The organism is Ruegeria sp. CDSA241, from assembly GCF_059611265.1.
The window spans coordinates 224,357-282,027 of record NZ_JBXWPF010000002.1; the positions used below are offsets into that span (position 1 = coordinate 224,357).

At 55.8% G+C, this 57,671-nt stretch carries 53 protein-coding genes, 1 tRNA gene and 1 pseudogene (2 of these 55 running past the window's edge); 23 read left to right on the forward strand and 32 right to left on the reverse strand.

Annotated elements, in window-relative coordinates:
• From guaA to AC2FJV_RS03255, 8 genes are all read left to right on the forward strand, one after another.
• Positions 1-133, forward strand: the end of a protein-coding gene (gene guaA / locus AC2FJV_RS03220; RefSeq protein WP_142634143.1) for a glutamine-hydrolyzing GMP synthase. It extends 1,427 nt beyond the left edge of the window; 133 of the gene's 1,560 nt are visible here — the last part of the coding sequence; the start codon falls outside the window, past its left edge; the stop codon is at positions 131-133.
• Between the two features lie 96 nt (positions 134-229).
• The gene (locus AC2FJV_RS03225) at positions 230-1,129 is read left to right on the forward strand and encodes a DMT family transporter (RefSeq protein ID WP_142634145.1); all 900 of its coding nucleotides are present in this window, start codon (positions 230-232) and stop codon (positions 1,127-1,129) included.
• Positions 1,130-1,254: 125 nt separating this feature from the next.
• Entirely contained in the window at positions 1,255-2,379 is a 1,125-nt protein-coding gene (locus AC2FJV_RS03230; RefSeq protein WP_142634147.1) for an OmpP1/FadL family transporter, read from the forward strand.
• 232 nt (positions 2,380-2,611) lie between these two features.
• Entirely contained in the window at positions 2,612-3,484 is an 873-nt protein-coding gene (locus AC2FJV_RS03235; RefSeq protein WP_496712603.1) for an ATPase, read from the forward strand.
• 39 nt (positions 3,485-3,523) lie between these two features.
• Entirely contained in the window at positions 3,524-4,441 is a 918-nt protein-coding gene (metA, locus tag AC2FJV_RS03240) for a homoserine O-acetyltransferase MetA (RefSeq protein WP_496677757.1), read from the forward strand.
• A gap of 58 nt (positions 4,442-4,499) precedes the next feature.
• Positions 4,500-5,384 (forward strand): alpha/beta fold hydrolase, encoded by an 885-nt coding sequence (locus tag AC2FJV_RS03245; RefSeq protein ID WP_496687840.1) that lies wholly within the window; start codon positions 4,500-4,502, stop codon positions 5,382-5,384.
• Between the two features lie 49 nt (positions 5,385-5,433).
• Positions 5,434-6,303: a polyphosphate kinase 2 gene (ppk2, locus tag AC2FJV_RS03250; RefSeq protein WP_496712606.1), complete on the forward strand. Its 870-nt coding sequence runs from the start codon at positions 5,434-5,436 to the stop codon at positions 6,301-6,303.
• Between the two features lie 104 nt (positions 6,304-6,407).
• The gene (locus tag AC2FJV_RS03255) at positions 6,408-7,022 is read left to right on the forward strand and encodes a TetR/AcrR family transcriptional regulator (protein WP_142634158.1); all 615 of its coding nucleotides are present in this window, start codon (positions 6,408-6,410) and stop codon (positions 7,020-7,022) included.
• A gap of 5 nt (positions 7,023-7,027) precedes the next feature.
• Here the strand turns inward: AC2FJV_RS03255 and AC2FJV_RS03260 are convergent, their stop codons facing one another.
• From AC2FJV_RS03260 to AC2FJV_RS03270, 3 genes are all read right to left on the reverse strand, one after another.
• Entirely contained in the window at positions 7,028-8,086 is a 1,059-nt protein-coding gene (locus tag AC2FJV_RS03260) for an adenylate/guanylate cyclase domain-containing protein (RefSeq protein WP_271946800.1), read from the reverse strand.
• On the reverse strand, positions 8,083-8,484 hold the full coding sequence (locus tag AC2FJV_RS03265; RefSeq protein WP_345741800.1) for a group I truncated hemoglobin: 402 nt from the start codon (positions 8,482-8,484) through the stop codon (positions 8,083-8,085). Before AC2FJV_RS03265 ends, AC2FJV_RS03260 begins: the two co-directional genes overlap by 4 nt.
• Before the next feature lie 94 nt (positions 8,485-8,578).
• Positions 8,579-9,421, reverse strand: a complete 843-nt coding sequence (locus AC2FJV_RS03270) for a glycosyltransferase family 25 protein (protein ID WP_281972190.1) — start codon at positions 9,419-9,421, stop codon at positions 8,579-8,581.
• 132 nt (positions 9,422-9,553) lie between these two features.
• On the opposite strand from AC2FJV_RS03270, the gene speB reads away from it, so the two are divergent.
• A complete protein-coding gene (gene speB, locus AC2FJV_RS03275) occupies positions 9,554-10,528 on the forward strand; it encodes an agmatinase (protein ID WP_281994703.1) in 975 nt (324 codons plus the stop codon).
• 21 nt (positions 10,529-10,549) lie between these two features.
• Here the strand turns inward: speB and AC2FJV_RS03280 are convergent, their stop codons facing one another.
• The 6 genes from AC2FJV_RS03280 to AC2FJV_RS03305 form a co-directional block, all read right to left on the reverse strand.
• Complete coding sequence (locus tag AC2FJV_RS03280; RefSeq protein WP_496687834.1) at positions 10,550-11,770, reverse strand: aminopeptidase P family protein; 1,221 nt, start codon at positions 11,768-11,770, stop codon at positions 10,550-10,552.
• 161 nt (positions 11,771-11,931) lie between these two features.
• The gene (locus AC2FJV_RS03285) at positions 11,932-13,143 is read right to left on the reverse strand and encodes an ABC transporter permease (protein WP_271946786.1); all 1,212 of its coding nucleotides are present in this window, start codon (positions 13,141-13,143) and stop codon (positions 11,932-11,934) included.
• A 5-nt stretch (positions 13,144-13,148) separates the two neighbouring features.
• Positions 13,149-14,423, reverse strand: coding sequence for an ABC transporter permease (locus AC2FJV_RS03290; protein WP_271946783.1), 1,275 nt, complete (start codon positions 14,421-14,423; stop codon positions 13,149-13,151).
• A gap of 70 nt (positions 14,424-14,493) precedes the next feature.
• Positions 14,494-15,582: an extracellular solute-binding protein gene (locus AC2FJV_RS03295; protein ID WP_142634172.1), complete on the reverse strand. Its 1,089-nt coding sequence runs from the start codon at positions 15,580-15,582 to the stop codon at positions 14,494-14,496.
• A 101-nt stretch (positions 15,583-15,683) separates the two neighbouring features.
• The gene (locus AC2FJV_RS03300; protein WP_142634174.1) at positions 15,684-16,775 is read right to left on the reverse strand and encodes an ABC transporter ATP-binding protein; all 1,092 of its coding nucleotides are present in this window, start codon (positions 16,773-16,775) and stop codon (positions 15,684-15,686) included.
• A gap of 576 nt (positions 16,776-17,351) precedes the next feature.
• Positions 17,352-18,395 (reverse strand): pyridoxal-phosphate dependent enzyme, encoded by a 1,044-nt coding sequence (locus tag AC2FJV_RS03305; protein ID WP_496712610.1) that lies wholly within the window; start codon positions 18,393-18,395, stop codon positions 17,352-17,354.
• A 154-nt stretch (positions 18,396-18,549) separates the two neighbouring features.
• On the opposite strand from AC2FJV_RS03305, the gene AC2FJV_RS03310 reads away from it, so the two are divergent.
• The 3 genes and pseudogenes from AC2FJV_RS03310 to argE all read left to right on the forward strand — a co-directional run bounded on the left by AC2FJV_RS03310 (position 18,550) and on the right by argE (position 20,150).
• Positions 18,550-18,681 (forward strand): hypothetical protein, encoded by a 132-nt coding sequence (locus AC2FJV_RS03310; RefSeq protein WP_425595910.1) that lies wholly within the window; start codon positions 18,550-18,552, stop codon positions 18,679-18,681.
• Positions 18,682-18,750: 69 nt separating this feature from the next.
• A pseudogene (locus AC2FJV_RS03315) lies at positions 18,751-18,996 on the forward strand (ectoine hydrolase DoeA); the annotation flags it as partial.
• Positions 18,993-20,150 (forward strand): acetylornithine deacetylase, encoded by a 1,158-nt coding sequence (argE, locus tag AC2FJV_RS03320; RefSeq protein ID WP_496712612.1) that lies wholly within the window; start codon positions 18,993-18,995, stop codon positions 20,148-20,150. The pseudogene AC2FJV_RS03315 and the gene argE, both read left to right, overlap by 4 nt.
• Here argE and AC2FJV_RS03325 read toward each other — a convergent pair.
• Genes AC2FJV_RS03325 through AC2FJV_RS03350 form a run of 6 tightly spaced genes read right to left on the reverse strand, consistent with a single transcriptional unit; the run spans position 20,147 to position 25,835 of the window.
• Positions 20,147-21,013, reverse strand: a complete 867-nt coding sequence (locus tag AC2FJV_RS03325) for an urea carboxylase-associated family protein (protein ID WP_496712615.1) — start codon at positions 21,011-21,013, stop codon at positions 20,147-20,149. The genes argE and AC2FJV_RS03325 overlap by 4 nt on opposite strands.
• A 32-nt stretch (positions 21,014-21,045) precedes the next feature.
• A complete protein-coding gene (locus tag AC2FJV_RS03330; protein WP_281972196.1) occupies positions 21,046-22,524 on the reverse strand; it encodes an aldehyde dehydrogenase in 1,479 nt (492 codons plus the stop codon).
• Positions 22,525-22,532: 8 nt separating this feature from the next.
• Positions 22,533-23,567, reverse strand: coding sequence for an LLM class flavin-dependent oxidoreductase (locus tag AC2FJV_RS03335; protein ID WP_496712617.1), 1,035 nt, complete (start codon positions 23,565-23,567; stop codon positions 22,533-22,535).
• A gap of 12 nt (positions 23,568-23,579) precedes the next feature.
• Positions 23,580-24,488, reverse strand: coding sequence for a flavin reductase family protein (locus AC2FJV_RS03340; RefSeq protein WP_271946765.1), 909 nt, complete (start codon positions 24,486-24,488; stop codon positions 23,580-23,582).
• Complete coding sequence (locus tag AC2FJV_RS03345) at positions 24,485-25,264, reverse strand: alpha/beta fold hydrolase (RefSeq protein ID WP_496693245.1); 780 nt, start codon at positions 25,262-25,264, stop codon at positions 24,485-24,487. Before AC2FJV_RS03345 ends, AC2FJV_RS03340 begins: the two co-directional genes overlap by 4 nt.
• Complete coding sequence (locus AC2FJV_RS03350) at positions 25,236-25,835, reverse strand: amino acid synthesis family protein (RefSeq protein WP_142634190.1); 600 nt, start codon at positions 25,833-25,835, stop codon at positions 25,236-25,238. The genes AC2FJV_RS03345 and AC2FJV_RS03350 overlap by 29 nt, the downstream gene beginning before the upstream one ends.
• Positions 25,836-25,943: 108 nt before the next feature.
• On the opposite strand from AC2FJV_RS03350, the gene AC2FJV_RS03355 reads away from it, so the two are divergent.
• The 5 genes from AC2FJV_RS03355 to AC2FJV_RS03375 all read left to right on the forward strand — a co-directional run bounded on the left by AC2FJV_RS03355 (position 25,944) and on the right by AC2FJV_RS03375 (position 31,925).
• Positions 25,944-26,792 carry a LysR family transcriptional regulator gene (locus AC2FJV_RS03355; protein ID WP_281972198.1) on the forward strand — a complete coding sequence of 283 codons (849 nt, stop codon included), beginning with the start codon at positions 25,944-25,946 and terminating at the stop codon, positions 26,790-26,792.
• Positions 26,793-26,877: 85 nt separating this feature from the next.
• Positions 26,878-28,128, forward strand: a complete 1,251-nt coding sequence (locus AC2FJV_RS03360; protein WP_271946755.1) for a sarcosine oxidase subunit beta family protein — start codon at positions 26,878-26,880, stop codon at positions 28,126-28,128.
• Between the two features lie 14 nt (positions 28,129-28,142).
• The gene (locus AC2FJV_RS03365; RefSeq protein WP_271946753.1) at positions 28,143-28,430 is read left to right on the forward strand and encodes a sarcosine oxidase subunit delta; all 288 of its coding nucleotides are present in this window, start codon (positions 28,143-28,145) and stop codon (positions 28,428-28,430) included.
• A complete protein-coding gene (locus AC2FJV_RS03370) occupies positions 28,427-31,372 on the forward strand; it encodes a sarcosine oxidase subunit alpha family protein (RefSeq protein WP_496712619.1) in 2,946 nt (981 codons plus the stop codon). Before AC2FJV_RS03365 ends, AC2FJV_RS03370 begins: the two co-directional genes overlap by 4 nt.
• Positions 31,365-31,925: a sarcosine oxidase subunit gamma gene (locus AC2FJV_RS03375; protein ID WP_496693248.1), complete on the forward strand. Its 561-nt coding sequence runs from the start codon at positions 31,365-31,367 to the stop codon at positions 31,923-31,925. Before AC2FJV_RS03370 ends, AC2FJV_RS03375 begins: the two co-directional genes overlap by 8 nt.
• Before the next feature lie 7 nt (positions 31,926-31,932).
• Here AC2FJV_RS03375 and AC2FJV_RS03380 read toward each other — a convergent pair whose 3' ends face one another.
• Positions 31,933-32,937, reverse strand: coding sequence for a GlxA family transcriptional regulator (locus tag AC2FJV_RS03380; RefSeq protein ID WP_496693249.1), 1,005 nt, complete (start codon positions 32,935-32,937; stop codon positions 31,933-31,935).
• 43 nt (positions 32,938-32,980) lie between these two features.
• The gene (locus tag AC2FJV_RS03385) at positions 32,981-33,229 is read right to left on the reverse strand and encodes a hypothetical protein (RefSeq protein WP_142634203.1); all 249 of its coding nucleotides are present in this window, start codon (positions 33,227-33,229) and stop codon (positions 32,981-32,983) included.
• A 211-nt stretch (positions 33,230-33,440) separates the two neighbouring features.
• Here AC2FJV_RS03385 and AC2FJV_RS03390 point away from each other — a divergent pair, with 211 nt between their 5' ends.
• Positions 33,441-34,319, forward strand: coding sequence for a LysR family transcriptional regulator (locus tag AC2FJV_RS03390; protein WP_271946738.1), 879 nt, complete (start codon positions 33,441-33,443; stop codon positions 34,317-34,319).
• A 3-nt stretch (positions 34,320-34,322) separates the two neighbouring features.
• Here AC2FJV_RS03390 and AC2FJV_RS03395 read toward each other — a convergent pair whose 3' ends face one another.
• The 14 genes from AC2FJV_RS03395 to pyrH all read right to left on the reverse strand — a co-directional run bounded on the left by AC2FJV_RS03395 (position 34,323) and on the right by pyrH (position 49,201).
• Entirely contained in the window at positions 34,323-35,000 is a 678-nt protein-coding gene (locus AC2FJV_RS03395; protein WP_281994715.1) for a YrbL family protein, read from the reverse strand.
• Positions 35,001-35,040: 40 nt separating this feature from the next.
• Complete coding sequence (locus AC2FJV_RS03400; RefSeq protein WP_496712621.1) at positions 35,041-36,450, reverse strand: hypothetical protein; 1,410 nt, start codon at positions 36,448-36,450, stop codon at positions 35,041-35,043.
• A complete protein-coding gene (locus AC2FJV_RS03405; RefSeq protein ID WP_142634211.1) occupies positions 36,447-37,196 on the reverse strand; it encodes a methyltransferase domain-containing protein in 750 nt (249 codons plus the stop codon). Before AC2FJV_RS03405 ends, AC2FJV_RS03400 begins: the two co-directional genes overlap by 4 nt.
• Positions 37,197-37,205: 9 nt before the next feature.
• Positions 37,206-37,592: a GtrA family protein gene (locus AC2FJV_RS03410; protein ID WP_271946729.1), complete on the reverse strand. Its 387-nt coding sequence runs from the start codon at positions 37,590-37,592 to the stop codon at positions 37,206-37,208.
• Positions 37,589-38,548 carry a glycosyltransferase family 2 protein gene (locus tag AC2FJV_RS03415; protein WP_496712623.1) on the reverse strand — a complete coding sequence of 320 codons (960 nt, stop codon included), beginning with the start codon at positions 38,546-38,548 and terminating at the stop codon, positions 37,589-37,591. The genes AC2FJV_RS03410 and AC2FJV_RS03415 overlap by 4 nt, the downstream gene beginning before the upstream one ends.
• Before the next feature lie 363 nt (positions 38,549-38,911).
• Positions 38,912-39,001, reverse strand: a tRNA-Ser gene (locus tag AC2FJV_RS03420).
• 88 nt (positions 39,002-39,089) lie between these two features.
• A complete protein-coding gene (locus AC2FJV_RS03425) occupies positions 39,090-41,516 on the reverse strand; it encodes a DUF3772 domain-containing protein (protein WP_496712625.1) in 2,427 nt (808 codons plus the stop codon).
• Positions 41,516-42,550: a cysteine synthase A gene (locus AC2FJV_RS03430; protein WP_142634220.1), complete on the reverse strand. Its 1,035-nt coding sequence runs from the start codon at positions 42,548-42,550 to the stop codon at positions 41,516-41,518. The genes AC2FJV_RS03425 and AC2FJV_RS03430 overlap by 1 nt, the downstream gene beginning before the upstream one ends.
• A gap of 66 nt (positions 42,551-42,616) precedes the next feature.
• Positions 42,617-43,735: an NUDIX domain-containing protein gene (locus AC2FJV_RS03435; protein WP_496693252.1), complete on the reverse strand. Its 1,119-nt coding sequence runs from the start codon at positions 43,733-43,735 to the stop codon at positions 42,617-42,619.
• A 28-nt stretch (positions 43,736-43,763) separates the two neighbouring features.
• Positions 43,764-44,204 (reverse strand): TrgA family protein, encoded by a 441-nt coding sequence (locus AC2FJV_RS03440; protein WP_142634225.1) that lies wholly within the window; start codon positions 44,202-44,204, stop codon positions 43,764-43,766.
• A 16-nt stretch (positions 44,205-44,220) separates the two neighbouring features.
• The gene (locus tag AC2FJV_RS03445; RefSeq protein WP_496712627.1) at positions 44,221-45,429 is read right to left on the reverse strand and encodes a class I SAM-dependent methyltransferase; all 1,209 of its coding nucleotides are present in this window, start codon (positions 45,427-45,429) and stop codon (positions 44,221-44,223) included.
• Positions 45,430-45,498: 69 nt separating this feature from the next.
• Entirely contained in the window at positions 45,499-46,923 is a 1,425-nt protein-coding gene (locus AC2FJV_RS03450) for a cryptochrome/photolyase family protein (RefSeq protein ID WP_496712629.1), read from the reverse strand.
• Positions 46,924-46,971: 48 nt separating this feature from the next.
• Positions 46,972-48,198 carry an aminotransferase class V-fold PLP-dependent enzyme gene (locus tag AC2FJV_RS03455; protein ID WP_496687742.1) on the reverse strand — a complete coding sequence of 409 codons (1,227 nt, stop codon included), beginning with the start codon at positions 48,196-48,198 and terminating at the stop codon, positions 46,972-46,974.
• 250 nt (positions 48,199-48,448) lie between these two features.
• Positions 48,449-49,201 carry a UMP kinase gene (pyrH, locus tag AC2FJV_RS03460; RefSeq protein WP_142634233.1) on the reverse strand — a complete coding sequence of 251 codons (753 nt, stop codon included), beginning with the start codon at positions 49,199-49,201 and terminating at the stop codon, positions 48,449-48,451.
• A gap of 95 nt (positions 49,202-49,296) precedes the next feature.
• Here pyrH and miaA point away from each other — a divergent pair, with 95 nt between their 5' ends.
• The 5 genes from miaA (at position 49,297) to AC2FJV_RS03485 (ending at position 57,002) form a co-directional block, all read left to right on the forward strand.
• Positions 49,297-50,190, forward strand: a complete 894-nt coding sequence (gene miaA / locus AC2FJV_RS03465) for a tRNA (adenosine(37)-N6)-dimethylallyltransferase MiaA (protein ID WP_496712631.1) — start codon at positions 49,297-49,299, stop codon at positions 50,188-50,190.
• Between the two features lie 320 nt (positions 50,191-50,510).
• Complete coding sequence (locus tag AC2FJV_RS03470; protein WP_142634235.1) at positions 50,511-52,181, forward strand: ABC transporter substrate-binding protein; 1,671 nt, start codon at positions 50,511-50,513, stop codon at positions 52,179-52,181.
• A gap of 117 nt (positions 52,182-52,298) precedes the next feature.
• The gene (locus tag AC2FJV_RS03475; RefSeq protein WP_142634237.1) at positions 52,299-53,345 is read left to right on the forward strand and encodes an ABC transporter permease; all 1,047 of its coding nucleotides are present in this window, start codon (positions 52,299-52,301) and stop codon (positions 53,343-53,345) included.
• Positions 53,346-53,358: 13 nt separating this feature from the next.
• Positions 53,359-54,822, forward strand: coding sequence for an ABC transporter permease (locus tag AC2FJV_RS03480; protein ID WP_142634239.1), 1,464 nt, complete (start codon positions 53,359-53,361; stop codon positions 54,820-54,822).
• A 92-nt stretch (positions 54,823-54,914) separates the two neighbouring features.
• Positions 54,915-57,002, forward strand: coding sequence for a dipeptide ABC transporter ATP-binding protein (locus tag AC2FJV_RS03485; RefSeq protein WP_496687732.1), 2,088 nt, complete (start codon positions 54,915-54,917; stop codon positions 57,000-57,002).
• Positions 57,003-57,143: 141 nt separating this feature from the next.
• Here the strand turns inward: AC2FJV_RS03485 and AC2FJV_RS03490 are convergent, their stop codons facing one another.
• Positions 57,144-57,671, reverse strand: the 3' portion of a protein-coding gene (locus AC2FJV_RS03490; protein ID WP_496712633.1) for a lytic transglycosylase domain-containing protein. 51 nt of this gene lie beyond the right edge of the window; the window shows 528 of its 579 coding nt (coding positions 52-579); its start codon lies beyond the right edge, outside the window; its stop codon occupies positions 57,144-57,146.

A 57,671-nucleotide genomic window follows, 5' to 3' on the forward strand; every position in this document is an offset into this window, starting at 1 on the left:
CGCCGACTATTACCCGTTCAGTCATGAATTCTTGGGCGAAACCGCCACCCGGATCATCAATGAGGTCAAAGGCATCAACCGATGCACCTATGACATCACATCGAAGCCTCCGGGCACAATCGAGTGGGAATGAAAACAAGCCGGGCCAGCGCCCGGCTTTTTTGTTTCTGCGACACAAATATTTAGTTACCAATCAACATCGTAGAACTCCTAGTGCGCGGGCAACTCAATGGAAAGCAGCAAACCCCAAATCGGCAAAGCCGCGCTGTGGATGATCGGGGCGATCGCATCCTTTACGTCTATGGCCGTGGCCGGACGTGAGCTGAGCGTCACCCATGACACCTTTGAGATCATGTTTTATCGCAGCCTAGTCGGCATGTGCGTGGTCAGCCTTGTCCTGACGGTTACGGGAAAGTGGCATCAGGTATCGACCGAACGGATTGGCCTCCACGGGGTACGAAATACCCTGCATTTCACCGGTCAGAATCTCTGGTTCTACGCTGTTTCCGTGGCACCACTGGCACAGGTCTTTGCACTTGAGTTTACGCAACCGATCTGGGTGATCCTGCTGTCCCCAATGCTGCTGGCCGAACGGTTGACAGTCGTGCGGGTCCTTTCAGCACTTATCGGTTTTGCTGGTATCCTTATAGTCGCACGACCGGGGGCTGTTCCGTTAAGCGCAGGAATTGTCGCCGCCGCAATGTCGGCGGTGTTCTTCGCTTTGACTACAATTTCCACAAAAAAACTCACGCGTTCTGCAAGCATCGGGTGCATCATGTTCTGGCTTACCGTTATACAGGCTGGTCTTGGGCTGGCAGCCTCTGCGATCGACGGAGAACTTGCGTTACCAACGATGGCAACCGCGCCTTGGCTTTTGCTTGTAGGGCTTGCAGGCCTATTAGCGCATTTCTGCATTACGAATGCACTCTCAATCGCACCGGCTACGGTTGTGATCCCATTCGATTTTGCGCGCCTTCCTACAATCGCGATTGTCGGTATGCTTTTCTATCATGAGGCTCTCGATCAGTGGACGCTCGTGGGGGCTGCTGTCATTTTTGTGGGTATCTTCCTTAACGTTCAGTCGGAAAACCGTAACAGTTTAGCAACAGATTCTCGCAACACTCACTAAGGGTAACGTTCAGTCACCCGTTGACCAGCTATTGTAGAGAGAGTGAAATCCACCTGTAAGAATAACTCGGTTGTGCGCAGACACCACAAATTCGCGCAACTTAGCGACATAATTGGGAGGAATGGATGAAGAAGACGCTACTACAGGCGTGTGCTTTGTGCGTGGGCGCAACAAGCATTCAAGCCGGTGGTCTGGACCGTAGTGGACAGGGAATCAATATCATTTTCGAAGAGGGATCCGTGGTCCAACTTCGTCTTGGATATGCTTCACCCGACGTAAGCGGTGAACAAAATGGCGTAGAATCAGGTGATGTGTCGAATGCTTTCTTCTCACCGGGCCTGGCTTACAAACGTTCATTTACTGACAAACTGGACTTTGCGCTGATCTATGACGAACCATTCGGTGCGGATATTGGGTATTCCGCCGACTATCCCCTGTCGCAGAATCCAACTGCAGCGTTTGGAGGACGCAGCGGGATTCTGAGAGCCAGCGCTGATGTCGACTCCCTCACCGCATTGTTGCGCTACAAGCTTGACGGTGGCTTCAGCGCCATTGGCGGTATTCGCGCGCAACGTGCTAGCGCAAAAGTCGTTGTACCGGCAGCAGCCGGATACGAATTTGATGCGGATGCCGATACTGACTTTGGTTATCTCGTCGGGGTTGCCTGGGAAAAACCTGAAATCGCAGCTCGGGTTTCGCTGGTCTACAACTCCAAGATCACTCACGATCTGTCGTCGACCGAGTCGTTCAACGTAGTGCCGCCCGTCCCCGCCGGGTTGCAAACGATCGATGACACGACCAGGGTCGAGACACCGCAATCCATCAACCTGGATTTCCAGACCGGGGTTGCCCCAAAAACGCTGGTGTTCGGATCGATCCGCTGGGTTGACTGGCCTCAGACAGTAGTGGCACCTGCCGCCTATGTCGGGATCGTTGGGGACAACCTCGTCGACTTTGACGACGACACATTCACCTATACTCTTGGAATGGGATATCAGTTCTCAGAGGCTTTTTCTGGTGCGATATCTACATCTTACGAAAAGTCGAATGGTACCGAAGTATCAAACTTGGGGCCGACTGACGGTTTCTGGAGCATTGGCGTAGGCGGTACTTACACCGTGGAAAATGCTCAGATCTCGGGCGGTGTCCGTTATACGGACATTGGCGATGCGACAACCACCACGGGTGGTGAATTCAGCGGCAACTCTGCCTGGAGCGTCGGCCTTCAGTTGACCTACTCTCTGAACTGATCAGCGGCAAAACTGTTCACAAGGCTCCGCCCTCCGGCGGAGCCTTTTTTGCATAGATCCGCATGATCACGAATTGAGATGATGCGGTCCTGCGTGGCAAGGAACAGATATCTACTCCCATTCTGGCATAACGAAACCTATGCCCAAGACTGTTGGTTCTAAACAACCGCGCACGCGCGATTGACGCCGCCCCCCACCCGTTTTAGCAAGGTCGGAAAAGGGATAGTGGACAATGATCTACAACTCGGCAAAAGACTGGCGGGAAGCCGCGCGCAAAAAGGTGCTGTTTTTTGGCATGTCAGGCCTGGGAAAGACCTATGTGTCCAACGTTCTGCGCGATTCCGGGGACTGGTTCCACTATTCGGTCGATTACCGGATCGGCACGCGATACATGGGCGAGTATATCATCGACAACGCCAAAGCCGAGGCCATGAAGGTCCCTTTCCTGCGTGACCTGCTGTTGTCTGATTCCATTTACATCGGATCAAATATCTCGTTCGAGAACTTGACCCCTGTCGCCGCCTATCTGGGAAAACCGGGCAACCCGGCACAGGGCGGCATGGAGCTGACAGAGTATAAACGCCGTCAGGAACAATTCCGTTTGGCAGAAATTCACGCTCTGCTGGATACCGAGTATTTCGTGGATCGGGCGCAGAGATTGTACCAATACCCGCATTTCATTTGCGATACTGGCGGTTCGATATGCGAATGGGTTGACCCCAATGATCCGCGGGATCAGGTCCTGACTGAGCTGTCGCGTCAAACGCTGATGATTTGGATCAAAGGTGACGACGACCACACGTCCGAGCTGATCAGGCGCTTTGACCGTGCGCCCAAGCCCATGTCTTATCAGCCCGAATTCCTGACACGTGTCTGGGACGAATATCTGACCCAACAAGGCTGTTCCGCCGAACAGGTCGATCCCAACGCATTCATTCGCTGGACCTATGCCAAAGCTCTTGCGCACCGGCAACCGAGATACAGGGCAATGGCCGACAACTGGGGTCTGACGATCGCTGCCAGCGACATGCACAGTATTCGCGACGACGGTGATTTCGATGAGTTGATCGAACGTGCACTTGAGACCCGGCCAAAGCGCGATTAACTACGGCACTTACACTCTTAAACCAAAGGCTTGCATCCGATGCCGATCAAGATTCCCTCTGACCTGCCCGCATATGACGTTCTCACCAATGAGGGCGTCATGGTCATGTCCGAGGATCAGGCAATGCGTCAGGATATTCGCCCCCTTCGGATCGGGTTGCTGAATCTGATGCCCAAGAAGATTCAGACCGAAAACCAGTTCGCTCGCCTCATCGGTGCAACCCCTCTGCAGATCGACCTGTCGCTGATCCGTATGACCGAACATCGGACCAAGAACACCGCAGCCGAGCATATGGCCGAGTTCTACCGCCCGTTTCAGGAGGTAAGGGACCAAAAATTTGACGGCCTGATCATCACCGGCGCCCCTATCGAACATCTTGAATTCGAGGATGTCACCTATTGGGAAGAGATCAGCGAAGTATTTGACTGGACCCAGACAAATGTCCATTCGACCTTTGGCGTGTGCTGGGGCGGAATGGCGATGATCAACCATTTCCATGGGGTGCGTAAGCATATGTTGGACGCCAAGGCTTTCGGATGTTTCCGGCACCGCAATCTGGCCCCCTCCTCACCGTTTCTGCGCGGGTTTTCCGATGATTGCGTCATCCCGGTCAGCCGGTGGACCGAGATGAAGCAGGCCGAAATCGACAACGCTACGGGCCTGACCACCTTGCTGGGTAGTGATGAGGCAGGCCCCTGCTTAGTCGAAGATAAGGACCATCGTGCGATTTATATCTTCAACCACTTTGAATATGACAGTGATACGCTCAAGCAGGAATATGATCGCGATATCGACAACGGCACACCGATAAACGTGCCGATGAACTACTATCCAGACGACGACCCCTCGCGCCGGCCTCAGAACAGATGGCGCAGCCATGCGCACCTGCTCTATGGCAACTGGATTAACGAAATCTATCAGACAACACCGTTCGATATGGATCAAATTGGTTCTTAAAACCATCATAGCTCTTGCCCTGCTGATTGCTGGCCTGGCCACCGCTACAACTTGGCGCGTGTCACGGAACGAAGCTGTAGCCGAGGCCAGTTTCCCACCCGAGGGTCAGCTGATCGACGTCGATGGAGTCAGCGTTCATGCCGTAGTCATGGGGCACGGGCCCGATGTCGTGCTGATCCACGGATCCAGTGGCAACACTCGGGACATGACTTTTGCCCTCGCACCAATTCTGGCAGAAGATTTCCGTGTCATTGTTTTTGACCGGCCCGGACTGGGGTATTCCGACAGCTTCAATCCGGACGGAGAAACCCTTGAAGAACAAGCCGAAATCCTACGCCGTGCAGCTGTCAAGCTGGGCGCGGACAAACCCATTGTTGCAGGGCAAAGCTATGGCGGGTCGGTGTCGCTGGCCTGGGCGGTTACACAGCCCGAACACATCTCGGCGCTGGTGTTGATTGCCCCTGCCGCGATCCCTTGGGAAACGCCGCTGGATGGTTTCAACCGAATGGCCGCGACCAAGCCCGGAAACGCGCTTGTGCTGCCGTTGATCAACGCCTTTGTCCCCGATTGGTATGTCGAGCAGGCCCTAGACGGTGTCTTTTCCCCCCAAACTGCACCCGAAGGCTATGCCGAACATTTCGGCCCCGGGCTGACCATGCGCCCGGCTTCGATGCATGCCAACGCAATGCAACGCGCCAATCTGTTGGACGAAGTTCGTGCGCTGCAGCCGCGCTATAAGAATATTTCGGTCCCGACCGAGGTTGTGCATGGCACCGCCGACACAACGGTCGGGTTGGAATGGCATGCGGAACCCCTGATCGACCAAATCCCCGGCGCTGAACTGATCGAATTGCCGGGAATTGGCCATATGCCACAGATCGTTGCCGCACCCGAAGTAGCGACCGCAATCATCCGGGCTGCTCAGCGGGCGGGTTTGCGTTAATTCCGAGGCTAATCCATAGTAAGATATGGATTTTATCGCGAGGTGACTCATGACACGAACTGGCAAAGGCACCATCGAGGAATATTACAAAAAACGTGCACCAGAAGAAGTCCGGAACGAGATCAAAGAGGCCGATAAGGATGACATTCTGAACCCTACATACCCCTATGACGAACACATGAAGCGTAAGGCGTATGAGAAACAAATGCAGTCCCTGCAGATCGAGCTTGTGAAAATGCAGCTTTGGGTGAAGGAAACTGGCCAGCGTGTCGCTGTTATCTTCGAAGGCCGCGATGCCGCTGGAAAAGGCGGGACAATCAAGCGGTTCCGTGAGAACCTGAACCCGCGTGGGGCCCGGAACGTTGCGCTCAGCAAGCCATCGGATCAAGAGCGCAGTCAATGGTATTTTCAGCGCTATATCCCACATCTGCCCGCAGCCGGAGAAATCGTGTTCTTTGACCGCAGCTGGTATAACCGCGGCGTGGTGGAAAATGTGTTTGGGTTCTGCAACACAGAACAGCGTGAACGCTTCTTCCGACAGGTTCTGCCGTTAGAGACCGGCCTGTGTGACGATGGTATCCGCTTGTTCAAGTTCTGGTTGAACGTCGGACGGGCCGAGCAGTTGAACCGGTTTCTTGCGCGCGAAACGGACCCATTGAAACACTGGAAACTAAGCCCAATCGATATCGCTGGCTTGGACAAATGGGATGAATACTCTGCTTCGATTTCCGAAACCCTTACACGCAGTCACAGCGAAGCCTGCCCCTGGACCATAGTTCGTTCCGACGACAAGAAACGGGCAAGGCTGGCAGCAATCCAAACCGTGCTTCATGCGCTGGACTATGATGAAAAGGACAAAAATGCGATTGGCGATATCGACACCAAGATATGTGGCGGGCCAGATATCTGGGATGCCTGATCTTTCTTGCCGGCCAATATCATCACAAAGATTGGACGAATACGTGCTACCGGTTTATGTCTTAGTTCTTCGAGAATTGAACAAAAAAGGCGTCTGAATCAGGGATGACAAAACGCGGGTATCACCACGGCAACCTGAAACAGGCTCTGATCGACGCAGCTCTGTCCCTGATCGAGGAAAAGGGTCCGACCGGGTTCACCCTGTCAGAGGCTGCAAAAGCGGCAGGCGTCACGCCTGCAGCTGTTTATCGCCACTATCACGGGCGCGAGGACCTGATCGCCGAGGCGGCGCGTCAGGGGTTCGAGATGTTCGCCGATCTAATTCAATTCGCTTATGACAAAGGCCAGCCTTCGGCGCTGGCTGCATTCGAAGCAACCGGGCGCGCCTATCTGGCCTTTGCGCGCAAGAATCCTGGCCACTATATCGCGATGTTCGAAAGTGGGATTTCTGTCAACCGCACCCCAGAACTTGCCCTAGCTGCAAACCGGGCCAGAGATGTTCTGGAGAAAGCTGCAGCCGATCTGTCGCAACATATTCCGCCGGAAAAACGTCCGCCAGCTTCAATGTTCAGCGCACATATCTGGGCGCTGAGTCACGGTGTAGTCGAATTGTTTGCCCGTAACACCGGCGCCACCGCACCCTTCCCGCCCGAAGATCTTTTGGAAACGGGGATCGGTATATATCTACGGGGACTAGGGCTGGTGCCTCCGGACGAATAAGGCCGTCAGAACACCGGTTTCCGTTGCGGAATGCTGAGACCGGATGTGACATTAATCAGATCCATCTCACCCATGCCCTTGATGTCCACACGCCCGATATCAGAGACCTGAAACTCGTCAATCAGGGCGTATTTCATTTCTTCAGGCGCAACAATGTTCATTGGGTTTGCAAAGACTTGCAGCCGGGAAGCGATGTTCACGGCGGGTCCGAATACATCATAGACATATTTCTGAATACCAACCACAGATCCCACCGCTGGCCCCATACCCAGCCCCACACGTGCCTGCCACTTGTGCGGATGGCTTTCATTTCTCCGCTCAAGATAGCGAAGGAACCTGACCGCACAATGGGCAGCAGCAGTCGCATGATCTGGCGTAGCATCCGGCATGCCTGACACCGCAAGATAAGCATCGCCAATAGTCTTGATCCGCTCACATCCGAACTGTTCGACAATCCGGTCAAAGGCAGTAAAGATGTCATTCAACTCGCTTAGGGTAACCGTCGGGTCCGTCTTGGCGGCAAAATCCGTGAACCCCACAAAGTCCAGCATCACAACTGACACCTGATCGTAAAGCTGCGGCGTGACCACACCGAATGTCTTGAATTCTTCATAAACAGCGCGCGGCATCAGGTTCAGCAACAGCCTTTCAACCCGCTCTTTCTCACGCTCCAACTCGCGCGTGTTGCGTTCGACCATGGTCGAGTAGCTGTCAATCATGCTTTCAAGTTCGCGGATTTTGGTGATGTTCTGAAACTCGATGACCAGAACCTGTTCCGAAAGACCGTTTGCCAGAGAAACTGCCGTTGCGAAAACCAATGTCCTGCGTTTCGGCTTGATCTGCAATTCGACCGAGTATCTGAGCCCCGATTGCTTTACGTCTTCAAGTTCACGCGCATCAAGGTCAGGAAAAATATCCAACAATGTCTGTCCATTAGCCGGAGGGCCAAACCATTCCTGAAAAGGGCCGTTGCAGAATACGAATGTAAGATCTGACGCCCGAACCACTGCGACACCAACACCGATCGCGCGCAGCAGTTGTTCATTGATCGCAAGAATACTCATGCCGCATCGCGCGTAACAATAATTGCGCGTTTGGATTCGATCGCTCCCAAGGCAATCTTTACGTGCCGATCTTCCATTCCATGTAACGCCAGCGCTTCACCAAACAGATCTGCCATTTCGTCAAAATCTGCGTGCGAGATGTTCAGATTTCTGTGAACCGCTTCAATTCGATCATCGCTAAATGATGTCGGACCACCGATCAGAGACGATACGAACTTGGTCTGGTGATCAATCAGCCTTGGCATGTCGATATCTTCGAAATGGTCACCGATCTGATCAGACTCCAGTGCCATTTCGTAAAAAGTCATTACGATCCGACTGATCGTTTTGAAACCGCCATAATGCTCATAGATTGTCTGACCCACACCAACCCCAAACCGGAAAAACACCAACAACACTGGAAGTTTATATCAAATTGACAGTTTTGTTAACGCTTATCGAGAATTACTATTTTTGCTTGGTTGGAAAGACGTGATCAGCTCATGATCTAAACTAAACCCTCAGGTCTTCGGCACAGGGGATAAATCCGACATACCCCCCGCTTTCAAGCAATCGGGCTTCGCCTCTCTGGCGCCAATACAACTTGCGTTTCGCGGCCTGCAATTCGCGACGAATGCGAAACCACAGGGGTCCCTTATCCAGACCGCTATTGGTCTTTCTGTTTTGTGAACGTTCACTGACTTTCACGGAATCTTCAGCCTGATCTTGCTGTTTCGACCAGATCATTTGAACGCCGACTGCTGGAAAACACTGATACATTTGCCAATCCGGGCGGGGGATAGATACGAAATCATCCAGGTGATCCGAGTATTTCTCGGACCACATCAGCAATTTACGGCAGGCCGCCTGCGACAGGATATATGCGGCCGCGCTGGGTGCCATTTCCAGCATCGGGCGAACCGGTACGCCGGAAATCTGTAGTTCTGGCCCAAACCGCAGCACCCGGGGGGAATAGTCCAGCTTTAGGAAGTCGAACCCTGACCCTGCTTCGAGCAATCTGGCAATCACACCGCCAGCTTGGGTCGACATTTCGACATCGTCTTCAAAGATCGCAACAGCCTTCAGGTCTTGCTGAACGGCACGCTTCCAAACGGCGCGATGGCTTTCGAAACAAGCGACTTCACTTTGTTTCAGACCCCAGCGGCTGCCGGAACCGGCAACATAGCCGTGACCATCCAGTGCGCCTTCTTGTTGCGCGTCGGTCGCACTGAAACGCGCGGCCCCGATCAGCCCGGTATGGGCGAACTGCGCCTCCATAAAGTTGCGCCGCTCGGGTACCCGATCCAGATTGATATAGTAGACACCCGTTCCCGGTGGCAGTTCATGATGGCCCACGGCTGTTCCTTTATAATGGCTGCACCAGATACACTTCGCACAATCGGATAATCAAGCCCACAGCCCCCACCTATCGCAGCTTTGAATTCCTGTCTAAGCTGCCGTTGAACAGCAAGAAACGGGAAACTCGCCATGTCATCACATGGGTATAGCGGTGGGCGGCTTAATCTGCCTTTCGTCGGCATTTCGACCTTCGGCAAAGCGCCGTATGTCGAGGATTGGGACAATATCGACGCGGATGTCGCAGTCATGGGGGCGCCTTTCGACTTTGGCACTCAATGGAGGTCCGGCGCGCGCTTTGGGCCCCGTGCTGTACGCGAGGCCTCAACCCTGTTCAGCTTTGGCCATGCCGGGGCCTATGACCATGAGGATGACGCCACTTATCTGGATGGATCGGTGCGGATGGTCGATATTGGGGATGCCGATATTATCCACACCAAGACAGATGAGAGCCACGCCAATATTCAATACGGCGTCGAACGTATTCTGTCCGCAGGCGCCCTGCCCGTCACCATCGGCGGCGATCATTCGGTGAATATCCCCTGCATCAACGCCTTTGCCTCAGATTGCGCGCAGAACGGTCCGATCCATGTGGTCCAGATCGACGCGCATCTGGATTTCGTTGACGAGCGTCATGGCGTCACTGCTGGCCACGGCAATCCGATGCGGCGGGCGATTGAAAAGCCGTACGTCTCGGGCATGACCCAGCTGGGCATTCGAAACGTGTCATCAACCGCCAAGGAAGGGTATGAGGATGCCCGCGCTCGCGGCTCGGACATCTTGTCCGTACGACAGGTGCGCAAACTGGGCACCGAGGGCGTGGTTGAACGCATCCCCGAGGGCGCGCGGTATTACGTTACGATTGATATCGACGCGTTTTGCCCCTCAATCGCACCTGGTACGGGTACGCCCAGCCATGGCGGGTTTTTGTATTACGATGTGCTGGAAATTCTTCAGGGGCTGGCGAAACGCGGTGACGTGGTCGGGATCGACCTTGTTGAAGTCGCCCCAAGTTACGACCCAACCGAAAGCACGCAGATTCTGGCGGCACAGGTGCTGCTGAACTTTATCGGCTTCATCTTTCACGAACGGGGCAAGAAGGGCTGATCGCCCTTCCTGCCCATGTGATCAGGCGCTGATCGTGTTGTGTTCTGGCCCATAGGGGAAGCCGGTGATGTTCTCGGCACCGGCCTCTTCGACCACTAGAATGTCATGCTCACGATAGCCACCGGCACCGGGCTGTCCTTCAGGAATCCACAGCATCGGCTCGATGGACACGACCATGCCGGGTTCCAAAACCGTGTCGATATCCTCGCGCAGTTCAAGACCCGCTTCACGACCGTAGTAATGGCTGAGTATGCCGAAGGAATGGCCATAGCCAAAGGACCGGTATTGCAGCAGGCCTTCGTCGGCGAAGAAACGGTTGATCTCAGCCGTGATCCCCGAGCAGGTCGCGCCCGGTTTGATCAGGCTCAGCCCCAACTCATGCGCGGCGACGTTTGCCTTCCAGATGCGCAGGCTGTCAGCGTCGGGTTCGCCCAAAAACAAGGTGCGTTCCAGCGCAGTGTAATAGCCCGAGATCATCGGGAATGTGTTCAACGACAGGATATCGCCCTTTTGCAGCGCCCGCTTGGTGACCGGGTTATGTGCGCCATCAGTGTTCAGGCCGGATTGGAACCAGACCCAGGTGTCGCGGTACTCGGCTTCTGGATAAGCACGAGCAATCTCGGCCTCCATCGCGTCACGGCCGGCCATGGCGATATCGATCTCGTTCGCGCCTTCGCGGATCGCCGCGTGAATGGCTGCGCCGCCCACATCTGCTGTGTGTGCGCCGCCTTTGATAAGCGCGATCTCTTCGGCGGATTTCACCATGCGTGCGGCCATTGTGTCGGGTGCGATATCAACCAGTTCAGGTTGGCCCAGCATATCCAGTGCGGTGTCGCGCATTGCCAGTGTCATGTGATCGCCTTCGATCCCGACCCGACCGGCTGATCCAATCAGATCAGCCACCGCGCGCCAGTAATTGTTCCGCTTCCAGTCGGTATAGATCACGTTGTCTTCAACCGAGCGACGCCAAGGCTGGCCGGCGTCGATATTGGCCGACACGGTGGTGCATTTGTCCTGAGTGACAACGCAACCGTAGGGACGCCCGAACGAGCAATACAAGAAGCCCGAGTAATAGGCGATGTTTTGCATGGAAGTCAGCAGAACTGCTGGAATATCGCGGGCGGCCATCGTGGCGCGCAAGCTGGCCAGACGGCGTGCATATTCTGCCTTACTAAAGGGCAAAGGCGCCTTGTCACCGTTGTGGCAGGTAAAGAATTCGGGGCGATTGTTTAGATCATTCATTTTGGTCTCTCCTCGATGCCGGACAGGCAAAGCCCGGCCACAAGTCCCGGCGTTCAGGACAAGCGGCCTCGGGAACCGAGAGCCATGCACCCGCCTAGATGTCACGACGCCATCGTGACCGGGGTGCATGGTGAAATCGCTAAATCACCTTGTGAGTCGCGTCAAGCGGGACTGAGCCCCCGCATGCGTTCAGACCGCCGCCGCAGCAGCTCTACCGTGGTCAACAGCGCAATCGAGATCACCACTAGGATAGTCGCTACCGCCAGAATGGTCGGGCTGATCTGTTCGCGCAGGCCAGTGAACATCTGCCATGGCAGTGTCTTCTGGCTGGCAGAGCCAACGAACAGCACCACAACCACCTCATCAAACGAGGTGATAAAGGCGAAGAGGCCGCCCGAGATCACGCCCGGCAGGATCAGGGGCATCTGAATCTTGAAGAATGTCCGCACCGGGCCCGCGCCCATATTCGCCGCCGCCCGCGTCAGAGAGCGATCAAAGCCCACCAGCGTCGCAGTCACGGTGATGATGACGAAAGGGATGCCCAGAACGGCGTGGGCAAGGACAACTTTCACATAGCCCACGAAGTTCTTGTTCATGCCCAGCGTACCTTCCATGAAGCGGCCGATATCGCTGTAGAAGAAGAACATGCCGGTGGCCGAGATGATCAACGGCACGATCATCGGCGAGATCAGGACGCCCATGATGACGCGGCGGCCGGGTACGTGGCTCTGGCTGAGGCCGATGGCCGCCAACGTGCCCAGCGAGACCGAGATGATCGTCGCAATCGGCGCGATGATCAGCGAGTTCTTGAAGCTGCGCTGCCATTCATTGTTGGTGAAGAAATCGCGGTAATGCTTCAGCGAATATCCTTCGGGGTCCAGACTCAGCATCTCAGGGGTGAAGGTAAAGAAGTCCTGCGCGTTGAACGACAGCGGCAGAACCACAAGGATCGGAGTGATCAGGAACACGAAGATCGCACCGCAGATAACCCGGAACAGATAGTGATAGAACACCTGTTTTGGCGTCAGATAGCTGAGCAGTTTGCGACGATACCGGCCTTCATAGAGCCAATAGATAAAGAAGATAAAAAACCAACCGCCCAACAGGCCCAGAATGCCACCCATCGGACCTGTCAACAGGAAACCGATGACGCCGAAACCCAGGATATTGATCCAGCGCGCCAGTTTTTCGTTCTTCAGAACGTTGATGTAGACCCAGGCCAGCGCGGCGATCAGAGCTGCGCCACCCAGAATGCCCAAAAGGATCGAGCCGTTGCCCGCGCCGACAAAGACGCCGGCGAAGGCACCCGCCAAGGCGACACTGGGCAGAACCATGGAGAGCGGTTTGCGGGATATCGGTGTAAGTGCAGCCATGTCGATTATCCCAACTTCACATTATCAATGCCCACGATCTTGTCGTAGACCCAGTAGAGCAGCATGACGACACCCAGCAGGATTGTACCCAAGGCCGCAGCCAGCCCCCAGTTCAGCGAGGACGAGATGTGATAGGCAATCCGGTTCGAGATGAAGACACCTTTTGTGCCGCCAACGATTTCAGGCGTGATGTAGTAACCGATCGACAGAATGAACACGAGGATCGAGCCCGCTCCGATACCCGGAATGGATTGTGGGAAGTAGATACGCCAGAAGGTCGTCCAGTTGGTCGCGCCCATGGATTTCGCCGCGCGCGTGTAAGTCACCGGGATCGTCTGCATCACTGAATACATCGGCAGGATCATGAACGGCAGCAGGATATGCGTCATCGCAATGATCGTGCCGATCTGGTTATTGATAATCACCAGTCGTGCATCATCGGCCACAAGTCCAAGCCAGACCAATGTTTCATTAATCACGCCCTGCTGTTGCAACATCACTTTCCACGCCGAGGTCCGCACCAGAAGTGAGGTCCAGAAAGGCAAGAGAACGAGGATCATCAGCAGGTTCGACACCCGCATCGGCAGGGTCGCCAGCAGGTAGCTAACCGGATAGGCCAACAAGATGCAGGACACCGTAATCACCAGCGACATGAACAATGTGCGGCCAAACAGCTTGATCAGAATCTGCTTGTCTTCAGGCTGCGACTGCGCGCCTTCGGGCGTGCGGCGCATATCGACCGCGTTCAGGAAATAACCATTGGTAACCGTTGGCGAATGGGTCTTGATCACTGCCCATGTCTTAGGATCGCCCCAGCCCTCGTGAATCTCTATGATCTGTTCCTTGAACGGTCCATCGGTTTCAGGGTCAAGCTTGCCCATTTTCCGGCCAGAGCGGCGGAACAAAGAAGACATGCCAGTCTCTTCGTAGTTCAGACGCGAGCCAAGGCGGGTGTGGGTTTTGCTATCAACGGCAACGACCATGTCGCGAACAAATGCGTCGTATACTGCTTCGTCCGGAAGCTCACCGCTTTGGGCGTCCCAGCTTTGCAGGGCTTCCACAGTAAGCGGGAGGGTCTCTGAAACCATGCTGTTTTCAACCGAGCGGAACAGCATTGAAGCAATCGGCACGATAAAGGAAAACATGACAAATAGCAGAAGCGGAGCGACGAGCATCAATGCTCGTAATTTCTGCCGCCGCAGTGAACGTGCCAGCGATTGCTTGAGCGGCGTTCCGTCCGCTGCCAGCATCGGCCCCGCATTTTGGCTTGCGTCAGTCATTTGTGCCCCTTGACTCTGCTTGGGTCTGGGGGCGGCGCACCGCCCCCGACTGTTTCATGAAATCAAACGATTATTTCGCAAGCCAAGCCTGGAATTTCGCTTCGATGTCATCGCGGTAATCCGCCCAGAACTCGTAGTTATACAGGAACGTGTTCTTGGCGTTTTCCGGATCGGTCGGCATGTGCGGCGCCATGTCGATGCCAAGCTCGGCATGCTGACCAACCAGCGGAGCCGAAGAGGCACGGGCCGGACCGTACGAGATGTACTTAGCCTGATCCGCCAGACGCTGCGTGTCCGTTGCGAACATGATGTAGTCCAGCGCACGCTGCTGACGCTCTTCGCTCAGACCGGCGGGGATGATCCAGCCGTCCAGGTCAAAGATCTGCGCGTCCCACAGCATGGCAACGGGCTGCTTCTGCTCTTCGATCACGCTGAACAGACGGCCGTTATAGGTCGAGCCCATGATGATCTCGCCATCGGCCAGAAGCTGCGGCGTGTCGGCACCCGCGGACCACCAGACGACGTTGTCCTTGATGGTTCCCAGTTTCGCCAACGCCTGATCCTGACCTTCAGGGGTCGCCAGAACGTCATAAACGTCATCTTTGGCGACGCCGTCACAGATCAGCGCCCATTCCATGTTGTTGATGGCGCGCTTTTCCAGTGAACGCTTGCCCGGATAGGCCTCCAGATCAAATACGGCGCAGACATCGGTCGGAGGTGTGTCACCTACCAGGTCTGTACGATAGCCGAATGTAGTCGAATACACGATCTGCGGGATAAAGCACTCGCTGACCAGCAGGTCACCGAAATCATCGGCAGCCGAAGTGCCGTCGGGCGCCGGGGCCAGCATGGTGTCGGGGTCGATCTCCATCGCCAGACCTTCGTCACACAGACGAATTGCGTCCGCAGCAACAACATCCACTACGTCCCAGGTGATGTTGCCCGCTTCGTTCATCGCGCGCAGCTTGGCAACCGCTTCGGCCGAGCTGTCATCGTTAAGGATAGTGATGCCGCTCTTTTCAGAATAGGGCTCGTGATACGCCTTCAGCTGTGACTTGGAATAGGCGCCGCCCCACGAGACAATCGTCATCTCCTCGGCCATGGCGCCTCCGGCCACGGCAACAATGGCGCTTGCCATCAAAGTGGTTTTAACTTTCATTGTTAACTCCCTGTTATACCCGTAAATTTCTGAACAGACCGGATCACGGGGCAACCCGGCCGCCATTTACCCCCCAGCGATCCACCAGGGGACGTTCTTCATCAGGCGTCAAGTGCCCGGCAATCATGGGCCAACCAACCGATTTCAACTTCCTGGCCGGGCGACAACCGAACCGCATCGGGAGCGTTTCGGGTCTTGATGATAAAGTCTTCATTGCCCGCCACAGATAGGCGGAACCGGAAGACATCACCCATATAGATGAATTCTTTGACAGTCGCCTTTAGCGTATGCGCATCGGCATGCAGGCGATCTTTGTTGAACTCCACCCGTTCGGGGCGGATTGAAACTTTGGTCCGTTCACCAGCAGCGCTGACATTGACCGGTTTGGCGTCAATTTCTGATCCATCATCCAGTGCAACCACGCACGAGTCGCCGTCGATTGACTTAACAGCGCCTTCCAAGGTGTTGTTTTCACCAATGAACTGGGCAACAAAGCTATTTTCGGGCTCTTCATAGAGCAGATCCGGCGGCGCAAGCTGCTGGATGCGTCCGTCGTCGAACACGGCCACGCGATCCGACATCGTCAGCGCCTCTGTCTGGTCGTGGGTCACGTAAACTGTCGTAATCCCCAGCTCATGCGCCAGACGGGTAATCTCGAACTGCATATGTTCGCGCAATTGCTTGTCCAGCGCGCCCAGCGGTTCGTCCATCAAAACTAGCTCAGGCTCGAACACCAAAGCACGGGCCAAGGCGATCCGCTGCTGCTGACCGCCGGACAGTTGCGCCGGACGACGGCTGCCAAAGGCGCCCATCTGGACCATATCCAGCGCACGCTTCACTTTTTCTTCCCGATCGCTTTTGCCGATGTTGCGCACTTCAAGCGGGAACGAAAGGTTTTCAGCCACAGTCATATGCGGGAACAATGCATAGTTTTGGAACACCATGCCAATCCCGCGCTTATGTGGTGGAATGTTGTTGATCGGGCGTCCGTCCAACATGATTTCGCCATGAGTAGCGGTTTCAAATCCGGCCAACATCATTAGGCAAGTTGTCTTGCCTGACCCCGAGGGGCCGAGCATAGTTAGAAACTCACCCTTTGGCATCGAGAGATTAAGGTCTTTTACGACGAGTATCTCGCCGTCATAAGATTTTTGAACACGCTGAAATTCGACGAACGCTGCGTCATTTGACATTACCAACTTGGCTCCCCTGTGCGGTCTTTGCTTGCCCGGTTCATCCGGATCTCAAAGACCAGTCCACCCTATTTAAGGACATGGGGGACCAACCACGCAACCATAAATGTGACAGCTAGGCGACAAAGAATCCTGTAATTCACTTCAGCTCAACTGATATTTCGATATCTCGTCCGCAACGCAAGGCCTTGAATGGCGTAATTAACTTGCTTCATTCGCCTCTATTTAACTTCCCAATCAACAACATAAATCTAATTATTTAAATGGGTTATAATTGCTATTTAAACCGCCGCATCTCCCAGCCCAGACCTCGACATCGATACTGAGTTGCTGAGAGATTCGCATGTCGAAATTCCTTGACCGATTGGAAAACGCCAAAATTATCTGGTGCAATCCAATCTAGAAACCGCGCTTTGGGGGGCTATTAATCTCATTTTGATAGGGCAGAGGTACGGATTTGCGAACCCCGCGTTTTCAGGCGCAATCGGATTCTGCCTTTGGGGGCAGTTGCACCCTCTTAACTTGCCGCTTCCTGCGCTTATTCCAGGGCAGGATTCAGATGCTTCTTGGCCTTCTTCAATCCGGTACTTCGGATAAAATGCACAGAACTTGGGCATCGCTTCCAATGTTCAGGGCCTCGCAGACATCTGCATTCATCGCTGCTGCGACGCCCGCCCCGCCCGAAGCAGTTGTCGCCAACCCAGCCTCTGCCATGGCCGGTAAATACCGCACCACGTCGTCATCCGAGAGCGTCAGAAAACAGTCTGCATCCCGCGCCAGACCATTCAGCGCGATCAGCGATGGTTCTTTACAGTCCAGCCGCCCCATGATGCTGTCAGGCCCATCCGCAAAGACGCAGGTACCTGCTTCGATACTGGCTTGCAACGCAGGGGCCGCTTCGGGTTCCACGACAATGATTTTGGGTCCATCACCCCAGGCATGGCGCGCATAAGCTGCAACCGACCCTGCTAGCCCACCTACCCCGGCCTGCAAAATGATATGCGTGGGCGCATTTGGGCATTGGCGCACCGCCTCTGCAGCCAACTGCAGATATCCCTCCATCAGGGTGTGCGGCAGCTCGTAATACCCGTCCCACGAACTGTCAGATAGCAATGTCCAACCGTTATCCTGCGCCGCTTTGCCAGCAGCCTCCATACTGGCGGCATAATCCGTACCTTGACGAACGACCCTGGCTTTTTGCGCACGAAGGCGTTCCGCGAAACTTTCAGGTACGGTTTCGGCGATATAGACCACTGCATCAGCCCCAAATATCCGTGCACCTGCTGCTACACTCATCCCGTGGTTACCCGCGCTAGCGGTGACATAGGTTTTCCCGCGTAAAGTAGACTCATCCGGTGTCTGCGCCAGATCAGCAGCGTGACGGGCGATGACATAGGCAGCCCCCAAAGCCTTGAATGACCCGAGGTTCATACGCCCACGCTCATCTTTGACCCATAGATCGGCGACATTGGCCAAATCCTTGGCTTCTACCAGATTGGTTTCCGCTGCTGCAGGGCATACTGTTAACAAATCAGCTACGCGAGCCGCGTTTATCGAAGGAAATGGAGCATCAGGAATCAATTTTTCCTTGCCGCGGTGTGGGTTTGAACTGAGTTTCAACAGTATTTCCTTCCTGAGTTGTCCATTGACGTGATCGGATTCGTAAAGTTCTGTCAACACGTCTCTAATCACGACACGAGGATCCGATGAGCCAAGTGAATCCGGCATTCACTCGGGGGGAATATGACCGTCGTCTGTCCAATCACGAAAAGCCGTGGCCAAGGCCGGGCTGGACGCGCTGTTCTTCGAAGATCCTTCGAACATGACGTGGCTAACCGGAAACGAGGGGTGGTCGTTCTACGTCCATCAGGGCGTTTCGGTCTTTCATGACGCAGACCCGATCTAGTGGGGACGCAATCAGGATACAAATGGGAACGACGTACAGTGTGGATGCCTGATTGTCAGATACGTCCACATTGAAAGCCGCGCGTGCTGTGGCTATCCAGTAGGTCTGAGCTATCTCCCGGACTGGGGTGAGCGCACGATATCTCTGTGTCCCGAGGATGAGACAATCCAGGAACCTGGCAAGACGTTTCACTTTATGCCTGGCCTCTGGTTGAATGACTGGGGGTTAGAGATCACCGAGTCGATCCTGATCACCGATACCGGTCCTGCCGAATGTTTCTGTAACCGCCCAAGAAAGCTGTTTGTAAAGCCATGACCCTGCAAAGAACCCAAGATATCCTCGCCGATCTGATCGCGTTTGAAACGGTATCTGCAGACAGCAATCTTAAGATCATCAGCTATCTAAGGGACAGGTTGCAGGCCTTGGGTGCACGCTGCATCGAAACCCGGGATGATACTGGCACCAAGGCCAATGTATTTGCTTCCATGGGCCCAGACATTCCCGGCGGCATCTTGTTATCCGGCCACACGGATGTGGTTCCCGTCGCGGATCAGAACTGGACATCAGACCCGTTTTTGATGACCGAGAAAGATGGCAGACTTTACGGACGTGGCACCTGTGACATGAAGGGCTTCATCGCCGCCGCACTTGCACTTGCCGAAACGCTGGATGCCAGAAAACTGACCCAACCGCTGCACTTTGCCTTCACCTATGATGAAGAAACCGGATGTTTGGGCGCGCAGAACATGGTGAACGATCTTTCCGAACGAGGAATAGTGCCGGATATCGCAATAATCGGAGAGCCCACCGAAATGTGCCTGATCGAAGGGCATAAGGGGTGCTATGAATACACGACACGATTTGTCGGGCTCGAAGGACACAGCTCGGCCCCGGATGATGGGGTTAATGCGGCGGAATACGCGGCACGCTATGTAGGAAAACTTCTGGAACTGCGTCAGATATTGAAATCCCGCGCGCCAACAAACAGCCCCTTCGAGCCACCCTGGACCACTATAAACGTGGGGTTCTTCAATAGCGGCGTCGCCCATAACGTCATTGCCAGCAAAGCCGATGTCGGCTGGGAAATGCGCCCGGTTCAGGCCAGCGATGCGGATTTCGTCAAGCAAACCCTGTCTGACTATGTGACCCACAGCCTGCTACCCGAAATGCAGGCCGTCCATAGTGAAGCCAGCATCACGCAGGATATCACGGCCGAGGTTGCAGGCCTTGAGCCAATGGAAGAAAACGCCGCCCGCAAACTGGTTGCCGAGCTGACTGGGGCGAACGGAACAGGTGTTGTGTCATTCGCCACTGAAGCTGGCCTGTTTCAGCAGCTTGGCACCCATGCGATTGTCTGCGGTCCCGGCTCGATCACACAGGCCCATAAAGCAGATGAGTACGTCGAGATCGAACAGCTCGACCTATGCTGTCGGATGCTGGACCGGCTTGGGCTACGCCTGACCTCTTAACCTGCCCCATGGGTGCGATCATAAGCAGATCGCTTGGGCTGAATATGCGCGTTTCGGATGTCTTCACCGGGGTCATAGACTTCCATAACCAATGGATAACAAGCGGCTGCGTCCGAGGAATGCTCGGACGAGCAATCGCCCCCGGGACAAGCTGAAAGGCCGACGATCAGGTCAATCTCGGCGTAGAATTCCAGATAATCACCCGGACGCACCGGGCTTGCCTTCATGAAGTATTGGCCTGTGTCCTGCGTAAATCCGGTGCACATGAAGACGTTCAACACGTCGTGGACGTGCATTTCGGCCTCATGCAGCGGCAGGCCACAATGGCTGGCCAATGCCCGTGTCAGGTTGGAATGGCAGCAATAATGGTAGTCATCGCCAGACAGCAATCGCCCGGTATAGGGGTCACAGCGGGTCCCGATTACGTCATGCACGGATCCGCCGTATGAATCGAACCCATACCAATCCAGAGTATCCGTGACGATGGTCGCCATGGGTCGCATATTTGGAAATCTTGACCACATCCGATCCCCGGTCGACAGATGCGTGCCATGCAGCGCGCGGGTTTTGCCGGAATAGAACCGTTCGGTCAGGTCGTGCTTGTTCCACATGTTCAGATCACCGACCTGCGCGCCATCGACCGACACCACCCGAATAAAGGCCCCCGCGGGCACTTCAATACAGGCTGCATCACGCGGGGCTGCCATGACTTCGGCGGTTTTCACCGCATGCTGCCTCAGGTCGGTCAACGCAACCAGATCAGGTTGCGGCATCGTTTCGGGCGGATAGCAAATGACCGGAGGGATCTCCTTCCGGTCATTTGCGTCTGCCGGAGGTTTAAAATTCGGATGTTTCAACTTCATGACCGCGCTCCGATATCTGTCTGACAACAGACCTAGCGCATCACAAACGGGTTCGCCATCGGCTCTTGCGAGGTGCTGATCCAGATGGTCTTGGTCCGGGTGTAATCGAGGATGGCTTCAACCCCGGCTTCACGACCATACCCTGATTGATTGAACCCGCCAAACGGCGCGATAGGAGAGATCGCGCGATAGGTATTAACCCAACAAATCCCGGACTTGATCCGCTTGGACACCCGATGCGCCCGCGCCAGGTTCTGCGTAAACACACCTGAACCCAGCCCAAAGACTGTGCTGTTGGCTAACGCGATGGCCTCTTCTTCGGTATCGAATGGCAGCAGAGACATGACCGGGCCAAACATCTCAACTTTCAACGTCTCGGTCTCGGGCGATATGCACTCGACCAGGGTTGGGTTCATGTAATTGCCGGGCCGATCCGCAGGTTGCCCTCCGAAATGGACCACGGCCCCCTGCTCCGCTGACTTGGCCAGGGTCTCTTCGATCTTGTTCACTTGCGCCATGGTACATAGCGGTCCGACATGGGTACCGGCCTCCAGCGGGTCACCCAGAACGATTGCACCCGCCTTTTCTTTGATGCGGCCGATCAGATCTTGCAGAACGGATCGCTGCACCAGCCCGCGCGTGCCCGCAACGCAACTTTGCCCCGACGCGCCAAAGTTTCCAGCGATCAGGCCATTTGCGGCCCCATCCAGATCCGCGTCTTCAAAAACAAGTATCGGCGATTTGCCACCAAGCTCCAGCGAGGTGACGGCGAAGTTTTCGGCGGAATTCCTGACCACATGGCGCGCTGTCTCGGGGCCACCGGTAAAGGCGATGCGATCCAGATCGGGATGGCGGGTTAGTGGAATTGCACAGTTTTCCGCATCCCCGGTGATGACCGAGACAACGCCCGCGGGGAATCCTGCCTGTTCAATCAAACGCGCGAATTCCAGCATCGGGGCGGGTGCGATTTCGGACGCCTTCAGCACGACGGTACACCCAGCCGCAAGCGCCGGGCCCAACTTGGTCGCTGTCAGGAACATTTGTGCATTCCAAGGCACAATAGCCGCGACAACACCAATGGGTTCGCGCGTGGTAAACACATGCATATCCGGCTTGTCGATGGGCAGAACCGTCCCTTCAACCTTATCCGCAAGCCCTGCGAAATAGCGGTAATAATCCGCGACATACCCAGTTTGCGCCGAGGTTTCTGCCAGCAGTTTGCCGCTGTCTGTTGTCTCAAATTCCCCAAGCCGTGCAGCGTTTTCGGCAACCAGGTCGGCCAGGCGATAAAGAAGCTTGCCGCGCGCTGTGGCCGTCATGTCGCGCCATTGCGGATCATCAAGCGCACGTTTGGCGGCGGCGACTGCCCTGTCGACATCCTCAGGTGCCGCACAGGAAAACGTAGCCCACCCCTGCCCAGTTGCGGGATTTGCAGATGTCATAACCTGAGACGTCGCCCCCTCAGACCAGGCGCCATCAATGAAAAGCTGAAAATGCGGTAGATTTCCCATAGTGTTCCTCACTGAAAGGCTGGCATGACATCGTCGATGAACCGCGCCAGAGAGGCACGTTTTCGCTCGTTCGTCATCCCGCTGTCGACCCAGAACGAAAACTCATCATAGCCCAAATCTTCATAACGTTTGATCCGGTCGATAACCTGCTGCGCTGTACCAACCGTCAGGTCGCGCGCCAGCTTATCACTTGTGTACATCTGGTTTGCATCCATCTCGTCCTGGTTGATCCGTTGGATCAAACCGTGTGCGACCGGGCGTTTATTCATGAACCAGGCACCGAAATAGTTGTAATACCGGCGCAATTCCTGAACGCCTTGTGCAACATCGTCTGCGTCTTTGCCGACATATGTGTGATGCAACAGCATGATTTTGGGGCGCGGTCCGGTATGGCTGTCGCAGGCTGCATTGAAGCGGTCCATCAGCGTTTCAATCTCTTCCATGCCCTGCCACAGGGGGGTGACCTGGATGTTAAACCCGTTGTGGACACCGAATTCATGACTATTGGGGTCCCGCGCTGCGATCCAGATCGGCGGACCGTTTTTCTGAAACGGTTTCGGCGCAGATGTGGTTGCCGGAAAGGAATAAAACTCACCCTCATGCGCACAATCGCCCTGCCAGATTCGCGGAAGCAAAGGGGTTGTTTCCCGCATCCGTTGGCCCGCTTCCCAGGCATCCATCCCCGGCATCAGGCGCTCATACTCATAAGAATATGCGCCGCGTGCGATCCCCAGCTCGATCCGGCCTTTGGTAATCTGATCTGCCGCGGCGGCCTCTCCGGCCAATTTGATCGGATGCCAGAACGGGGCGACTACCGTACCCGTCCCCAGCCGTACATTCCGGGTGTGATGAGCCAGATCGACTAGCGAGATAAAGGGGTTGGGCGCGATGGTGAACTCCATCCCGTGATGCTCGCCAGTCCAGACAGCGCGCATCCCGCCCTCGTCCGCCATTTTCACAAGGCTGACGAATTCGTCATACAAAACGTCATGCGGCTGATCTGGCGACAAACGTTCCATATGGGCAAACAGGGAAAATTCCATTGACCTGCTCCTTTATCGTAAGCTGTGAATGTCGCCCTGAGAGGCGTCACCTAGGTAGAGAGAGAAATCCCCCTCTTTGGCTTCCATCGCATAGCGGGTCATCATGTGGCGGACACCACCGGACACGTATTTTAGGTTCGGAAGGTCATCCGTTCTGATCCATTCGGCGCCCTCAAGCGGCGTTGGTCGGGAACAGCTGGCCAGAAAATAGGTGTAATGCTGCTTTGTTTCCGCATCGTCGAATGAGGAATAGACCTGTTCGACCTCGACCTTCAGTCCACGTTCGGACAGGCCCTGGGTCAACCGGTTTCGCTGCCCGCCGCGTTCAACCCCGGCGATTTGAATGGGACGATAGGCACCGTTGCTCTGCTCCAGCAAAACACTGTCATCTTTGCGGATGATCGCGCCGCAGATCGTCGGTACCATGGCGTCGATTTCACGTTCGAGCCCCAGGCTGAAATACGACCCTCCGACATATCCAAGACCCTGCCCGACCGAGTGCGAGAACTCTGCCACCTCACCGATCAATAAGGTATGATCACCGGCGGGAAGGACCTGATGGGTCTTGCAGCAAAACTGCGCCAGCGCCCCGTCGATTAGGGGTAGATCAAAAAGGCCATTGCTGTGCGCGACCTTTGCAAACCGGTCCCCTTTATACCCAGCGAAAGTGTTCGATATCTCTTGCTGTCCATCTGCAAGCACATTCACCGCAAACCGGGTGCAGTTGGCGAAAATTTCGTGGCTGGACAGAAACTTCCCCGGACACACCAGCAGCAATGGCGGGTCAAGTGACACAGACGAAAACGAGTTTGCGGTGAACCCGACCGGCGCACCGTGCTCGTCCCGTGCCGTCACCACTGTCACCCCGGTCATAAAGCTGCCAAAGGCGTCACGCAAAGCTCGGGGGTCCATACTTGTCATGGCTGGCACCCCCCCACAAATTCCAACAGCTGTGCGTTTACTTCGGCGGGATGAGTCATCGGCAACATATGTGCGGCACCTGCGATGATTGACGCTTGTCCCGAGGGAACCAAACGCGCCATGTCCCGAGACATTTCAGGCGTAGAATTCGGCTCATCCGCGCCGGTCATGAACAAGGCGGGACAAGCGATACGGGCCAGTTCATCATCGGAAGGACCGTCCGTTTCGGCAAAAGCGGTATACGCGGATTTGTAGGCCGCCGGATCAACCTCAGTTAGCCAGCGCCTGCAGGCCTGTCGCTCGGCGGACGAGGCTTCGCCAAACCAACGTTGCAACGTGACCGTGGGATCATTTGGCCCCGATACCTCCAAGGCCGAGGCACGTGCGACGACGGCCTTGTGCGCGGCAACCGGACGCCGATGGATCGCATTCAATGCCGCAACGCCAAGAACGCTATCTGGCACATCCGCCGCCAGTCGGAGCGCTATCAGGGCGCCCATTGAATGGCCGATCAAGACAGCGGGCTCTGTCAGCACGGACGCCGTGCGGTGCACGTAGGCCTCCAAGCCAGTCGGATGATCAAAGCTCGACTGACCATGTCCTGGCATATCCGGGCACAAGACACGATACCCCGCAGCGACCAGGGCGTCGATCTGCGCGCCCCACGCCTCGGCCCGCAGGCCAACCCCGTGCAGCAGAATAACCAGCGGCCCTTGGCCCTGATCAATCACCGCCAGGGTGCTGAGTTCAGACCGAGGCCGGGTTGTCGACGTCATGGCCCAAATCCTTGAGGTCCTGATAACGGTCGCCGATCCGATGATGGGGACGGCCCGAGGTTGCGCCACCCAGCACGACCACAATTTCATCCGCGCGCGGTGCGTCGGGGATTGCAAACTGCAGCGTCAGATAATGCGATCTACGCCCGGCATCATTCTTGTCCATCATGGGCACCATGATCGGAGTGTTCGCCGGACCGCGGGTATTGGTGAAGGACAGATAGGACTTGGCCCCAACCGCTTGACGATAGTAATTCCCGAAATGCAGCGTGTGGATCAGGCCCGAGGCATGTTCGACCTCGCCATCCAGCCCAACAACCGCCGCTTTGCCATAGGCTTCGATCACCTCGCCGCCGCCTGCAAGCGTGACCATCCGGTCAGTCAACATTTGCCCCAGCACAGGTCCATAGGCCAGAATTTCCGGCCTCAGATCCTCGACATACCGGCCAGCCCAGGGGTTCGACACAACCGCCGCTACGGCAAACATGCGCCACGGGCGTTCCGCTGCCCGAAATCCTTCAACCAGAACCTCTTCGTCGAAAGTCACTATTTTTCTGATATTTGGCTGCACTGCCGTCTCCCCAAATCTGCTTGAGGAAATATCACCGTTAGAAACATCTTTTGACAAACGAAAGAACTTGAGCCTTAGGTATTAATAGCACTAATAGGTCGGTTACCGATGGCAAAAACACTCCCTCCTCTAACGTGGTTTCGGTCGTTCGAAGCGGCCGCGCGGCGGCTCAGTTCGACCGCGGCGGCAGATGAGATCGGGTTGACGCAATCCGCAGTCAGCCAACAAATCAAAGCCTTGGAAACCCGTCTGGGCGTCGTTCTGTTCCACCGCCACGCGCGCGGTCTTTCTTTGACGGATGAAGGGCGGAAGCTGCTGCCACAAGTCGAGGCAGCCTTGGATATGTTGCACTCCGCAGCCTCACCCTATTTGGCCGAAGAAAAAGCTCGCCATATCACGGTGGCAGCCTCTATCAGCATCATCGAATGGGTCATCTCGCCGGCATTACCCGAATTTCAGGCCCAGCACCCGGAAACCTCACTCCGATTTGTCAGCACGATCTGGCCTGACGAATACGCAGCATCGCGCGCAGATATTGAGGTACGCTTTGGTTCAGAAAAACAAGTCGGGAAAAATGCGAAACCGTTGAATCCCAATCGCCTTGTCCCGGTGGTGTCGCCGAATCTAAGCGGCAATTGGCTTGAACTGCCCCTGATCGAATCCGTTGGCACATCGGACAGTTGGGCGTCATGGGGTGAAATCACCGGCCAGAAACTGCGCAAGCCATCATATTTTGTGGATTCCTATGGCCTCGCCCTGCAACTTGCCGTTTCAGGCAGCGGTGTTGCGCTGGTGAATTCTATCATCGCAGAGCAAGCCCTGAAATCGGGCAAAGTCCGCCTTGCCAGCAAAGATTCCGCACCCGCCTGTGAGGGCTATTTTTTATCCGTCCTTCGCAACTCAGCCGAGGTATCTGATTTCACCGATTGGTTTTCCGGCCTTATTTCTTGTGCCTGAGGGTCTGATTCAGACACACCCATGTCGCATATGGGGATATCGCTGCGCCCGAAAATAATGAAGTTTGGAAGAAAAGGTCCGATTCATGAGATATTCCGGCTTTCGAGTTATCAAAGAGGCGCTAACCGGCCACAAAGGGTGGAAACCGGTCTGGCGTGAACCTGAACCTAAGGCCCATTACGACATCATCGTAATCGGTGGCGGCGGGCATGGTCTGGCAACCGCGCATTACCTTTCCAAAATCTACGGCCAACGAAATGTTGCCGTAATCGAGAAAGGCTGGATCGGTGGCGGAAATGTGGGCCGAAACACCACGATCATTCGCTCGAACTACCTGCTGGATGGGAATGAGCCGTTCTATGAGTTCTCGCTGAAGCTGTGGGAAGCGCTCGAGCAGGACCTAAACTATAACGCAATGGTCAGTCAGCGCGGTATCGTCAATCTGTTCCATACAGACGGTCAGCGTGACGCCTATACGCGACGTGGCAATGCGATGATCCTGAACGGGGCCGATGCCGAATTGCTGGACGCAGATCAGGTGCGGCGCGAACACCCTTATCTGAATTTCGACGACGCTCGCTTTCCGATCAAGGGCGGCCTTGTTCAACGGCGCGGCGGTACCGTGCGCCATGATGCAGTGGCCTGGGGCTATGCCCGGTCAGCCGACCTTCATGGCGTCGATATTATTCAGAACTGTGAAGTTACCGGGCTGCGGATAGAAGACGGTAAATGTCTTGGGGTCGAAACGACTAAGGGCTTTATCGGCGCCTCCAAAGTCGGATGCGCAGTTGCGGGCAGTTCAGGGCGCGTTATGGGGATGGCCGGACTGCGCCTGCCTATCGAAAGCCACGTTCTGCAAGCCTTTGTATCTGAAGGGTTAAAACCCGTCCTACCCAGTGTCATCACCTATGGCGCGGGGCATTTTTATGTCAGTCAGTCCGACAAGGGCGGGCTGGTGTTCGGTGGCGATCTTGACGGCTATAACACCTATGCCCAACGCGGCAACTTGCCCGTGGTCGAGGATGTTTGCGAAGGTGGCATGGCATTGATGCCGATGATCGGACGCGCCCGGTTGCTGCGGATGTGGGGCGGCGTGATGGATATGTCGATGGATGGCTCACCGATCATTGACCAAACGCCGGTCGAGGGCCTCTATTTCAACGGGGGCTGGTGCTATGGCGGGTTCAAGGCCACTCCGGCTTCGGGCTATTGCTTTGCGCATCTGCTTGCAAAAGACGAACCGCACCCTGTCGCAACGGCCTATCGGTTGGACCGGTTCCGCACCGGCCGGATGATCGACGAAAAAGGCGCGGGCAATCAGCCCAACCTGCATTAAAGGGGACACCAGACATGATAATCAACCACCCCCTTCTTGGGCCTCGTGATGCATCAGAATTCACCTATCTGGGTGACGCCGCGCTGATTGATCGCCCCGATTGGCAGGCGGAAAATGCCGTCGAGGCCTTTCACGACTATGCCTATCTGCGCGACAACCCGGCAGGCGAACACCGAGAGCTTTGGTACCACGAAACAGGTGACCGATCCTGGCTGGTCGTCACGCGCAACACGCTCACCCACGAGATTTCAAAGGTGGAACTGGCCCGCGATGTGGCCCGCGAACGGGGGCGCTCCAAATGACGCAGGTGAACCGGCTGAACGGCGGACAGATTGACCGCAACACCACGCTGAACTTCCGCTTTGACGGGCGCAGCTATACTGCGCATCCCGGCGACACGCTGGCCTCGGCCCTGTTGGCCAATGATGTGCGTCTGATCGGGCGGTCTTTCAAATACCACCGCCCGCGCGGGCTTCTGACCGCCGGATCCGAAGAGCCCAACGGCCTGGTCGAGCTGCGCAGCGGCGCCCACAAAGAGCCCAACACGCGCGCCACGGTGACCGAGATGTTCGAGGGGCTTGAGGCGCGATCACAGAACCGCTGGCCCAGCTTGAAATTCGACGCGCTGGCCGTGAATGACATGTTTTCCAACTTCCTGTCTGCGGGTTTTTACTACAAGACTTTCATGTGGCCTGCAGCCTTCTGGGAAAAGCTGTACGAGCCTACAATCCGTCGCGCAGCCGGGCTTGGATCGCTTTCGATGCAAGAGGACCCGGACGAATACGACAAGGGCTTTCGCCATTGCGATCTGCTGATCATTGGTGCCGGACCAGCCGGTCTTATGGCGGCTTTGACCGCGGGTCGTGCGGGCTCGGATGTCATTCTGGCGGATGAGGATTTCGCCCTGGGCGGTCGCCTGAACAGCGAAACACTCACCATAGACGATGCTGCGGCGTCTGACTGGGCGGCGCAGGCTGTGGCCGAGCTGTCCGCGCTTCCCAATGTGCGCCTGATGCCGCGCACCACGGTGATCGGCGCGTTTGACCACGGAATTTATGGCGCGGTCGAGCGTACGGGCGATCATCTGCCCAGCCTGCCCGCAGGCAAACCCCGGCAAATCCTCTGGCGTATCTATACCCAAAAGGCGCTGCTGTGCGCAGGCGCGACCGAGCGGCCAATCGCATTCGAGAACAATGATCGCCCCGGCATCATGACCGCTAGCTCCCTGCGCATCTATGCCAACCGTTTCGGAGTGGCGGCCTCGCAGCGCGTCGCGGTCTTTACCAACAATGATGGCGGCCACCGCACCGCAGCTGATCTGCACGCCAAAGGTGTCAAAATCACTGCGGTGATCGATGTGCGCAAAGACGCCCCCATCAGCCATGACTACGAAGTTCTGCAGGGTGCTCAGGTCACAAATACCAAAGGCCGACTGGGGCTGAGCTTTGTCGAAGTCGCCCTGCCCGATGGCTCAACCCGGACATTGGAATGCGGTGCCTTGGGCGTCTCGGGCGGTTGGAACCCCAACGTCCACATGACCTGCCACCAGCGCGGCCGCCCCGCATGGGATGAGACGCTGGCCGCCTTTGTTCCCGGCGCGGACCTGCCGGTAGGCATGTCCGTTGCCGGCGCGGCAAACGGCGAAATGTCTACCCACGGCGCGTTGCGCTCTGGCGCCGAGGCCGCAATCGCCGCTTTGGACCTGACCAACGCCAAACCCGATCTGCCTGAGGCCGAGGACGCACCCATCGCGCAGACCCCATTCTGGTACGTTCAGGGCTGCAAACGCGCATGGCTGGACCAGCAGAACGATGTGACGGTCAAGGATGTCCGTCTCAGCTATCAGGAGGGCTTCCGTTCGGTCGAGCATCTGAAACGCTATACCACGCTGGGCATGGCCACGGACCAGGGCAAGACCTCGAATATCGGCGGGCTGGCGATCATGGCCGAGCTGGCCGGTAAGTCGATCCCCGAGACAGGTACCACCATCTTCCGCCCGCCCTATACCCCCGTCCCGATTGCCACTTTCGCAGGCCGGATGAAGGGTAAAGAGTTTCACCCCACCCGCCTGACGCCCTCACACCACTGGGCCGAAGAACGCGGCGCGGTGTTTGTCGAGGTTGGCAACTGGCTGCGCGCGCAGTGGTTCCCCCTGCCCGGCGAGACCCATTGGCGCGAGAGTGTGGACCGTGAAGTGCGTCAGACGCGTGCCTCGGTCGGGGTGTGCGACTGCACGACATTGGGCAAAATCGACGTGCAGGGTACCGATGCGGCAGCGTTCCTGAACCGGGTCTATGCCAATGGTTTCGCCAAGCTTGCGGTCGGCAAAACCCGGTATGGCCTGATGCTGCGCGAAGATGGCATGGCGATGGATGACGGCACAGCGGCAAGGCTGGCCGAGGATCATTTCGTCGTCACTACCACGACCGCAAATGCCGTAGTCGTCTATCGCCACATGGAATTCGTGCGCCAATGCCTGTGCCCGGACATGGATGTGCAGCTGATATCCACCACAGAAGGATGGGCGCAATATGCAGTTGCCGGGCCCAATTCCCGTAAGCTGCTGCGAAAAATCATCGACCCGGAATTCGACATCTCGAATGAGGCCTTCCCCTTTATGGCCTGTGGAACCATCACCGTGTGCGACGGCCTTCGGGCGCGGCTGTTCCGGATTTCCTTTTCAGGCGAGCTGGCATTCGAAATCGCGGTTCCCTCTCGCTATGGCGACGCATTGATGCGCAGGCTGATGGCCGAGGGCGAAGAGTTCGACGTTGTCCCATATGGCACCGAAGCACTGGGCGTCATGCGGGTCGAAAAAGGCCATGCTGCAGGCAGCGAGTTGAACGGCACCACAACCGCCCTGAACCTGGGAATGGGCCGCATGGTGTCCAAAAAGAAGGACAGCATCGGATCAACCCTGTCGGAACGCGAGGCACTGAACCAACCGGACGCGCTGATGCTGGTGGGGATCAAACCGTTGGAGCCTGAAAACAAGGTAACCGCCGGTGGCCACCTGATGAACACTGACGGCCCGGTCGATGCAGCCCATGATCAGGGCTATGTCACCTCAGCCGTCTACTCACCCATTCTGAACAGTAGCATTGGGCTGGGACTGTTGAAAAACGGCGGCGACAGGCTGGGCGAAAAAATGCGCCTTGTCTCTCCGCTGACGGACCTGACGGTCGAGGTGGAAATTGTCTCGGCCCATTTCGTTGACCCGGAAGGAGAACGTCTGCGTGGATAATCTGGTTGCGATAACCGCCCTCGGCGCGGCTGACCCTCGGGTAGACACGGTTGGGCCTGTCACCTGTTCCGAGATACCGGACGTGGCGTTGGCATCAGTCGCGGCGCGGCTCGGTCAGGAAACAGCGGCCAAAGCCGCATTAAAGAAATTAATTGGCGCTGAGGCACCAAAGGTCCAGAGGTTTGAAGGAACCGCAATCACCGCCTTTTGGGCGGGGCCAGAGCAATGGATGGTTGAAGCACCGCATGACACGCACGAGGACCTTGCTACGCAAGTAAAATCTGCCATTGGGTCTGCGGCCTCTGTCACTGAACAGACCGATGCCTGGGTGCGTTTCGACCTGGCTGGTGCGAACATTCAAGCAGTGCTGGAGCTTTTGTGCCAGTTGGATCTGCGCATATTGACTATGGGAACGGCGGCGCGCAGCTCGATCCACCATATTGGCTGTTTCGTGCTGTGTCGTGATTCGGATCACTACAGCCTGTACGGTCCGCGCTCGTCCGCCAAATCTCTGCACCATGCGATCCTGACGGCGATGCGATCGGCGCTTTAGTCAGCGCCTAGACCGAGGGCAAAGGGGCGTTATCCTCAACCCGGAAACGGTTGATGCGGCGCCTGTCCTCGCTGGGGCTCAGGCCAAAAGCCGACCGGTAATGTGTCACCAAGGGCGCAACAGATCCATAGCCGACAGCGGCCGCGATCTGGGAAATGGGGTCTTTGGTATAAACCACCATCTGACGCGCCGCTTTCATCCGCATTGCGCGGTAATAATGGCTGGGGCTGTGTCCGGTTGCCTGTTTGAATGCCCGCTCGATCTGACGAGGTGTGACGCCCATTTGTTTCGCAACTTCAGCAATCGAGATCGCTTGACCTAAATTGGCGGCAAACATTTCAACGCTGCGTGAAACAAGCGGTGGAAGGCGGTCTCCCGTTTTCGGCGCTGTCGCATTGGGCACCTGCTGACGCACTGCCGCACCGCGCATCATCGGATGTTGAAACCAGCACGCAACCTCATGCGCAATGTCACCGCCCAAGCGATCGTGAACCAAATGCAGTGCCAGGTCGAACCCTGCCGCTGCACCGGCGGCGGTATAGCGCGTCACGGTGCGCACGATCACTTCGCTCCGGGCGTCCATATCGGGAAACTCGGCCTCAAATGCCGCCTCATAGCACCAGTGGACCGAGACCGGCTGACCTGCCATTGCACCGGATCGCACAAGAGGGAATACGCCACCGCTGATCCCGCCCAGAACTGTTCCGTGCCTCCCAAGACCACGCAGCAAGGCATTGCCGCTAACAGCGTTGTCAAAGACCGAAGACGGGCTGCTGAGCAGGAATAGAATGTCGATATTCCTGCAGTCCGCCAACGCGCGATCTGCTTCGAACCCAACCCCTGCGCTTGACTGAACCTTTTGACCACGTTCAGAAACCAGCGACCATCTAAACGCTTGATGACCTGCGATTTCATTGGCCGCCCGCAGGGGTTCGATCACCGATGTCAAACAAGCCATCGGAAAGCCATCAAACAGCAGAAAGCCGATATCGATTCTGTCCTGATCCGTCATAGATCCGTCCTAACAAGTTCCTGGCGGCAACCCTACACCAAGTTTATGCCCAACGGATCAGTCCAATAATGGCAGAGGTCGCATAGAACGCCTGCAACAGCAAAAACGTCCAGCGCCGATCAATCAATGCCCATGCGGCAAACAGCGCCGATGACACCAACAGTAGGGAGAATCCAAGAATCTCAGCGCCAATATTCGAAGCAATCAGCAAGGCATAAGCCATAGCCAGAACCGATCCGGTGATCTCAAACAGTGTTGTCAGGCGGCGGTTAGCTGTTCTGTCTTCCGTCATCAGTTACACTTTCCTTTGCCGAAAGAAGAAGACAGCGTCAGCGGACCAGATTTGCATGCCGACTGATGTTCGAAGTCTGTGATATCCTCCGGGTACAGATTGTTCATTTCGAAGCTCCGCGAACATTGTGTTCGCGATACCTAATCTGACATTTGCCTTTGCCGCAAATGAATGATTATCATTCAATGATCTAAATCTGTCATGGGCATTCATGAACGAACGTTTGGAAATAGACGCTTTGCGCGCGCTGCTAGCAATCGCGACCTATGGTGGTGTGACCAGTGCGGCCCGACACCTTGCGCTTTCGCAATCGGCAGTCAGCCATAAGATCGGCCGTTTAGAGCGCGCACTGAATTGCAAACTGCTGACTCGCCGCAAAGGTGCCCCCCTGTTCACCGAAGACGGGCTGCGTCTTTGTGAATACGCCCGTCGAATTACCACTCTGCATGACGAAGCGGTGGCCTCACTTGGTAACAGGCCGCTCACCGGCCACTTGCGGCTTGGCATGACCGAGGATGCGACAACCAGCGGGATCGCCCAAATTCTTGGACGTTTCACGCGGCTGTACCCCGATGTTCGCGTACGAACCCGCACTGGTCAAAGCCTGAATGTTCAGGATTGGTTGAAGGCCGGTGAATTAGACTTGGCGGTGATTCAGATATTTCGCAACGACGTGCAGCCCGAAGATCTGATCCTGTTTCAGGATTCCCTTCATTGGGTCAAATCACCCGACTATCGTCTGAATCTGTCAGAACCGGTTCCGTTTCTGTCCTTTGACACACAGTGTTTCTACCGGAGATGGGGAATGGAAGACAGTCAGCAGCAGGACCACCGCTTTGACAATATCCTGGAATGTCCAAGTGCAGCAGGAATCCAGTCGGCTGTTCGATCAGGGCTGGGCATAGCGCTATTGAACGGGATGCACATTACACCAGACATGGAAGTCATCAACGATGTCTTTCCAAACCCTCCAGAGCTTGCCTATGTCGCACGGGTTCAGATGAACAACCGCAACGCCGTGACAAAAGCCCTGATTGCGGAGATAGCAAAAGAAGTCGAACGCGCCTTTCCCCTGCGCGTAGCAGTTTAGTGGTCAGGTCTTCATTAAACCAAAGCCACTCGACATCCTCTGTCGCCGGCGGTCGATTGACTTGCGAAACGCTGTTTCGCTGACCAGTGACAGCGGAAAAAGAACCCTCTCGCCAACGCCGTCAATCACGGTCAGCTTGCCGCCTCTTTCCTGCGCACGAACGATGTTTTCGAACCCCATGTCACCCACAATGATCCGGCCGCTTTCGAGATCGTCAAACAGTTCCATCAATTCAGCATGAAGACGTTCACGTCCGGCGTGATCTTTGGCCAGCGCGACGCGTTCCGAATGCAGGGTTGGCGCAAGATCTCCGTCCGGGCCGGTCAGTTTTTCCACCACTATCGCCGGGCCCGCTGATGTTGGCGCATATCCCATGAATTGCGCCAACCTTTCGATCTCAGGGCATCCACGGTTGAGCGCCGCCAGATATTCGTTTGCTTCGCGGTTCCATTGGCGCAGATTGCCATAACGCCATTCGGCATAACGCGGCAGAAAATGGCTACGCACAGGTTCGTCCACCCGCACTTTCAGCAGCGCCCCTTCGACCTCGGGGTGCTGATAAATCAGGTAGTTGCGACTTTTTCGCAGGGGATTGTGGTCGCTCAGGTCAATCATGTCCGGGTGTTCCAACAGGGGTTGGGGTCTGTGTCCTTGAATGCCGGACAGCCCAAGTGGGCGCATTCATAGAATTTTCTCAAACCTGTTACAACTCACCTTTTGATCAGGGCCCCAGATTGGGACGCGGCAAAAGGATAAAGGCCTGGTCACCAGATGATGCGACAACAGGCGTCGAGACCCAGTCGCCTGGATCGAACGGAGGTGTAATCCCATCGCATCTATCGGGCTGCTTCCAGCACATGATGATCTCGGCCCCGGTCAGATATTTTAACCGCAACCGCAGCCCCCGTTCGAATTGAACTCTGGCGTCTGCCGCGCCATTCACGCCAAGAAAATGCCCATAGATATATACGGTTTCGACCTGTTCAGGCAGGCTTTGCGCCAATGCGCGCGTTGCTTTTTGCCAAGGCGGGATGAACATAAACGATGTTTTGCCAATGAGCATCAAATTGATCATCAACACGCACATCAACAAGATACGCGAAACACTTAACCATCTTTTTGAAGACTGCAGAAACTGAACCCCACACGTGGTGAGCACGACTCCAAACAAGATCCAAAGCCAGTTCAATGCCCGAACAGGGACCTGCACCCCCGACATAATCGCCTTGAGGATAAGCGGTGCCAGACCAGCAAGTGCAGCCATCAGGATCGCGACGGCAAACATCCGTCTTCGGGTAAACAGGAACCCCCAGGCACCTGCAAATAGGGCCAAGAGCATCAAGCCATAGCTGATTGTCCCTCCGCCCATAGTATAGATGATGGATCGGAGGAATACTTTGACCTTGGTAAGGTTCAGCAGCAGGTCATCGACCGAATTTACTTCGTTGGGCCCACGCCATTCAGCAACCGGAATACCAAATATCCCATGATAAAAGTAGTTCAGGGTGTAAACACTCAGCAACGCCAGAACCAGGCTGACAAAGAAAATGATCAGCGTAACAGCGACGCTGGTATAGGTTTTTGGCGCCTTGTTTGACAGCAGGATCAGTGTCAGCAACAGGAACGGATAGGTCGTGTAGGCCATGAAGGATAAGGGCACTGCCACAACCAAAAGGGCCAGCGACACACGATGCGGCAGAAACAGAACTGCCAGGCTGTATAAGGTGATAACCCAGATCCCCGGCAGCAACGTGTTGAACCAGTATGAAATCAGGAATGCTGGAACCGAAAACGCAATGAATAGCGCAAGATAACCTTTGTACCAGATCGGGTCCGAACGCTCCATGATCGCGGCTGCTGCCGCAGCCGAGAACAAGCCCCAGGCTATGTTATAGAGATACATGCTTATTTGTGAGGGCCATAGAAATGGCCGGAACTGCCACCAGTAGTTCAACCAACGACCTTCATCCAAGGCCTTGTGGTAGGCAATCTCGGTCCAGCCCAGCAGCGCCGGGAAATCATCATGACGTACGAAAGGGTCGAAAAGCTGTGGCCAATTGATCAAGAACAACGCAGCGATGCAAAGCAGGGACAGAAAAAGAAACTCCTGCCGAGATGTTTTTTCCGTCATGATTTGTCGCCATATGACCTTGCAATAACAGAGGCCCGGACCTGAGCGATAGCGGTGACAGCCGACCGGGGCAAGGCACGCACAACCAGCTTGCGTAGGGTCCAGCCTAAACTGCCGACCTCTTTCAACGCGCCGGGCGCGACTTTGGTATCCAGCACGTCCTGAGACAGCCGGACTGCCCCTGATTGGTTCGCATAGAGGACAGAATTATACCGATACCAGGGTTCGATCGATTGATCCCCGAACATCTCAGGCCGCAAACAATCATAGGCCGTGTATCCCCGTTCAGCGAACAAACCCTGCCAAAAGGACAGGCGCTGTTCATTTATATGAAACTCGCCGCCCTGCCCCGGAACGGCGGCTGAGAACAGGACCAGATCGCTATGTGTGGTCAGGCTCTGAACCAGGCTGGCCGACGCGTCATGCGGCAAGTGTTCACCGACCTCAAGCGACTGAGCCAAATCAAACTGGCGTCCAAGCTCGACCGGTTTGGACAGATCTGCACCGATAAACGCCTCAGCCGGTATCGCAAGCTTGTCACGATCCACATAGTCGCCATCGACACCGGCAATATCCTTGCAACCCGCGGCCTGCCACTCCGACAGCCACACACCCCGCCCGCAGCCAAAGTCCACGACACTGTCCGCAGAGATTTTTCCTAGAAGGCAAGCAATTAGCCTGTTTGCGGACCGCCTGGCGCCCTGGTCAATATAGTCAAAGAACTCGTTTGAATAGATATGCGACATTGCCAATCTCTAGGTTGAATTCTGCGGTTTATAGACCCATAACCGTAGGAACGCGAAGTTGATCACAGGCAGAACAACTACAACGACAGCGGCCGAGGCAGCTTCGCTCAGGCCAAAACGAGGGCCGGCCAGTCCGGTAATCGCAGCTGAAACCAGCAGCCCAATTCCGACCATGCAAAGAAACCGCCCAAACTGTGCAGGAACCACCAGCGCCTGCCCGAAGGTCCAGACTGTTTGCCCAATATATTGGATCAGGATTGCGGACCCAAAAGCCAATGCATTGGCGATCCAAGGCGAATGAAACACGCGCAACAGGCCCAGATAGGCCAGCATGTAGTAACCAGCCACGCCTAAGCCCACGATGGCAAACCGGATTATGCGGCGCCGTTCGCTCATTTCTGCGCGGTCTTCTCTTCTACTATGGGGTCCGAAATCTCTGAGGTCTCTTGATCTACAAAATAGAGTGGTCGGTTTTTGGCCTCGATATACAGACGTCCGAGATATTCCCCCATGATTCCAAGCGTCAATAGCTGGATACCCGAGAAGAAACTGATCACCAGAACCGTCGACGCCCAACCCGCAACCGCGTTGTAAAGGATCAAGGACCAAAAGACGTAGACCGCCATCAGCGCGGCGATAATCAGTGTCAGAAAGGCCATTCGTGTGGCGATCTGCAGCGGTTTGATCGAAAAACTCGCCAGTGCATCAAGCGCAAAGCGGATCATCTTGGACATCGGGTATTTGGTCTCGCCCGCGATCCGTGGGTCGCGGATGTATTCGATCCCGATTTGACGAAAACCAACCCAAGCGAACATGCCCCGAACGAACCGCGCGCGTTCCGGCATACTCAGAACCGCATCCAGCGCCCGACGGCTGACAAGCCGGAAATCGCCCGTGTCATTTGGAATGGGTACGTCCGAAAGCCGATTCAATATGCGGTAGAAACCATGAGCTGTTACTTTCTTAATCCAACTTTCGCCTTTTCGCTCACTCCGACGCCCATAAACCACATCATAACCCTGATCCATCATCGCCATCATGTCCGACAAAAGCTCCGGCGGGTCTTGCAGATCGGCATCCAACATGAATATCCGCTGCCCTTGGGCTGCATTCAACCCCGCTGTCAGAGCGATCTGGTGACCGCGGTTACCCGATAGCTTCAAACCGCGAATACGCGGATGAAACTCGCTTTGGGCACAGATTGCGCGCCATGTTTCGTCATTAGACCCATCATCCACCAGAATAATCTCGGATTCGGCGTTCCACTGTTCAGTCGCAGCGATCAGGCGCTCCACCAGTAAGGGGATCGACTCCTCTTCGTTCATGCATGGAATGACGACAGACAGTAACATCTAACCTCCGGGCGCGATTTTACGGCGCACCTATCGCAAAACGGACCAGCCAAGGAATAACGTTCACTTGGCGTTGTAGATGTATTGATATCTCAACAGACGCATCAGCGAACAAGCCGAGCGCCGAGTTTTCACCTGTAGTTACCCAACCGACACAGGAATAGGCCCTACCCAACAGTTTGACTGCCTCGCATCCTGAAATTCCCTTGCCTGCAAGAAACAGTAATTCTGGGCCATCTAAATTGGATGAATTCGCTCAACATGGGTTATGTGAATCGCTTACCGAGCCTTTTTTGCTGGGGGGCTCCAAAACAATGTCTGAGATGTGAAACACCTAAGCGTCCAAGACAAGAGCTGGTGTTGTGGCGGAGAGACAGGGATTCGAACCCTGGAGACGGTCTCCCGCCTACACACTTTCCAGGCGTGCGCCTTCGACCACTCGGCCACCTCTCCGTGCGGGCGTTATTTGGACTATCGCCTGGGGATTTGCAAGGCCCGATTAGTGTAAAATTCTCTGGCTCGTTTCAGGCCCGAACTTGCCTCAGGGTTCGTCACCATCACCGTCGGAAAGATCAGCCTCGGTCAATTCGGCGGGCGAAGAGGCCGGGGGCGCTTTTGTCTCTGAAACAGGCTCAGATGGGGGCATTTGCGCGTTATCTGACGATTGAAGAGCCTCGGGGTTTCGCAGCCAGACATCACGCTGAGCAAACGGTATCTCGATCCCCTCCTCGACAAAGCGGCGATTGATCTCATGGTTCATGTCGGACTTCACCGAAAGAACCCAATTCACATCCCGCAAAATGGCGCGGATTTCAAAGTCCAGAGAATCCGCACCGAACCCCTGAAACACAACGTTGGGTGCCGGATTCGCCAATACCATCGGATGTGCGTTTGCGATTTCGCCCAGGATTGTCTCGACTACGCGGGTATCGGTACCATAGGCCACCCCGACCGGGACAATGACGCGTCCGATCGTATTTCCACGGGTATAGTTGGTGACAACACCGCTGATCAGGTCCGAGTTTGGGACAATGACATCTGTTCGATCGAAGGTCTCAATCCGGGTCGAGCGTACCGAGATGTCGCGCACATATCCCATCATCCCGTTTACGTCGATCCAATCGCCTTTTGAGATCGGACGTTCGACCAAAAGAATAATGCCGGACACAAAGTTCGAGACAATGGTTTGCAGACCAAATCCGATCCCGACAGAGAGCGCCCCGGCCACGATGGCCAGGGACGACAGATCGAAACCCGCAACCATGATGGCGACCAAGGCTGCCAGGAAGATACCGACATACCCCGTCCCTGAAACAATCGCGTTTTGACCACCGGGATCAATGCTCGTCTTTGGTAGCAAAGAGGTCCGCAACCCACCCTGCAGGGCGCGTGTCAGTCCGTATCCGATCAGGAAAACCACCAGAAAAGTAAAGAAATTAGTGGGCGAGACTGTCACGCCCCCAATGTCGAATCCCAAAAGAAGCCGCGACCATGCCTCTAACAAATCGGTCTCGCGTGCGCCCCAGATCAGCGCCAGAACCGGCAGGGCCAAAATGGCCATGGCAAAGCCAATCAGAACCGAAAACAATGTGTCTCGGGCTGCCTCACCCTTGCGGGTTATCAATCCATAAACCGAAGTCAGGAATCGTTGAAGGATGATCAGTGCGGCAATCAGGATCAACGATTTTACCGCTGGAAAAACAATGGCCTCAGCAGCGTTGTTATAACCGATGGCGGCCAGAACTGGGCTGACAACTCCCAACAGGAACAATGCTCGGCGCAAGAATTCGACCAGCTGGATGACCCCGGTTCCACGGGCATTGCCATCAGGTTCTGCCTGCACCTCGGCAAGCCGTATCTGCCGCGCACGCAACAGAACCAGAGCAGTTGCAAGAATAACTGGGAAGCCCACAACCGCGCGCGTCGCATCCGAAGTATTCTCGATCTGTTCGAAAAGGTTCCCAAGATCATGCAAAATGAGAAAAACGGCAAGCAGATCCAGGTAGATTCGAAGCTCGGTGATCCGCTTTGGCGAGAGCTTTCTGAAACCCCGCGCCTGCTGCATTACATAGACCTGACGACCAATCCAGTCGTAGTACAGAACAATGGCCGCCCAGAACGGTACGTTTTGTATCAGAAGGGTTCCCCGCAATCCCAATATCCCCGTCAGGACGACGGCTTTTACCAGCAACAAAACACCCAGCCATGGCAGAATTATCCGAAACAGCGATGTCAGGAATGTCCATACGCCAGTTCCCTGCCCCCCTATGGTACGCAGATAGTTCCCAGCAGCCTCGGACCAACGTTTTCCATAGCCCAGCAAAACAATGGCCACAAAGACCAGCAAAAGAATTCCAAGCCCCTGTTTGCGAAGCTGCTCATGCACCACGTCCGTTTGGTAGTTCTGCACAGCCTCGTTGAAAAGGCTTCGGCCCGCTTCAGTCAGGTCAACCCAGGCTGGCCGCCAATAGCTGGGGTTCAGTGGCGATGGGCCGCGCTCCAACAGCTCTTTTTTCTGCCTATTTCGCAGGATCTGGTCAATTTCTGCGATCAGTCCGTTGGCGCGACTGAAGGCCTCGTCGGAAATGATATGCGGCACCCGCAGCGCGTTCAGTTGGTTTTCAAGATGTGAACGCAGCGTAGCAATGTCTTCCGGTTCGGTTGCATCACCTTCCGGTCCGGGACCCAAAGCCTTGATCTGGCTTTCCAGGGTCTGGATACGTTCGGTATTTGCACCACGCGCGCTGTTGAAAACATCTCGATAGGTATGAATTTCCGATCGCAGATTTTCCAGCGAAGCGTTCGAGGCCCGATTGGCCTCGATCACATCTTCGGCCCGATCCGCCGTTTTCACCCAGCCCTGATAGTAGTCACTTTGCCGATCCGAAAGCTGTGCCGTTGCAGGACCAGACAGAACTGCAAACAAAAGTGAAACAAGGGCCAGAAACAGGCGGACCTGCCGCAACATCATACGTCCTCGAAAACGCCCGGAATGCTACGCGGCGCCTCGGTCATCCAATCAGGAACAGGCAATTCTTTTTCGCGCAGGAATTCCGGGTTGAACAGCTTGGATTGATAGCGCGTGCCATAATCACACAGGATGGTAACAATGGTATGGCCCGGACCCAGATCCTTGGCCAGGCGCACGGCGCCAGCCATGTTGATGGCGGTCGATCCGCCCATGACCAGACCTTCGTCGCGCAGAAGGTCAAAGATATAGGGCAACGCTTCGTTATCCGTCATCTGATAGGCGAAATCCGGTTTGAACCCCTCAAGGTTCTTGGTGATCCGCACCTGCCCAATACCTTCCGCGATCGAGCTTCCCTCCATCGCGATCTCACCGGTTTTGTAATAGGAATACAACCCGGCCCCCATCGGATCGACCAATGCGATCTTGACGCCTTTGGGCTGCAGGGCCTCGGCCACACCGGCCAACGTGCCACCTGAACCAACCGCACTAACAAAGCCGTCGACCTTACCGCCGGTTTGCTCCCAGATCTCGGGGCCGGTGGTCTCGACATGGCTCTGACGGTTGGCGACGTTGTCGAACTGATTGGCCCAGATTGCGCCATTGGGTTCCGTCTGCGCCAGTTCTTCAGCTAGACGGCGAGAGTAATGTACAAAGTTGTTCGGGTTGCGGTACGGCGCTGCCGGGACCTGAACCAACTGTGCACCCGCAAGACGCAGCATGTCTTTCTTTTCTTCGGACTGGGTCTCCGGGATCACGATCACGGTCTTGAAGCCCATCGACGCCCCGACAAGCGCCAGACCGATACCGGTGTTTCCGGCGGTGCCTTCAACGATGGTGCCCCCAGGTTTCAGGTCGCCCCGTGCTATGGCATCGCGAATGATATAAAGAGCGGCACGGTCCTTGACCGATTGACCAGGATTCATGAACTCGGCCTTGCCAAGAATTTCACACCCGGTTTCCTCACTGATACGGCGCAGCCGGATCAACGGAGTTTTCCCTACTGCGTCGGCAAGGTCTTTCGCAATGCGCATGGCGCCCTCATTTCTTTACGTATCAACGAAGATTTACAGATGCTACGCAACAACCACAAGCCGCGATCACGCCCCACGCAGCCTGTCTCTGTTCCGAGCTAGCCAATGCGCCAGTGACAATAGCGGCAAATCCTTGAACCCATGCCCGTCGACTTGATCCATGAACTGAGCATAGGGAATGATTTTGGTGCGGATATCCTCACCTTCCGAGGCCAACCCGCCATCGTCTATCGTTTTCTCAAGATCGGCCAACCCTACGTAAAGATAGACGTATTCGGTGGACGATCCGCTGGACGAATAGGCCTCTCCGGCAAATTCAAGCGACTTGAGGTTGATCTGGGCTTCTTCCATCGCCTCACGCCGCGCAGCCTGTTGCGGCGTTTCACCGGGGTCAATCATGCCTGCAACGGGTTCCCACATCCACGGCTCGGGGTCTTCGATCAGGAAAACTGGCGTCCTAAATTGTTCAACCAAAAGCACCGCATCACGCCCCGGATCATATGGCAGAACCACCACAGCACTGCCCTGCATCAATCCATTGCGGTTCAGCACCGACCCCATCGTGCCGTCATTCCTTCGGTGTTGAAGCTGAACCTCCTGCATGCCGAAATAGTCAATATAGGCATGGGTATGCTCGTGTACGATCACATCCTTCTTCGGATCACGCGCGTCACCGGTTCCGCGTTTGCGTGCACCCAGCTTGGCCCAGGCGCGGGTTCGGATCGACGGAAAACTGCGCGCGATCTTGACGGCATCGGCCTTGCCGTAATAGCCCATGACCTCTTGCGCGGCGGTTAGGGTCAGATCCGCCCACGCGTCTGCCCAGTCCTGCAAGGACCATAGCTCACTGGGCGACCACAGGTCAGGCTCGGGAAAGAACACGCTGACTTCGACAACAGAGCCATCGGGCAGTTCAACGGGCTTCAGCTGCAGATCATAATCAAACCCCCCTTCATAGAAAATCAGTCGCCTGAAATCCTCGGGTTCGAGGCCCTGAACCAGAAGGCCATCCGCAACGCCCCCACGTTCTGGCTGGATCATCGGAAATGCCTCGTCGCGCACGCTGTAAATCGCGTGATCCTTCAGCTTGGCCTCTGACAAAGTCAGGCGTGACAGCGGACGGCCAAGCACCAGTTGCAGCAGTGGCAGATGCCGAAGCGTGCCATAGAAAAACAGATCGTTCACAAGGGTATCTCGCGTTGGTATTTGGGTGCTAGCGCCAGCGGCGGCTTGCTTCTTCCGTCGCCAAACCGGCGATAAGAGCGCCAATAGCCAAAGTCCACAGAATTTCCGGAGCTAACAACTGTTCGCCATATCCAACGCCAATCTTGAATATCGCCATAAGGGCCTCGAACGGGCCGTCATATCGGTGGCGCATGGCCAAGCGGAACATCTCATAGGTGCCCTGAACGAAAAGACCCCAAAACACCAGCGAGGCAATGCCTGTCAGTCCGTTATTGACGGCAGCGGTCCACCCTTTGCCGGTTCGCTTACCCATGATTTTCCAACCACACGCGACCCCAAGGGCCATGTTGACGACAGTGAAGTAGCCATAGCTTTTGCCTTCTTCACCATTTGCTATGATCATGCTGGAAACCAGAAATGCCACCACCGCCAGACAAAGGGCTGCGACAAGACGTGAGGCGCTGGGCATTCTAAAGGTCCGTTTACTAAGTAGGTTTCGCTATGGTGATCTGTGTCACATCACAGTTGCCGGTGTCAAAGGCCGCGCCGCAAGCGGTCAAATAATAATTCCACATGCGGCGAAAACGCTCATCAAACCCCATTCCCGAAATCTCGTCCCATTTGTCATTGAACGTCTCGTACCAGCGGCGCAGTGTCAGATCATAGCTTTTGCCGAATTCTTTTGACTTCACCACGGTCAGACCCGCATTCGCCACCTGCTCCTGCAGAATTGTCGGAGCCGGAAGCATCCCACCCGGAAAGATATATTTCTGAATGAAATCAACACCATTCTTATACACATCCCAGCGATGATCGCCAACGGTAATGATTTGCAACGTTGCCTGTGCGCCAGGTTTTAAGCGATCACGGATGGTGTCGAAATAGACCGGCCAATATTTCTGACCAACCGCCTCGAACATCTCAATAGAGGCGATCCCGTCATATTGGCCCCGTTCGTCACGATAATCCTGCAGCTTCAGATCAACTAAATCTGTAAGTCCTTCTTTTTCAATGCGTTGACGGGCAAAGCTCAACTGTTCCCTGCTGATCGTCAAGCCTGTGACCCGCAGGCCACGCTCTTTTGCTGCATATTCGGCGAAACCACCCCATCCGCAGCCAATTTCCAGAATATGGTCACCGGGTTTGGCACCCATTTCATCAACCAGACTGGCGTATTTAGCGGTTTGTGCCTTTTCCAAGCTTTCCTGTCCGGTTTCGAACAAGGCACTGGAATAGGTCATGGTATCATCTAGCCATAACCCATAGAATTCATTACCTAAATCGTAATGATAAGAGATATTCTTTTTAGCCTGTCGGCGGTTGTTTCGATGCAGCCAAAAGCGCAAGCGTTCATAGGCCTGTACCAGAAATTTCCCGGTGAAATCGTCGTACACGGTCTCGGTACCCAGATGCACTAGATCCATGAAGGCACGCAGATCTGGTGTACTCCAATCGCCTTCCAGATATCCGTCTGAAAACCCCAGCTCACCCTCCCGGATAAGTCGTGCAAATACGTCCGGATTGTGAATATCGACCCGTGCGACAGGCCCAGGGCGTTTGCCTTCGGTGCGAAATACACGACCGTCTGGCAAGGCAATATCAAGCTGCCCCTGCTCCATCTGGTTCAGCATATTCAGAACATGTGCAAAATATCTTGGCAGGTCTGTCTGCCCTTCGATTGTAGTTAGAACCATCCGCTCTCCCCTGTGCGGTTGTTGTAGAAGGCTAAAACGAGTTTGTGTTTCTGGCAAGTTTTCAGTTCTTTACCGGCTTTTTCGGCCCTCATAGGCCGACAAGGCACGCGCGCGCCCTTCGGCCAAACCCACAACAGGGTTTGGGTATGGCGCAGACGGATCAAGACCCCACTTGCAGGGAATGGCTTCAAAATAATCAAGTGCGCTCGAGGGCGGGTTTGACTGTCCTTCGGCCACCCATTTCCGCACATAGTCGCAATAGGGATCATATTTTTTTTGCTGCGCCTCGGGGTTAAAAATACGGAAAAACGGGGACGCATCTGGGCCGGACCCAGCAACCCATTGCCAACCCATCGCATTTGAGGCCGGATCCCAATCGGTCAGGCAATCGGAAAACCAGCCCATACCGATTTTCCAGTGCGCCATCAGATGTTTGGTCAAATAACTGGCGACAATCATCCGGGCGCGATTGTGCATGCGACCTGTGACGTACATCTGTCGCAACCCAGCATCGACCACGGGAATGCCTGTCCTTGCCTGCTTCCAAGCAATGATCTCGGGGCTAGAGGCGTTTTGGCCCCAAGGGAACTGATCCCATTCCGGTTTCCAGTTGTTGCTTAACAAATGAGGCGTATGGAACATCAAATGATAGGCAAATTCACGCCAAACCAACTGCCGCAAATAGGCTTCGGTACCGGACATGCCGAACATCTCTGCGCCCTGAAGGGCGTGCCAGACGCTACGTGGTCCAATCTCACCCAGCGATAGATATTCGGAAATGCCCGACGTTCCATCCTCGGCCAGCTGATCCCGGGCTTCGGGATACCCCGAAAGCCGTTCCAAGAACCGATGGAGCGTTTTGAACGCTGCGTCTTCCCCTGGCTGAACATATCGGGCGCAAACTGATGCCCCGCGGTTCATTCCCGCGGCCAATCCCCACGACTCCAGAGTATCTGTATGCGGCCATTCCTTCGGCGGGGTCAGCGCGGCGGGTCGCGCATGTGGGAATGGAACCTCGCGTTTCTGTACCGATCGCCACATTGGTGTAAACACGCGAAAAGGCGTTCCGGTCTTGGTCTGGACGGTCCAGGGCTCAAAAAGCAGGTGCCCGGAAAACGATTTGGGCTGTACGCCCAATTTGGTCAGAGCCGTCTTGATACTTGTATCTCGGGCAATCGTGTCCGGATCGTAAGCCCGAGACCAATAGACCTCGGTGGATCCGGTTTCCTTGATCAGGTTTTGCAGAACCTCCAATGCATCCCCGCGCCGCAAGATCAGACGGCTTCCCAACTGCGCCAACGCACGGTCAAACACCTCAAGGCCATTGCCGAGGCGCCATTTAGGAGCCGCACCCAAGGCCTGCCCGAGATCGTCGAAAATATAGACCGGAATAACTGGCCTCCCCGTTGCCGAAGCAGCGCTGAGTGCAGGATGGTCCGACAGTCGCAAATCCTGTCGGAACCACATAATTATCGGCGGGCTCTTGGGTCCCATGACTGCTCCGTATTGTTTACCTTTCTACGCAGCAGTGTCAGAACTGGATCACAAAACTGCGTCCAACGCATTCAAAAGCTGATCAATTTCCCGTTTCGATGTGTAATGCGTAAAGCTGACTCGCAAAACACCTTCACCCAGATCCACACCCATGGCCTGCAAAGGACGCACGGCATAGAAATCGCCGCCACCGGCCATAACCCCATGCGAGGCAAGATTGGCAGCAACAGATTCAGCATTTCGGTTCAGCGCCAGCGCGACCGTTGGCGCACGCCGCGAGGCATCAGAGGTTCCGATCAGACGGACTGCATTGCGATCTTTAACCGCATCCAGAACCGGTTGTAGCAGGGCGATCTCGTGCCCGCGCATCAGGTCGTGGACAAACGCCCCCCGCGCTGCAGCACCAGTTCCGGGTCCGTCATGATGTTCGCATAATAGATCGACGTAATCCGCCATTCCCGCGCTGGCGGCGATCTGTGCGTGATCCGGCCCTGCAGGGGTAAAGCGTTGATAAAGAACATCGCCGTTGAAATAGTGCCCCTGATTGGGCAACAGCTCACCCAATGCCCGGCGGATCACCATGCACCCCTGATGAGGACCATAGGTTTTATACGCCGAAAACAGATAGATATCCGGTCCCAGATCACCGACATTCGGAAATCCATGCGGCGCGTAAGAGACACCGTCGACGCAGACAAACGCGCCAGCCGCATGTGCAATCGCAGTTATCTCGGTAACCGGATTGATTTCCCCGACCACGTTCGAACAATGCGGAAAACAGACCAGACGCACCTTTTCGTCCAGAATGTCCTCAAGATCCTGCGGGTTCAGAGACCCGGATTCGGGGTCTATCTGCCATTCGCGAACCTCTATGCCCTCATCAGCAAGACGGCGCCAAGGCCCCGAATTGGCCTCATGATCTTGATTTGTCACGACAATCGCATCACCCGGCTGCATCCACTGTCGGAATGCCTGCGCCAGAACATAGGTGTTCTGCGTGGTCGACGGGCCAAAGCTCAGTTCATCTGCATCCACACCCATGATCGCAGCCATCCGGGCGCGGGCCTCGTCCATTTCCTCTCCGGCCAGACGGCTGGCATCATAGGGGGCATAGGGCTGAACCTTGCGCTGGGTGTAATAGCGCGTCAAACGATCAAGCACCGGCTTGCAAGTATATGATCCACCAGCATTTTCGAAAAATGCCTGTCCCTTTAGGCTGGGTTCGGAAAAAGCTGGGAACTGCGACCGAACGAAATTGATATCCAGAGTGCTCATGGCACGTGCCTCCTTGATCATGCTTGCCTATCCAAGAGGTGCCCGAGCATGATTTCGGAACCCTCAGAAATCATGGCAGGTCTTCCAGCCCAGCCGACACGTTCAGGTGCCCGCAGAACCTGCGCCTTTGCCGCGCAAGTACGCTGACAAATTGCCCACAGCTTTTGCCATCGTCAAGAACACTGTGCCCTGAACCAAAGAAAAAGCCGGGCAATCATGCCCAGCCTTGAAAATGAGTACCGTTCGGGTGTCAGCCTTGAACTTTTGTGTAGGTTCCCTCACCGGCCAGGATACCGCGGAAACCGCCCGGCTCATCCAATCCGAATACGATCAGAGGCAGGTTATTGTCGCGCGCTAGCGCAATGGCCGATGCATCCATGACTTTCAGCCGCTTTGCCAACACGTCATCGTAGCTGACCGAGTCATAACGCACCGCATCCGAATGTTCTTTGGGGTCTTTGTCATAGACACCGTCCACGCCGTTCTTACCCATAAAGATCGCCTCGCAAGCCATCTCATTGGCGCGCAGTGTCGCTGCGGTATCTGTGGTGAAATACGGATTCCCTGTTCCAGCGGCAAAGATGCAGACCCGTTTCTTTTCCAGATGCCGGACAGCGCGGCGGCGGATGTAAGGCTCGCAAACCTCATCCATACGAATGGCCGAGATCACACGAGTAAATACGCCAACCTCCTCAAGCGCCGATTGCATGCCAAGCGCATTCATGACCGTAGCCAGCATACCCATGTAATCCGCCGTCGTCCGTTCCATCCCCTGGGCTGAACCGCTGAGGCCGCGGAAGATGTTGCCACCGCCGATGACCATGCAGATCTCGACCCCAAGGTCATGCACCGACTTTACCTCTTGCGCGATGCGCTGAACGGTGGGGGGATGCAGGCCAAAACCCTGATCTCCCATCAGCGCCTCGCCCGAAATCTTCAGCATCACACGGCTGTATTTCGCCTTGGTCGTATCGACAGTGTCGGTTGTGGGGGAAAGGGTCATATTGCGCTCCGGGCTGGCACGGGTTTAATTCCGGCGCAAAATGAAGCAAAAGCTCCGCGGGTTCAATGCGGATCATAAGGAATGAGGCAACCTGAATGGCCAATGCCAATATGACGCAGATTTGGGACCGCCTTCCCCCTATTCCTGACGACAAACCCGTCTTGATCGCTGGGCCCACCGCATCGGGGAAATCAGCATTGGCGCTGAAGATCGCCGAAACGTTCGGCGGCGTGATCGTCAATGCAGATGCAAGCCAGGTTTATGATTGCTGGCGCGTGATCTCGGCGCGTCCCTCCGCCGAGGAAGAAGCCCGCGCGCCGCATCTGCTTTATGGTCATGTGCCTTATGATCAGGACTATTCGACTGGCCACTGGTTGCGCGAGGTCAAGCCATTGCTGTCCGGCGGAAAGCGCCCCATCATTGTGGGCGGTACAGGTTTGTATTTTTCTGCCCTGACCGAAGGTATGGCCGATATCCCGGCGACTCCGACCAAAGTTCGGGCTGCCGCGGATCAACTGGACCTAGCTACACTGATTGATGGGGTCGATGCTAAAACCCTGGCCGGGATTGACACCCGGAATCGCGCCCGCGTTCAACGTGCGTGGGAAGTTCAGCAAGCCACCGGGCGCAGCTTGCGGGACTGGCAAGCCGACACCCCTCCTCCGGTCCTGAACCCGCAAGACGCCGTGCCCATTGTGTTTGATGTCGACAAAGAATGGCTATTGGATCGGATCAGGCGCCGGTTTGACCTGATGCTGGAAAGTGGTGCTTTGGAAGAAGTTGAGGCGATGCGAAACCGGTATGACGCCTCGCTGCCGTCTTTCAAGGCCATCGGCGTTCCCGAGTTGGTAGCCTATCTTGAAGGCCGTATCACACTGGATGACGCGCGCGAGCGTGCCACAATCTCGACCCGTCAATTTGCCAAACGTCAGCGCACGTGGTTTCGCGCACGCATGAGAAACTGGATTCGCGCTGATTTATCAAAGTGATACTTAAGGTCGTTACAAACACATTTTCAAGACAACAGCCGCAGGTTCGAAGTGATCGAATCTGATTGGCGGTCACTTATTTGAATTACCCGGAGCACAGATTAAGCATCCGCGATGACGGAAACTTCGGCCTCAAAATGTCGCTTTTGTGCAGTTGATGACGATTTCCGACATTGACCTCATGGGAAATCTGGTGCCGAATGACGCCATGGGGATGCTGCATATCCAAAAAAAAACACACGAACCTGCTGCCTGACACCAACCGGTCTGAGCGGTTCAGAGCTACTTCATCAAAATCGATGTCACAGGGAGAGACATTAATGAAACACCAAACCATTACCGGAGCGCCGATCCATCGTGCCGCGGAAATGCACGCGCAAGAGTACCGCGACGGGCAACTAAGCCGCCGCGAGTTTTTGGCGCGCGTGACGGCATTGGGGGTTACCGTCCCCGCCGCCTATGGAATGATCGGCCTGGCGTCTCCGGCACAAGCACAAGAGCCACCGCGCGGTGGAACTATCCGCTATCAGATGGAAGTGCGCGCCCTGAAAGATCCACGTACTTATGACTGGACGCAAATTGCGACCTTCACGGCTGGATGGCTGGAATATCTGGTCGAATACAACAATGACGGTTCGTTCAAGCCGATGTTGCTGGAAAGCTGGGAATCAAACGATGACGCGACTGAGCACACGCTGAACGTTCGCAAAGGCGTCAAGTGGAACAATGGTGATGACTTCACCGCAGCGGATGTCGCCCGCAATATCGAAATGTGGTGTGACGCGGCAGTCGAGGGGAACTCGATGGCATCGCGCATGTCATCCCTGGTTGACGAGGCAACCCAGAAAGCGGGTGAAGGTGCAATCACTGTGGTCGATGATCACACGGTCAAGCTGACTTGCAACACGCCCGATATCACGATCATTCCTGGTATGGCTGACTACCCCGCAGCCATCGTGCACAGCAGCCACGATCCCAACAATATGCTGGCCAACCCGATTGGCACTGGCTTCATGATCCCTGAAAGCCACGAAGTGGGCGTAAAGGGTGTACTGGTCCGCAATGAAGAGCACGACTGGTGGGGATATGCTGCGGGCAAAGGTGGCTATATCGATCGGATCGAATTCATCGACTACGGCACCGACCCTGCGGCCTTCCTGGCTGCTTATGAGGCCGAAGAGATCGACATGAACTGGGAGTCGGTCGGCGAATTCGTAGACATCTTTGACAGCATCGGCCTGACACGGTCCGAGATTCCATCGGGCTTTACAATCGTCATCCGCCCGAACCAGCTGGCCGAAGATGCCGACGGCAACAAGATCTACGCCGACAAACGTGTGCGGCAGGCCCTGGCCATGGCCGTCGACAACGCTGTCTGCCTGGAGCTGGGCATGTCGGGATACGGCATTCCTGCCGACAACTGCCATGTTGGCCCGATGCACCCGGAACATGATTCCGCTGTAACCCGCCTGCCCTTTGATCCCGCAGCGGCCAAAGCGCTGATGGACGAGGCCGGAATGGGTGACTTCGAGCATGAGGTTCAGTCCATCGACGACGACTGGCGCCGCAACACGACCGCGGCCGTGGTAGCTCAGTTGAACGATGCTGGCATCAAGGCACGTCATACGGTTCTTCCGGGTTCGACTTTCTGGAACGACTGGACGAAATACGCCTTCTCGTCGACCAACTGGAACCACCGCCCGCTGGGCACGCAGGTTCTGGCGCTGGCCTACAAATCGGGTGTAGCCTGGAACGAGGCTGGTTTCGCCAATGACGAGTTCGACGCGCTTCTGGCCGAGGCAAACTCGATCGCGGATGTCGACAAGCGTCGCGAAGTCATGGCCAAGCTGCAGGCGATCATGATCGAAGAAGGCGTGACCATCCAACCCTATTGGCGGACGGCGATGCGTCACCACCGCGATAATATGGTTGGGGTTGAAAAGCACATCGCCGACCTGCCACAAATCTATAAGTTCGGCGTTCTTTCCTAAGCCGACAGATACAAGCCGCGCCGATTGGGCGCGGCTTTTTCGTCCGTATCGTGGCGACCAAAAAACAGCGAAGTGTGGGGCTTTTGACACCTGCACTGGCCACCAACAGGGGCTAATATGGGACTATTCATTCTAAAGCGTGTCGGCATCATGCTCATCACAGCTTTGTGCCTGACATTCTTGGTCTTCTTCCTCACCAACCTGTATCCAAACCTCGAAAAGCTTGCCAAAACACAGGGCAATTTTCGGATGTCCGACGAACAGGTTGAAAGCTATCTTCTGAAAAACGGGTATCTGCAGCCGACGCCGATCAAATACGGCGAGTGGTTGGGCGTGCTGCCATCCTATCGGCACACCAACGAAGACGGCAGCGTACAAGGAAGATGTATCCTGCCCGGTGAAACCGCAGAAAGCTCGCCAAGCTTCTGTGGCATCCTGCAGGGATACTGGGGGTACTCCTCTGTTTTTAAAGAGGAAGTTTCGAAAGTTGTTGGCACCCGGTTGGCCCTAACCGGTCGGCTGATGCTTTGGGTTATGTTGCTGATGGTCCCTTCGGCGCTGATCCTTGGGGTGCTTGCGGGTATGAAAGAAGGATCGGCCACCGACCGGACCCTTTCAACATTCGCCATCACGACGACAGCGACCCCGGAATATGTGTCGGGCGTGATCTTTATCGCAATCTTCACTTCGTCCGCCGTTGGCCTGAAATGGTTCAAAGGCACCGCGACACAGGCGATGGAGAACCCGACCTTTGAAAACTTCTTCCTACCGGTACTGACTATTGCTCTCTACGGGATGGGCTATATCGCTCGTATGACCCGCGCCTCGATGACCGAGGTGATGACGGCGCAATATATCCGTACCGCGCGGCTCAAAGGTGTTTCCTTCCCGAATATTGTCATGAAGCACGCGCTGCGAAACGCGCTGATCGCACCGTTCACAGTCATCATGCTGCAGTTTCCCTGGCTGCTGAACGGCGTGGTGATCGTCGAGACCCTGTTTAACTATAAAGGGTTCGGCTGGGCGCTGGTTCAGGCAGCAGGCAATAACGACATCCAGCTGCTGCTGGCGATTTCGGTCGTGTCGGTCTTTGTGGTGCTGGTAACGCAGCTGATCTCGGATATCGGCTATGTCTACCTCAACCCACGCATCCGAATTTCGTAAGGAGGGACAGAACATGGAACCACTTACCTGGACCGGCTCTATCGCCATTCTGAACCCCTTGCTGATGATCGCACTGGTTGCACTAGGGGTATCAATCATCGTCTGGATCTTGGGCAGCATCGTGTTGCCCGAAACGCCGGTCGTCGTGAATATCGACGGCACAATCAATGCAGATACCGGCCTGCGCGGCCTGACGCAGATCGCGCTGAGATACAGCTTTTTCGCCTGCGTCGCGCTGTGTCTGGCATATGTGGTGCTTGGCATTTTGATGGGGACAAGCGCCGGGATTATCGGAGCGATCTCTCGGCAGTTTTTACCTGTCTGGATGTCGCTGATCATCCTGTTCGCAATGTCGATCGCCTTCAAGCGCAAGCTGGGCCTTTACGGCAAACTGTTTGACAGCCCCATCGGCATGATCGGTTTTGGCCTTGTGATGTTCTGGGTCTTTACCGGCATTTTTGGTGCGCTGGACCTGATCGTTACGCATGATCCGCTGGCGCAAGTTTCAGGTATGAAGAACAAGTTGCCCGGAACTCCAATGCCCAGCACTGAGGACGGAACATATTCCTGGTATCTGCTGGGTGGGGACAATCTGGCCCGCGATGTGTTCAGCCGGATGGTCAAAGGGGCATGGATCGTGGTGCAGATCGCACCGATGGCAACCATATTTGCCTTCATGGTCGGGATTACTCTGGGCCTGCCTGCGGGGTTTTATGGCGGACGTCTGGACACGTTCCTGTCCTTCCTGGCAAACCTGATCCTGGCCTTCCCGGTAATCCTGCTGTTCTATCTGCTGGTCACGCCCGAGATCGTGGCAACCGGTGTGCCGAACTATATGGCAGCGGTGTTGTTCGTCTTTCCGATCCTGTTTCTTTGCGTCCTGCTGAATTCGCGGTTCTATACGCGGCCCAATTTCCGCACACCTCTACTGATCGGAGTGTTGGGTATCGCGATGTGGCTCTATCTGTCTCTGATTTCAACAGACGGCTACATCATCGAAACCAACAGCTACAACATCTGGGGACTGCCCACCTATTTGGACCTGTTCAATATCCCCGGCGGCATTCTGGTCGTGTTCGTTTCGGTGGTTTTCGTAAACTCACCCACGGTATTCCGTATCGTGCGTGGCCTGGCGTTGGACATCAAAACCCGCGATTATGTTGCCGCAGCGCAAACCCGTGGTGAAGGTCCATGGTACATCATGCTTTGGGAAATCCTGCCCAATGCGCGCGGGCCGCTGATCGTCGATTTCTGTCTGCGCATTGGCTATACGACCATCCTTTTGGGAACCTTGGGATTCTTTGGTCTCGGGCTACCACCCGAAAGTCCCGATTGGGGGTCGACGATCAACGAAGGGCGCAAGCTCTTGTCGATCTATCTGCACCCTGCCCTGCCACCTGCGCTGGCGCTGTTGACACTGGTTCTTGGGTTGAACCTGTTGGCTGATGGCCTGCGCGAAGAAAGTCTGAAGGACTGATGTATGAGCGGCCGGGGGCCCTGCCCCCGGACCCCCGAGGTATTTTTGGCCAGATGAAGGGGATCCCCGGGATCTGGTGAGGAGCAACACAGATGACCAAACTTGCGTCCTATGAGGGCCCGATATTGGAGATCGACAAGCTGTCGATTTCGTTTTTCACGCGGTTGCGCGAGATCCCTGCAGTGATGGATTTTTCGGTCAGCGTGCAGCCTGGTGAAGCTGTGGGGCTGGTTGGGGAATCGGGGTGCGGGAAATCCACTGTTGCGTTGGGCGTGATGCAGGATCTGGGCAAGAACGGGCGTGTTGTTGGCGGATCCATCAAGTTCAAGGGTCGTGACCTATCCGAGATGACGGCCGAAGAGCTGCGCGATATTCGCGGCAATGAAATAGCCATGATCTATCAGGAACCTATGGCCAGCCTGAACCCCGCGATGAAGATCGGTCGGCAGCTGATGGAAGTACCGATGATCCACGAGGGCGTCAGCAAGGACGAGGCCTATGCCCGTGCACTGGAAGTGGTCACCGATGTACGCCTGCCCGACCCTGAACGGATGCTGAATTCTTTCCCCCACCAGCTGTCGGGAGGCCAGCAACAGCGCATCGTGATCGCGATGGCGCTGATGTCCAAGCCATCGTTGCTGATCCTGGACGAGCCCACCACCGCGCTTGACGTGACCGTCGAGGCCGCGGTGGTCGAGCTGGTCAAGGATCTGGGCAAGAAATACGGCACCTCTATGCTGTTCATCAGCCACAATCTGGGGCTGGTGCTGGAAACCTGCGACCGGCTGTGCGTGATGTATTCCGGCGAAGCGGTCGAGCGCGGCTCAATCAAGGATGTGTTCGACGAAATGCAGCACCCCTATACGCAGGCGCTCTTCCGGTCGATTCCACTGCCGGGTGCGGACAAGAACGCGCGCCCGCTGGTGGCCATTCCGGGCAATTTCCCCCTGCCCCATGAGCGCCCTCCGGGCTGCAACTTTGGCCCACGCTGCGACTATTTCGAGGAAGGTCGCTGTGACGCGCAGAACATTCTGATGGAGGCCGTGCCAGGCAATGACCGGCATCATACCCGCTGTCTGAAATTTCAGGAGATCGACTGGAACGCGCCCATCACCCTGGCCGACCAAAAGGAAAAAGGTGAGATTGGCCGCGTTGTTCTAAAGATGGAAAATCTCAAGAAATACTATGAGGTTGCGGCAAATGCACTGTTCGGCGGCGGCGAAGCTAAGGTAGTCAAAGCCAACGAAACGCTGAGCTTTGAGGCGCATGAATCCGAGACACTCGCCATTGTGGGCGAATCCGGCTGCGGCAAATCCACCTTTGCCAAAGTTCTTATGGGGTTGGAGACGGCCACGGACGGGCAGATCCTGTTGGACAACCGCAATATCGAGGACGTGCCCATCGAAGAGCGCGACGCCAAGACGGTGGGCGAGGTTCAGATGGTGTTCCAGAATCCATTCGACACGTTGAATCCTTCGATGACCGTGGGCCGTCAGATCATCCGCGCTCTGGAAATCTTTGGCGTCGGTAAGTCCGAAGCCGAGCGCAAGAAGCGGATGCTCGAACTGTTGGACTTGGTGAAACTGCCCCGCGCCTTTGCCGAGCGGATGCCTCGACAGCTGTCGGGTGGTCAGAAACAGCGTGTCGGCATCGCCCGGGCCTTTGCCGGGGATGCGCGGATCGTGGTGGCGGATGAGCCGGTCTCGGCGCTGGATGTATCGGTGCAGGCGGCGGTAACCGACCTGCTGATGGAGATCCAACGCGAGCACAAAACCACACTGCTGTTCATCAGCCACGACCTGTCGATCGTGCGCTATCTCAGCGACCGGGTGATGGTGATGTATCTGGGCCATGTGGTCGAGCTGGGCACCACTGATCAGGTGTTTGCGCCGCCCTATCACCCCTATACAGAAGCCCTGCTGAGCGCAGTCCCCATCGCCGATACCTCGGTCGAGAAGCAGCACATCGTCTTGGAAGGCGACATCCCATCAGCGATGAACCCGCCTCCTGGCTGTCCGTTTCAGACCCGCTGTCGCTGGAAGTCCGAAGTCCCCAACGGTCTTTGCGAAAGAGATGTCCCACCCGTGAAAACCCTGGCAGACGGTCATCAGGTCAAATGCCATCTGGCAGACGACATCCTGGCACGTATGGAACCCGTCATAAAAATCGCCGCTGAGTAATGGGATTGGGTACGCAACAAGGGCGTCGGTAAGGTGGTTCCGGCGCCCTAATTAAGCGACACGACCGCAAGCAGCCTGTCACTGAACGCGCTAATTTGGCCAAGCCGCATCACCTGTTGATCCGGCAATTCATCGGGTGGCCTAACCGCCCCAAATCACCTTCACGTAATTCTGGGTTTCCTTGTAGGGTGGTACGCCGCCGTGTTTTTCAACAGCCTGAGGTCCGGCGTTATAGGCGGCCAGCGCAAGCCGCCAGGATTTGAACTTGCGGTATTGCCAGGACAGATACCTGGCCCCACCTTCAAGATTCTGTTTCGGGTCGCGCGGGTTCACGCCCAATAATTGCGCGGTCCCGGGCATCAACTGGGCCAGACCCAACGCGCCTTTATGTGACACGGCATGCGGATTCCATCCACTTTCCTGCTGAACAAGGCGCAGGAACAGCTCTTCGGGAACAGCGTGTTTACGAGCCGCTTGCCGCGCCATCGTCAGGTACTCACCCCGATAGTTGCCGGAATATCGCTTACTGAATTGTGGTTGAGGCGTCTTAGGCTTCAACCGATCTGAATCGCGGTACTGGGTGGCCGCACGGCCGTCCAAATATTTGGATTGCTTCAGAAAGATGTCCTTACGGCTTTTGGTCGACAGCGTATCCGCCGCAGCGAGTCC

Bases quoted from the DNA above. Each gene is read 5' to 3' on its own strand.
- AC2FJV_RS03340 (WP_271946765.1), bottom strand. From the start codon at position 24,488: ATGACAAGTATGGACCCCCGAGCTTTGCGTGACGCCTTTGGCAGCTTT.
- AC2FJV_RS03260 (WP_271946800.1), bottom strand. From the start codon at position 8,086: ATGAGTATTCTTGCGATCAATGAACAACTGCTGCGCGCGATCGGTGTT.
- AC2FJV_RS03395 (WP_281994715.1), bottom strand. From the start codon at position 35,000: ATGCGCCCACTTGGGCTGTCCGGCATTCAAGGACACAGACCCCAACCC.
- ppk2 (WP_496712606.1), top strand. From the start codon at position 5,434: ATGACACGAACTGGCAAAGGCACCATCGAGGAATATTACAAAAAACGT.
- AC2FJV_RS03425 (WP_496712625.1), bottom strand. From the start codon at position 41,516: ATGTTGCGGCAGGTCCGCCTGTTTCTGGCCCTTGTTTCACTTTTGTTT.
- AC2FJV_RS03345 (WP_496693245.1), bottom strand. From the start codon at position 25,264: ATGACGTCGACAACCCGGCCTCGGTCTGAACTCAGCACCCTGGCGGTG.
- AC2FJV_RS03290 (WP_271946783.1), bottom strand. From the start codon at position 14,423: ATGACTGACGCAAGCCAAAATGCGGGGCCGATGCTGGCAGCGGACGGA.
- AC2FJV_RS03295 (WP_142634172.1), bottom strand. From the start codon at position 15,582: ATGAAAGTTAAAACCACTTTGATGGCAAGCGCCATTGTTGCCGTGGCC.
- AC2FJV_RS03410 (WP_271946729.1), bottom strand. From the start codon at position 37,592: ATGAGCGAACGGCGCCGCATAATCCGGTTTGCCATCGTGGGCTTAGGC.
- AC2FJV_RS03445 (WP_496712627.1), bottom strand. From the start codon at position 45,429: ATGGTTCTAACTACAATCGAAGGGCAGACAGACCTGCCAAGATATTTT.
- AC2FJV_RS03440 (WP_142634225.1), bottom strand. From the start codon at position 44,204: ATGCCCAGCGCCTCACGTCTTGTCGCAGCCCTTTGTCTGGCGGTGGTG.
- AC2FJV_RS03455 (WP_496687742.1), bottom strand. From the start codon at position 48,198: ATGAGCACTCTGGATATCAATTTCGTTCGGTCGCAGTTCCCAGCTTTT.
- AC2FJV_RS03255 (WP_142634158.1), top strand. From the start codon at position 6,408: ATGACAAAACGCGGGTATCACCACGGCAACCTGAAACAGGCTCTGATC.
- AC2FJV_RS03480 (WP_142634239.1), top strand. From the start codon at position 53,359: ATGGAACCACTTACCTGGACCGGCTCTATCGCCATTCTGAACCCCTTG.
- AC2FJV_RS03330 (WP_281972196.1), bottom strand. From the start codon at position 22,524: ATGGGAAATCTACCGCATTTTCAGCTTTTCATTGATGGCGCCTGGTCT.
- AC2FJV_RS03385 (WP_142634203.1), bottom strand. From the start codon at position 33,229: ATGACGGAAGACAGAACAGCTAACCGCCGCCTGACAACACTGTTTGAG.
- AC2FJV_RS03365 (WP_271946753.1), top strand. From the start codon at position 28,143: ATGATAATCAACCACCCCCTTCTTGGGCCTCGTGATGCATCAGAATTC.
- AC2FJV_RS03430 (WP_142634220.1), bottom strand. From the start codon at position 42,550: ATGCGCATTGCGAAAGACCTTGCCGACGCAGTAGGGAAAACTCCGTTG.
- AC2FJV_RS03405 (WP_142634211.1), bottom strand. From the start codon at position 37,196: ATGTCGCATATCTATTCAAACGAGTTCTTTGACTATATTGACCAGGGC.
- AC2FJV_RS03380 (WP_496693249.1), bottom strand. From the start codon at position 32,937: ATGACGGATCAGGACAGAATCGATATCGGCTTTCTGCTGTTTGATGGC.
- AC2FJV_RS03370 (WP_496712619.1), top strand. From the start codon at position 28,427: ATGACGCAGGTGAACCGGCTGAACGGCGGACAGATTGACCGCAACACC.
- speB (WP_281994703.1), top strand. From the start codon at position 9,554: ATGTCATCACATGGGTATAGCGGTGGGCGGCTTAATCTGCCTTTCGTC.
- argE (WP_496712612.1), top strand. From the start codon at position 18,993: ATGACCCTGCAAAGAACCCAAGATATCCTCGCCGATCTGATCGCGTTT.
- AC2FJV_RS03325 (WP_496712615.1), bottom strand. From the start codon at position 21,013: ATGAAGTTGAAACATCCGAATTTTAAACCTCCGGCAGACGCAAATGAC.
- AC2FJV_RS03485 (WP_496687732.1), top strand. From the start codon at position 54,915: ATGACCAAACTTGCGTCCTATGAGGGCCCGATATTGGAGATCGACAAG.
- metA (WP_496677757.1), top strand. From the start codon at position 3,524: ATGCCGATCAAGATTCCCTCTGACCTGCCCGCATATGACGTTCTCACC.
- AC2FJV_RS03300 (WP_142634174.1), bottom strand. From the start codon at position 16,775: ATGTCAAATGACGCAGCGTTCGTCGAATTTCAGCGTGTTCAAAAATCT.
- AC2FJV_RS03225 (WP_142634145.1), top strand. From the start codon at position 230: ATGGAAAGCAGCAAACCCCAAATCGGCAAAGCCGCGCTGTGGATGATC.
- AC2FJV_RS03475 (WP_142634237.1), top strand. From the start codon at position 52,299: ATGGGACTATTCATTCTAAAGCGTGTCGGCATCATGCTCATCACAGCT.
- AC2FJV_RS03470 (WP_142634235.1), top strand. From the start codon at position 50,511: ATGAAACACCAAACCATTACCGGAGCGCCGATCCATCGTGCCGCGGAA.
- AC2FJV_RS03415 (WP_496712623.1), bottom strand. From the start codon at position 38,548: ATGTTACTGTCTGTCGTCATTCCATGCATGAACGAAGAGGAGTCGATC.
- AC2FJV_RS03450 (WP_496712629.1), bottom strand. From the start codon at position 46,923: ATGGGACCCAAGAGCCCGCCGATAATTATGTGGTTCCGACAGGATTTG.
- AC2FJV_RS03360 (WP_271946755.1), top strand. From the start codon at position 26,878: ATGAGATATTCCGGCTTTCGAGTTATCAAAGAGGCGCTAACCGGCCAC.
- AC2FJV_RS03335 (WP_496712617.1), bottom strand. From the start codon at position 23,567: ATGGAATTTTCCCTGTTTGCCCATATGGAACGTTTGTCGCCAGATCAG.
- AC2FJV_RS03355 (WP_281972198.1), top strand. From the start codon at position 25,944: ATGGCAAAAACACTCCCTCCTCTAACGTGGTTTCGGTCGTTCGAAGCG.
- AC2FJV_RS03230 (WP_142634147.1), top strand. From the start codon at position 1,255: ATGAAGAAGACGCTACTACAGGCGTGTGCTTTGTGCGTGGGCGCAACA.
- AC2FJV_RS03235 (WP_496712603.1), top strand. From the start codon at position 2,612: ATGATCTACAACTCGGCAAAAGACTGGCGGGAAGCCGCGCGCAAAAAG.
- AC2FJV_RS03390 (WP_271946738.1), top strand. From the start codon at position 33,441: ATGAACGAACGTTTGGAAATAGACGCTTTGCGCGCGCTGCTAGCAATC.
- miaA (WP_496712631.1), top strand. From the start codon at position 49,297: ATGGCCAATGCCAATATGACGCAGATTTGGGACCGCCTTCCCCCTATT.
- AC2FJV_RS03400 (WP_496712621.1), bottom strand. From the start codon at position 36,450: ATGACGGAAAAAACATCTCGGCAGGAGTTTCTTTTTCTGTCCCTGCTT.
- pyrH (WP_142634233.1), bottom strand. From the start codon at position 49,201: ATGACCCTTTCCCCCACAACCGACACTGTCGATACGACCAAGGCGAAA.
- AC2FJV_RS03285 (WP_271946786.1), bottom strand. From the start codon at position 13,143: ATGGCTGCACTTACACCGATATCCCGCAAACCGCTCTCCATGGTTCTG.
- AC2FJV_RS03280 (WP_496687834.1), bottom strand. From the start codon at position 11,770: ATGAATGATCTAAACAATCGCCCCGAATTCTTTACCTGCCACAACGGT.